Annotated in this window: 47 protein-coding genes (2 of these 47 cut by a window edge); 25 read left to right on the forward strand and 22 right to left on the reverse strand. The window is 65.0% G+C overall.

Translation table 11 applies throughout. The features are described from left to right. The 17 genes from MPZ60_RS03135 to MPZ60_RS03215 form a co-directional block, all read left to right on the forward strand. On the forward strand, positions 1-359 hold the 3' portion of the coding sequence (locus MPZ60_RS03135) for a DUF2809 domain-containing protein (RefSeq protein ID WP_238585627.1). 16 nt of this gene lie to the left of the window's left edge; 359 of the gene's 375 nt are visible here — the last part of the coding sequence; the start codon falls outside the window, past its left edge; its stop codon occupies positions 357-359. A gap of 6 nt (positions 360-365) precedes the next feature. Then, entirely contained in the window at positions 366-1,691 is a 1,326-nt protein-coding gene (locus tag MPZ60_RS03140) for a nitrate regulatory protein (protein ID WP_242607095.1), read from the forward strand. A 259-nt stretch (positions 1,692-1,950) separates the two neighbouring features. Further along, complete coding sequence (locus MPZ60_RS03145) at positions 1,951-3,225, forward strand: CmpA/NrtA family ABC transporter substrate-binding protein (protein ID WP_034357277.1); 1,275 nt, start codon at positions 1,951-1,953, stop codon at positions 3,223-3,225. Between the two features lie 26 nt (positions 3,226-3,251). Beyond that, a complete protein-coding gene (ntrB, locus tag MPZ60_RS03150; RefSeq protein WP_034357280.1) occupies positions 3,252-4,244 on the forward strand; it encodes a nitrate ABC transporter permease in 993 nt (330 codons plus the stop codon). A 110-nt stretch (positions 4,245-4,354) separates the two neighbouring features. Beyond that, a complete protein-coding gene (locus MPZ60_RS03155; RefSeq protein ID WP_034357282.1) occupies positions 4,355-5,167 on the forward strand; it encodes an ABC transporter ATP-binding protein in 813 nt (270 codons plus the stop codon). Between the two features lie 12 nt (positions 5,168-5,179). Beyond that, positions 5,180-5,566: a hypothetical protein gene (locus MPZ60_RS03160; RefSeq protein ID WP_131324689.1), complete on the forward strand. Its 387-nt coding sequence runs from the start codon at positions 5,180-5,182 to the stop codon at positions 5,564-5,566. Continuing rightward, positions 5,535-8,003, forward strand: coding sequence for a nitrite reductase large subunit NirB (gene nirB / locus MPZ60_RS03165; protein WP_034357679.1), 2,469 nt, complete (start codon positions 5,535-5,537; stop codon positions 8,001-8,003). The genes MPZ60_RS03160 and nirB overlap by 32 nt, the downstream gene beginning before the upstream one ends. A 23-nt stretch (positions 8,004-8,026) precedes the next feature. After that, on the forward strand, positions 8,027-8,425 hold the full coding sequence (gene nirD / locus MPZ60_RS03170) for a nitrite reductase small subunit NirD (RefSeq protein ID WP_034357284.1): 399 nt from the start codon (positions 8,027-8,029) through the stop codon (positions 8,423-8,425). 191 nt (positions 8,426-8,616) lie between these two features. Continuing rightward, the gene (locus MPZ60_RS03175) at positions 8,617-11,478 is read left to right on the forward strand and encodes a nitrate reductase (protein ID WP_034357287.1); all 2,862 of its coding nucleotides are present in this window, start codon (positions 8,617-8,619) and stop codon (positions 11,476-11,478) included. 36 nt (positions 11,479-11,514) lie between these two features. Beyond that, positions 11,515-12,339 (forward strand): uroporphyrinogen-III C-methyltransferase, encoded by an 825-nt coding sequence (gene cobA / locus MPZ60_RS03180; protein ID WP_034357289.1) that lies wholly within the window; start codon positions 11,515-11,517, stop codon positions 12,337-12,339. A gap of 145 nt (positions 12,340-12,484) precedes the next feature. Continuing rightward, positions 12,485-13,927 carry an NAD-dependent succinate-semialdehyde dehydrogenase gene (locus MPZ60_RS03185; RefSeq protein ID WP_034357294.1) on the forward strand — a complete coding sequence of 481 codons (1,443 nt, stop codon included), beginning with the start codon at positions 12,485-12,487 and terminating at the stop codon, positions 13,925-13,927. A gap of 256 nt (positions 13,928-14,183) precedes the next feature. Beyond that, entirely contained in the window at positions 14,184-16,148 is a 1,965-nt protein-coding gene (locus tag MPZ60_RS03190) for a TonB-dependent siderophore receptor (RefSeq protein WP_052057644.1), read from the forward strand. A gap of 5 nt (positions 16,149-16,153) precedes the next feature. Then, the gene (locus MPZ60_RS03195) at positions 16,154-17,059 is read left to right on the forward strand and encodes a substrate-binding domain-containing protein (RefSeq protein ID WP_242607096.1); all 906 of its coding nucleotides are present in this window, start codon (positions 16,154-16,156) and stop codon (positions 17,057-17,059) included. Positions 17,060-17,084: 25 nt separating this feature from the next. After that, a complete protein-coding gene (locus MPZ60_RS03200; protein ID WP_080746186.1) occupies positions 17,085-17,621 on the forward strand; it encodes a DUF2478 domain-containing protein in 537 nt (178 codons plus the stop codon). Next, positions 17,615-18,667, forward strand: coding sequence for an iron ABC transporter substrate-binding protein (locus MPZ60_RS03205; protein ID WP_034357301.1), 1,053 nt, complete (start codon positions 17,615-17,617; stop codon positions 18,665-18,667). Before MPZ60_RS03200 ends, MPZ60_RS03205 begins: the two co-directional genes overlap by 7 nt. A gap of 135 nt (positions 18,668-18,802) precedes the next feature. After that, positions 18,803-19,804: an iron ABC transporter permease gene (locus MPZ60_RS03210; RefSeq protein WP_080746190.1), complete on the forward strand. Its 1,002-nt coding sequence runs from the start codon at positions 18,803-18,805 to the stop codon at positions 19,802-19,804. Beyond that, positions 19,804-20,559, forward strand: a complete 756-nt coding sequence (locus MPZ60_RS03215) for an ABC transporter ATP-binding protein (RefSeq protein ID WP_034357303.1) — start codon at positions 19,804-19,806, stop codon at positions 20,557-20,559. Before MPZ60_RS03210 ends, MPZ60_RS03215 begins: the two co-directional genes overlap by 1 nt. 5 nt (positions 20,560-20,564) lie before the next feature. On the opposite strand, the gene MPZ60_RS03220 is transcribed toward MPZ60_RS03215, so the two are convergent. The 3 genes from MPZ60_RS03220 to MPZ60_RS03230 form a co-directional block, all read right to left on the reverse strand. Then, positions 20,565-22,559 (reverse strand): FUSC family protein, encoded by a 1,995-nt coding sequence (locus MPZ60_RS03220; RefSeq protein ID WP_034357306.1) that lies wholly within the window; start codon positions 22,557-22,559, stop codon positions 20,565-20,567. Next, positions 22,556-23,047 (reverse strand): MarR family winged helix-turn-helix transcriptional regulator, encoded by a 492-nt coding sequence (locus MPZ60_RS03225; protein ID WP_034357685.1) that lies wholly within the window; start codon positions 23,045-23,047, stop codon positions 22,556-22,558. The genes MPZ60_RS03220 and MPZ60_RS03225 overlap by 4 nt, the downstream gene beginning before the upstream one ends. Before the next feature lie 175 nt (positions 23,048-23,222). After that, on the reverse strand, positions 23,223-24,311 hold the full coding sequence (locus tag MPZ60_RS03230; protein ID WP_034357308.1) for a YeiH family protein: 1,089 nt from the start codon (positions 24,309-24,311) through the stop codon (positions 23,223-23,225). A 265-nt stretch (positions 24,312-24,576) separates the two neighbouring features. Between MPZ60_RS03230 and MPZ60_RS03235 the strand changes: the two genes are divergently transcribed. Both MPZ60_RS03235 and MPZ60_RS03240 read left to right on the forward strand, forming a co-directional pair. Next, a complete protein-coding gene (locus tag MPZ60_RS03235; protein ID WP_034357310.1) occupies positions 24,577-25,521 on the forward strand; it encodes a LysR family transcriptional regulator in 945 nt (314 codons plus the stop codon). A gap of 138 nt (positions 25,522-25,659) precedes the next feature. Further along, positions 25,660-25,881 carry a hypothetical protein gene (locus MPZ60_RS03240; RefSeq protein ID WP_034357313.1) on the forward strand — a complete coding sequence of 74 codons (222 nt, stop codon included), beginning with the start codon at positions 25,660-25,662 and terminating at the stop codon, positions 25,879-25,881. 71 nt (positions 25,882-25,952) lie between these two features. Here the strand turns inward: MPZ60_RS03240 and MPZ60_RS03245 are convergent, their stop codons facing one another. Continuing rightward, positions 25,953-26,453 (reverse strand): CreA family protein, encoded by a 501-nt coding sequence (locus MPZ60_RS03245; protein ID WP_034357315.1) that lies wholly within the window; start codon positions 26,451-26,453, stop codon positions 25,953-25,955. Positions 26,454-26,727: 274 nt separating this feature from the next. On the opposite strand from MPZ60_RS03245, the gene MPZ60_RS03250 reads away from it, so the two are divergent. Further along, positions 26,728-27,927 carry an MFS transporter gene (locus MPZ60_RS03250; RefSeq protein ID WP_034357317.1) on the forward strand — a complete coding sequence of 400 codons (1,200 nt, stop codon included), beginning with the start codon at positions 26,728-26,730 and terminating at the stop codon, positions 27,925-27,927. A 12-nt stretch (positions 27,928-27,939) separates the two neighbouring features. On the opposite strand, the gene MPZ60_RS03255 is transcribed toward MPZ60_RS03250, so the two are convergent. The 4 genes from MPZ60_RS03255 to cphA (MPZ60_RS03270) form a co-directional block, all read right to left on the reverse strand. Then, entirely contained in the window at positions 27,940-30,255 is a 2,316-nt protein-coding gene (locus tag MPZ60_RS03255) for a TonB-dependent receptor (protein ID WP_034357319.1), read from the reverse strand. 84 nt (positions 30,256-30,339) lie between these two features. Then, on the reverse strand, positions 30,340-30,714 hold the full coding sequence (locus MPZ60_RS03260) for a DUF2946 family protein (RefSeq protein WP_034357687.1): 375 nt from the start codon (positions 30,712-30,714) through the stop codon (positions 30,340-30,342). Positions 30,715-30,993: 279 nt separating this feature from the next. Continuing rightward, positions 30,994-33,564, reverse strand: a complete 2,571-nt coding sequence (cphA, locus tag MPZ60_RS03265) for a cyanophycin synthetase (RefSeq protein ID WP_034357321.1) — start codon at positions 33,562-33,564, stop codon at positions 30,994-30,996. A gap of 96 nt (positions 33,565-33,660) precedes the next feature. Then, positions 33,661-35,841 (reverse strand): cyanophycin synthetase, encoded by a 2,181-nt coding sequence (cphA, locus tag MPZ60_RS03270; protein ID WP_034357689.1) that lies wholly within the window; start codon positions 35,839-35,841, stop codon positions 33,661-33,663. Positions 35,842-36,066: 225 nt separating this feature from the next. Here cphA (MPZ60_RS03270) and MPZ60_RS03275 point away from each other — a divergent pair, with 225 nt between their 5' ends. The 3 genes from MPZ60_RS03275 (at position 36,067) to MPZ60_RS03285 (ending at position 39,495) form a co-directional block, all read left to right on the forward strand. Then, positions 36,067-38,364 carry an ABC transporter ATP-binding protein gene (locus MPZ60_RS03275; RefSeq protein ID WP_034357324.1) on the forward strand — a complete coding sequence of 766 codons (2,298 nt, stop codon included), beginning with the start codon at positions 36,067-36,069 and terminating at the stop codon, positions 38,362-38,364. Beyond that, positions 38,361-38,852, forward strand: a complete 492-nt coding sequence (locus MPZ60_RS03280) for a DUF1854 domain-containing protein (RefSeq protein ID WP_034357325.1) — start codon at positions 38,361-38,363, stop codon at positions 38,850-38,852. Before MPZ60_RS03275 ends, MPZ60_RS03280 begins: the two co-directional genes overlap by 4 nt. Before the next feature lie 205 nt (positions 38,853-39,057). Continuing rightward, complete coding sequence (locus MPZ60_RS03285) at positions 39,058-39,495, forward strand: hypothetical protein (RefSeq protein ID WP_034357327.1); 438 nt, start codon at positions 39,058-39,060, stop codon at positions 39,493-39,495. Between the two features lie 65 nt (positions 39,496-39,560). Here MPZ60_RS03285 and MPZ60_RS03290 read toward each other — a convergent pair whose 3' ends face one another. The 4 genes from MPZ60_RS03290 to gspF form a co-directional block, all read right to left on the reverse strand. Then, complete coding sequence (locus tag MPZ60_RS03290; protein WP_034357330.1) at positions 39,561-40,028, reverse strand: EF-hand domain-containing protein; 468 nt, start codon at positions 40,026-40,028, stop codon at positions 39,561-39,563. Positions 40,029-40,099: 71 nt separating this feature from the next. Further along, the gene (locus tag MPZ60_RS03295; protein ID WP_003061895.1) at positions 40,100-41,017 is read right to left on the reverse strand and encodes a 5'-nucleotidase; all 918 of its coding nucleotides are present in this window, start codon (positions 41,015-41,017) and stop codon (positions 40,100-40,102) included. A 61-nt stretch (positions 41,018-41,078) separates the two neighbouring features. Further along, complete coding sequence (locus MPZ60_RS03300) at positions 41,079-42,281, reverse strand: ammonium transporter (protein ID WP_034357332.1); 1,203 nt, start codon at positions 42,279-42,281, stop codon at positions 41,079-41,081. Between the two features lie 131 nt (positions 42,282-42,412). Beyond that, the gene (gspF, locus tag MPZ60_RS03305) at positions 42,413-43,636 is read right to left on the reverse strand and encodes a type II secretion system inner membrane protein GspF (RefSeq protein ID WP_003061898.1); all 1,224 of its coding nucleotides are present in this window, start codon (positions 43,634-43,636) and stop codon (positions 42,413-42,415) included. 160 nt (positions 43,637-43,796) lie between these two features. On the opposite strand from gspF, the gene MPZ60_RS03310 reads away from it, so the two are divergent. Beyond that, positions 43,797-44,546: an SDR family NAD(P)-dependent oxidoreductase gene (locus tag MPZ60_RS03310; protein ID WP_012836997.1), complete on the forward strand. Its 750-nt coding sequence runs from the start codon at positions 43,797-43,799 to the stop codon at positions 44,544-44,546. A gap of 71 nt (positions 44,547-44,617) precedes the next feature. Here MPZ60_RS03310 and MPZ60_RS03315 read toward each other — a convergent pair whose 3' ends face one another. The 5 genes from MPZ60_RS03315 to MPZ60_RS03335 all read right to left on the reverse strand — a co-directional run bounded on the left by MPZ60_RS03315 (position 44,618) and on the right by MPZ60_RS03335 (position 49,568). Continuing rightward, a complete protein-coding gene (locus MPZ60_RS03315; RefSeq protein WP_034357334.1) occupies positions 44,618-45,274 on the reverse strand; it encodes a glutathione S-transferase family protein in 657 nt (218 codons plus the stop codon). A 93-nt stretch (positions 45,275-45,367) separates the two neighbouring features. Further along, positions 45,368-46,057 carry a YafY family protein gene (locus MPZ60_RS03320; RefSeq protein WP_034357336.1) on the reverse strand — a complete coding sequence of 230 codons (690 nt, stop codon included), beginning with the start codon at positions 46,055-46,057 and terminating at the stop codon, positions 45,368-45,370. A 126-nt stretch (positions 46,058-46,183) separates the two neighbouring features. Then, positions 46,184-47,188 (reverse strand): LLM class flavin-dependent oxidoreductase, encoded by a 1,005-nt coding sequence (locus MPZ60_RS03325; RefSeq protein WP_034357339.1) that lies wholly within the window; start codon positions 47,186-47,188, stop codon positions 46,184-46,186. A 45-nt stretch (positions 47,189-47,233) separates the two neighbouring features. Continuing rightward, positions 47,234-47,518, reverse strand: coding sequence for a hypothetical protein (locus tag MPZ60_RS03330; RefSeq protein ID WP_034357691.1), 285 nt, complete (start codon positions 47,516-47,518; stop codon positions 47,234-47,236). Between the two features lie 97 nt (positions 47,519-47,615). Then, entirely contained in the window at positions 47,616-49,568 is a 1,953-nt protein-coding gene (locus MPZ60_RS03335; protein WP_034357341.1) for a hypothetical protein, read from the reverse strand. A 172-nt stretch (positions 49,569-49,740) separates the two neighbouring features. Between MPZ60_RS03335 and MPZ60_RS03340 the strand changes: the two genes are divergently transcribed. Then, complete coding sequence (locus tag MPZ60_RS03340; protein ID WP_034357343.1) at positions 49,741-50,919, forward strand: helix-turn-helix transcriptional regulator; 1,179 nt, start codon at positions 49,741-49,743, stop codon at positions 50,917-50,919. An 11-nt stretch (positions 50,920-50,930) separates the two neighbouring features. Here the strand turns inward: MPZ60_RS03340 and MPZ60_RS03345 are convergent, their stop codons facing one another. The 5 genes in view from MPZ60_RS03345 to gspL are tightly spaced (at most 13 nt apart) and all read right to left on the reverse strand, a layout consistent with a single transcriptional unit that may run on beyond the window. Then, positions 50,931-52,292: a GspE/PulE family protein gene (locus MPZ60_RS03345; RefSeq protein ID WP_034357344.1), complete on the reverse strand. Its 1,362-nt coding sequence runs from the start codon at positions 52,290-52,292 to the stop codon at positions 50,931-50,933. 13 nt (positions 52,293-52,305) lie between these two features. Next, on the reverse strand, positions 52,306-54,687 hold the full coding sequence (gene gspD, locus MPZ60_RS03350) for a type II secretion system secretin GspD (RefSeq protein ID WP_034357346.1): 2,382 nt from the start codon (positions 54,685-54,687) through the stop codon (positions 52,306-52,308). 3 nt (positions 54,688-54,690) lie between these two features. Further along, complete coding sequence (gene gspN, locus MPZ60_RS03355; RefSeq protein ID WP_034357348.1) at positions 54,691-55,521, reverse strand: type II secretion system protein N; 831 nt, start codon at positions 55,519-55,521, stop codon at positions 54,691-54,693. A gap of 8 nt (positions 55,522-55,529) precedes the next feature. Continuing rightward, on the reverse strand, positions 55,530-56,072 hold the full coding sequence (gene gspM, locus MPZ60_RS03360) for a type II secretion system protein GspM (protein ID WP_034357350.1): 543 nt from the start codon (positions 56,070-56,072) through the stop codon (positions 55,530-55,532). Continuing rightward, a protein-coding gene (gspL, locus tag MPZ60_RS03365) for a type II secretion system protein GspL (protein WP_034357352.1) crosses the window boundary here: on the reverse strand, positions 56,069-57,254 show its 3' portion. The gene runs 41 nt beyond the window's last position; 1,186 of the gene's 1,227 nt are visible here — the last part of the coding sequence; the start codon falls outside the window, past its right edge; it ends in the stop codon at positions 56,069-56,071. The genes gspM and gspL overlap by 4 nt, the downstream gene beginning before the upstream one ends.

The following is a 57,254-nucleotide window of genomic DNA, read 5'->3' on the forward strand; positions in this document are numbered from 1 at the left end:
CGGCGGTCATTGCCATCGGGCTGGCCTCACGCCGGGGCTATGTGCCCTTTCCCGCCGTGCTGGGCAATTATCCGGGCGATGCGCTCTGGGCCTGGGTGGTGCTGTTGTGCGTGGCCTGGCTGCGGCCGGCCATCACGCGCGGCAAGCTCATGGCCTGTTCCCTGGTCATCGCCTTTGCCATCGAGTTCCTGCAGCTCTATCAGGCCCCCTGGATGCAGGCCCTGCGCGCCAACAAGCTGGCCTATCTGGTTCTGGGCAATGGCTTCGATCCCCTGGATTTGCTGGCCTACGTCGTGGGCATCGGTGTGGGCACCATGATGGACTGGCTCTGGCAGAGGCGGCAGCGTCGCCTTGCCTGAGATGGCATGAATCGTGCTCGTCGTTCATGGCATCAACATGACGACAAGCACTACCCCATGAAAACGCCTCTGCACTATCTGGTGGCTGCAAGGCAAAGCGAGATTGCCGAGCTGGAGCAGATCAGCCGCGCCAGCAGCCTGGTGGCGAGCGTGTCCGAGCTCGTCCATGCGCTGCAGAAAGAGCGCGGTCTCTCGAATATCTTTCTGGTCAGCGGCGGAGCACAGGCGCAGCACAGCCTGCTCGATCATGGCCGGCATGTGGACCGGGTCATGGAGCGAGTCTGCCTGGCGCTTGAAGAGCTGGGTGCGCGGGCGCCGGGTGCGCATGGCGCTCGCCTGTTCAACGCGATCGCCAATGCGCTGCAAGGCTTTGAAGCCCTGCCGCTGCTGCGCCGCCGGCGCGATGCGCTGCAGCTGAGTGCCGAGGATTGCACGCAGGCGCTGATCCGCATGATTGCGGCCTGCCTGACCGTGGTGTTCGAGGCGGCGGACAGCGCTTGCGATCCCGATATTGCGAAATTGCTGGTGGCGCTGTTTCATTTCATGCAGGGCAAGGAGCTGGCGGGCCAGGAGCGCGCCACGGGGGTTGCGGCGTTTACCGTAGGGGTCGGCAAGTCGGAGCGTCAGCGCCATTGGCTGCATCTGATCGAGTCTCAGGAGCGCTGCTTTCAGGTGTTTGCAGACTTCGCCAGTCCCTCGGGGATGGAGCGCTGGCAGCAGCAATGCGGGGCCTGCCCCGATATGACGGTGATCGAGAGGCTGCGTCGAATGGGCTGCACGGCGGGGGACGGCGTGCTGCTGGACCGTAGCCTGAGCTCACCGTGGTTCGAGGCCTGTTCCAGCCGGCTCGATGCCATGCACCAGATTGAGGCATTTCTGGTCCATGAGCTGCAGGAGCAATGCCTGTGCAAGCTTGAGCAGGCCCGTACAGCGCTCTGTCAGCAACTGGCGCTGCTGGAGATGCAGCCGCAGCCTGGGACTCGTGCCGAAGCGGCTGCGGCCTTTCTGGGGGCCACGCAGTCAGCCGCCTCCTTGCCTGCGGAGGGTGCGTACGGGTTGCAGCTCGAGAAAAGCATTGTCTTGCTGGTGCAGGAGCAGTCCATGCGCTTGCAGGACATGCAGACCGAGATCGACAAGGCGCGCGCCACGCTCAAGGAGCGCAAGACTATAGAGCGGGCCAAGGGCGTGCTCATGAACTACCGCCAGCTCAGTGAGGGCGATGCCTACAAGCTGATCCGCCAGACGGCCATGAACCAGAACCGGCGCATGCTGGATGTGGCCGAGGCCATTCTGGCCACGGTGGACTTGCTGCCGGGCAGCACCAATTCATAGCCTTGGCCGCGCGATGTTTGTTGCGCTGCACCAAATATGAGCCAAAACCGGAGGCGCAAAGCCTGCTCCGTCTCTGATCAAGGTCTGGCATGGTTTGTGCATGACTGTTGATGTCAAGCAGACCAAAGGCGGTCGCGCTTAAAGCGTTATTACGAGTGACCTGGGACAACGGCGTCCTTTTCTCCTCACACCCGAGGAGGGAAGGGCGCCTTTTTGTTTTCCGGATCGCCTTCACCACGATTCTTGATGGAGTTTTCTCATGAGCCAGTGCCTCCCTTCGTCTACTGCTCCCACGCCGGAGCCCGTATCTGCCGGTGGCCGGCGTGAGTTTCTGCGCGTGGCTGGCGCCGCCGCCCTCTATGGCTCGCTGGGTCACCATGGCGCCTGGGCCGCAGGCTCCGATGCGCCGGAGAAGAAAGAAGTCAAGATAGGCTTCATCCCGCTGACCGATTGCGCCAGCGTGGTCATGGCCTCGGTGCTGGGCTTCGATCAGAAATACGGCGTGAAGATCGTCCCCAGCAAGGAGGCGAGCTGGGCCGGCGTGCGCGACAAGCTGGTCAACGGCGAGCTGGACTTCGCCCATGTGCTCTACGGCCTGGTCTACGGCCTGCATCTGGGTGTGGGGGGGCCAAAGAAGGACATGGCCGTGCTCATGAGCCTGAACAACAACGGCCAGGCGATCACGCTGTCCAAGGCCCTTGCCGACAAGGGCGCGGTCGACAGAGCCAGTCTGGCCAAGGTCATGGCCAGGGAAAAGCGCGAATACACGTTTGCCGGTACCTTCCCCACCGGTACCCACGCCATGTGGATGCATTACTGGCTGGCGGCTGCGGGCATCAATCCGTTATCCGAGGCCAAGCTGATCACCGTGCCGCCGCCCCAGATGGTGGCCAATATGCGTGTGGGCAATATGGATGGCTTCTGCGTGGGCGAACCCTGGAACCATCGCGCCATCATGGACGGCATCGGTATCACGGCCAACACCACGCAGGACATCTGGAAGGATCACCCCGAGAAGGTGCTGGGCACCACGGGCGAGTTCGCGCAGAAGAATCCCAACACCTGCCGCGCCGTGATGATGGCGATTCTCGAGGCCGGCCGCTGGATTGACGCCAGCCTGCAGAACAAGACGAAGATGGCCGAGACCGTGGCCCAGAAGTCGTACATCAACACCAGTGTGGACGCCATCAACCAGCGCATTCTGGGCCGCTACCAGAACGGCCTGGGCAAGACCTGGGACGACCCCAACCACATGAAGTTCTTCAACGACGGGGCCGTGAACTTCCCCTATCTGTCGGACGGCATGTGGTTTCTCACCCAGCACAAGCGCTGGGGGCTGCTCAAGGCCCATCCCGACTATCTGGCCGTGGCCAGGCAGATCAACCGCATCGACCTCTACCAGCAGGCGGCAAGCCAGCTCAAGGTCAGCGTGCCCAAGGATGTGCTGCGCACCAGCAAGCTGATCGACGGCGTGGTCTGGGACGGCAAGAACCCTGCCCAGTACGCCGACAGCTTCAAGATCAAGGCCGCCTGAGGCCGCCACCTTAACGGAGAACCATCATGGTCAGTGCCGTACTTCACTCACCGCTCGAACTCGATCCCCCGCACGATCCGCAACTGGCAGCCCAGGCGGCCAATGATGCGCTGCTCGAAACCTCAAAAGAGATAGCGGCTGGCACAGAACTTGTAAAGGCTGAAGTGCAAAAAGATATCAAACCCAAAGCGATAGTCACGGCTCCGGTTGCGGTGGCACCCAGCCGCTTGCGCCAATGGGCTGAACAGCTATTTGCTCAGGTCCTGCCGCCGCTGCTGGGGCTGGCGCTGCTGGTCGGGCTGTGGTCGCTGGTATCGAGCAGCACAGGCAAGAGCATTCCGACCCCGGCCGAGACTTGGGAGCAGGCCCTGCAGGTGTTCAGCGATCCCTTCTACCGCAACGGGCCCAACGACCAGGGCGTGGGCTGGAATGTGCTGTCCTCGCTGCAGCGTGTGGCCCTGGGCTTCGGTCTGGCGGCACTGGTCGGCATCCCTTTGGGCTTTGTGATCGGGCGCTTCGGCTTTCTGTCGCGCATGTTCAATCCCTTGATCAGTCTGCTGCGCCCGGTCTCGCCGCTGGCCTGGCTGCCGATCGGCCTGCTGGTGTTCAAGGGAGCCAATCCGGCAGCCATCTGGACCATCTTCATCTGCTCGATCTGGCCCATGGTCATCAATACCGCCGTGGGCGTGCAGCGTGTGCCCCAGGACTATATGAATGTGGCGCGCGTGCTCAATCTGTCGGAGTGGAAGATCGCCACCACCATTCTGTTTCCAGCCGTGCTGCCCTATATGTTGACGGGCGTGCGCCTGGCCGTGGGCACGGCCTGGCTGGTGATCGTGGCCGCCGAGATGCTGACGGGCGGAGTAGGCATAGGTTTCTGGGTCTGGGACGAGTGGAACAACCTCAACGTAAAGAACATCATCATCGCCATCTTCGTGATCGGCATCGTGGGCCTGGTGCTGGAGTGGGCCCTGGTCAAGCTGGCTTCGGCCTTTACGTTTGAAGAGGTCAAGACTTAACCCACCCCTGAGCCGCGCCTTCGGGCGCGTCACCCCCTCAAGGGGGGCACCACCGGTGGCCCGGCAAAGCCGGCGCCACGGTGGCCTCGGAAAAAAGCAAGGAGTACCTCATGCATACATCTCTCAGCACCAAGTACATCGAGATCCACGGGGTGGAGCAGACCTTCAAGACCGCCAAGGGCCTGTTTCCCGCGCTGCGTGACATCAATCTGAACATTGCCAAGGGCGAGTTCGTCAGTCTCATCGGGCATTCGGGCTGCGGCAAGTCGACGCTGCTCAATCTGATTGCCGGTCTGACCATTCCCACGGGCGGTGCACTCCTGTGCGCCAACAAGGAAATCAAGGGCCCAGGCCCCGAGCGTGCGGTGGTCTTTCAGAACCATTCGCTGCTGCCCTGGCTGAGCTGCTGGGGCAATGTGCACCTGGCCGTGGAGCGTGTCTTCGGCAAGTGCGAAAGCAAGGCACAGCTGGCGCAGCGCACCGATGCGGCGCTGGCCATGGTGGGCCTCAGCCATGCGGCGCAAAAGCGCCCCGGCGAAATCTCGGGCGGCATGAAGCAGCGCGTGGGCATTGCGCGTGCCCTGTCCATGGAGCCCCAGGTGCTGCTCATGGACGAGCCCTTCGGTGCCCTCGATGCCCTGACGCGTGCCAAGCTGCAGGACGAGTTGCTGGAGATCGTGGCTCGGACCCAGAGCACGGTGGTGATGGTCACGCACGATGTGGATGAGGCCGTACTGCTGTCCGACAAGATCGTGATGATGACCAACGGTCCCGCTGCCACGATTGGCGAGGTGCTGCATGTGGCACTGCCACGCCCGCGCAGCCGGGTGGAGCTGGCCGAGGATGCCCGGTATCAAAGCTACCGCAAGGCGGTGATCGACTTCCTCTACACGCGCCAGGGCCACGTGGAGAAGGCGGCCTGAGTCCTGGCCTCGATGTCTGCTGCATGGCGCCTTGGGGCGCCATGTTTGTTTGGTGCACAGCAAAGCGGCAAACAGGCACAAAGATGGTGCATCTCTTTCTTGCCTGCCGCATTCCGCGAGATGGCAGAGCTGGCACGGCAATTGCATGTTCTCAATCGTGGCCAAGGTCGGCCACAGGGTGATGGTGCAAGGCTGGACCACAACCCAAAAGACAAAGACGTCTACATGCTCATGCAAGTCATGAAGCATGCAGACGTCTTTTTTGTTGCCGGGCCGTTTCAGGACACAAGCGCCTTTTTGGAGGTGCTGCTGCCAAATGCAGCGGTTCTGCGCGGAAGGCCTTTTTCGCAAGCCCACGGGGACTCAGATGAAAAAATCCAAACTGGTCATGATTGGTAACGGAATGGCGGGCGTGCGCGCGCTGGAAGAGCTGCTGGCCATTGCCCCCGATCTGTACGACATCACGGTCTTCGGCGCCGAGCCGCATCCCAACTACAACCGCATTCTGCTGTCGCCCGTGCTCGCCGGCGAGCAGACGCTCGGCGATATCGTGCTCAACGACTGGTCCTGGTACCAGGACCACCATATCCTGCTGCACGCCGGCTATACCGTGACGGCGGTGGACCGAGCCCGGCGCATGGTACATGCGGTCAATGCCCTGGGTGAGACCGCCAGCGCCGAGTACGACCGCCTGATCATGGCGACAGGCTCCAAGCCCTTCATCCTGCCCATTCCCGGCAAGGACCTGGAGGGCGTGCTGGCCTACCGCGACATCGCCGATACCGAGGCCATGATCGAGGCGGCCAAGACGCTCAAGCATGCGGTGGTGATCGGCGGTGGCCTGCTAGGACTGGAAGCGGCCAACGGCCTCATGAAGCGCGGCATGCAGGTCACCGTGGTGCATGTCGGCGACTGGCTGATGGAGCGCCAGCTCGACGATCAGGCGGGCCGCATGCTGCAGAAATCGCTGGCCGAGCGCGGCATGCAGTTCTGCATGCAGGCGCAGACCCAGGAGCTGCTGGGTGATGCAGACGGCCGCGTGCGTGCCGTGCGTTTCAAGGACGGCAGCGAGATCCCGGCCGAACTGGTGGTGATGGCCGTGGGCATTCGCCCCAGCACCGAACTGGCCGAGTCCATGCATCTGCATGTGAACCGCGGCATCGTGGTCAGCGATACGCTGCAGACCGTGACCGATCCTCGCATCTATGCCGTGGGCGAATGCGCGGCACATCGAGGCATTGCCTACGGGCTGGTGGCGCCCTTGTTCGAGCAGGGCAAGGTGCTGGCCAACCATCTGGCGGAGTTCGGCATCGGCCGCTACCTGGGTTCGCTGACCTCGACCAAGCTCAAGGTCACGGGCATCGATCTGTTCTCTGCAGGCGACTTCCAGGGCGGCGGCGATACCGAGGAAATTCTCATGAGCGACCCCTATGCGGGGGTCTACAAAAAGCTGGTCATCAAGGACGACAAGCTGGTCGGTGCCTGCCTGTACGGCGACACGGTGGACGGCAGCTGGTACTTCAAGCTGCTGCGCGAGGGCCGCAGCGTGGCCGATATCCGCGACAAGCTGATGTTTGGCGAATCCAATCTCGGCGACACCGGCCACCAGGGGCAGAGCAAAGCTGCGGCCATGGCCGACGGCGACGAGGTCTGCGGCTGCAACGGCGTGACCAAGGGCGCGATCTGCAAGGCCATCAAGGACAAGGGCCTGTTCAGGCTCGATGATGTGCGCAAGCACACCAAGGCCAGTGCCAGTTGCGGCTCCTGCACGGGACTGGTGGAGCAAATCATCATGTTCACGGCCGGCGGCGACTACTCGGCGGCCCCCAAGACCAAGGCCATGTGCGGCTGCACCGACCACGGGCACCAGGCCGTGCGCGACGCGATCGCTGAGCACAAGCTGCTGAGCACCGATGCGGTGTTCCGCTTCATGGAGTGGCGCACGCCCAATGGCTGTGCCTCCTGCCGCCCGGCCGTCAACTACTATCTTGTAAGCACCTGGCCCAAGGAAGCCAGGGACGACCCACAAAGCCGCTTCATCAACGAACGCAGCCACGCCAACATCCAGAAAGATGGAACCTACAGCGTGATTCCGCGCATGTGGGGCGGCGAGACCACGGCCTCCGAGCTGCGCCGCATTGCCGATGTGGTGGACAAATACCAGATCCCTACCGTGAAGGTCACGGGCGGTCAGCGCATCGATCTGCTGGGCGTGAAGAAGGAGGACCTGCAGGCCGTCTGGAACGATATAGGCATGCCCTGCGGCCATGCCTATGCCAAGGCGCTGCGCACGGTCAAGACCTGCGTGGGCAGCGAATGGTGCCGCATGGGCACGCAGGACAGCACCCAGATGGGTAAGGACCTGGAGCGCGCCATGTGGCGCATGTACGCCCCGCACAAGGTGAAGTTCGCCGTCAGCGGCTGCCCGCGCAACTGCGCGGAGTCCGGCATCAAGGATGTGGGAATCATCGGTGTGGACTCGGGCTGGGAGATGTATGTGGGCGGCAACGGCGGCATCAAGACCGAGGTGGCGCATTTCTTCACCAAGCTCAAGACCGCCGAAGAGGTGATGGAGTACACGGGCGCCTTCATGCAGCTGTACCGGCTGGAAGGCTGGTATCTGGAGCGCACGGTGCACTACATCAATCGCGTGGGTCTGGACTATGTCAAGCGCCGCATCCTTGACGATGCCGAGGGCCGCAGGGCGCTGTGGGAGCAGCTGCAGTTTGCACTGGACGGCGAGCCCGATCCCTGGTTCGAAACCGACAAGGCGTCCGTGGATACGCGCCAGTTCCAGCCATTGATGGCTGCGCAAACCGAAAGCGCTAGCGTCTGATCACAAGCACCGAGGAGCCAGAAATGAGCGAATGGATTTCTATCTGCACGATGGACGACATCCCCGTGCAGGGGGCCCGCCGCGTGGCGCGGGCCAAAGGTCTGGATGTGGCCGTGTTCCGCAATGCCGACGACGAGGTGTTCGCGCTGCTGGACCGCTGCCCGCACAAGGGCGGACCGCTGTCGCAAGGCATTGTGTTCGGGCGCAGCGTGGCCTGCCCGCTGCACAACTGGACGATTGCGCTCAGCACCGGCGAGGCGGCGGCGCCCGATGAGGGCTGCACGCCTTATTTCAGCGTGCGTGTGCAGGACGGCGAGGTGCAGCTGCGCGCCGACGAACTGGCCAGCCGTGCCCTGGAGCAGACCCGCCCGCATGCCGGTCCTGCGCATTGCGCAGCCAGGTCCGGCTGTGCTGCGGCCTAGCGTCTGATAGTTATGAATCGAGTAGCAGCATGCGCTTGATAGCCGGGCGCTGCGGCGCAATTTCACTGAAAGTCTGCCATGCGTGAGACCCGATCCACCTGTCCCTATTGCGGACTCGCCTTCGGCGGTCCGCGTTGCGGCGGCCCGCGTAGGAGTGAATCTGAACGCCGCGGCCTCTCTCTGGTGACGCCATGAAAGAAACCAAGTCCACATGTCCCTATTGCGGTGTCGGCTGCGGCGTGGTCATCGAGTCCGATGGCCTGCAGATTACCGGCGTGCGCGGCGACCCCGAGCATCCTGCCAACTTGGGCCGTCTGTGCACCAAGGGCAGCACCCTGCATCTGACGGCCGCGCCCGCCTATGCCCAGCAGGCCCGTCTGCTGCAGCCCATGCGCAGGCTGCAGCGGACATCCGCGCCGCAGGTCGCGAGCTGGCATCAGGCCCTGGACGAGCTGGCGGCGCGCATTGCCGGCATTCGCGCCGCCCATGGGCCCGATGCACTGGGCTTCTATCTCAGTGGCCAGTTGCTGACCGAGGACTACTACGTCTTCAACAAGCTGGTCAAAGGCTTGTTGGGCACCAACAATCTCGACACCAATTCGCGCCTGTGCATGAGCAGCGCCGTGGCTGGCTACAAGGCCACGCTGGGCTCCGATGCACCACCGGCCTGCTATGAGGACATAGATCTGGCCGGCTGCCTGTTCATCACGGGCAGCAATATGGCCTGGGCGCATCCCATCCTGTTCCGGCGTGTGGAGGAGGCCAGGGCCCGCAATCCGCAGCTCAGGATCATCGTGGCCGATCCGCGCCGCACCGAGACCGCAGAGCTGGCCGATCTTTATCTGCCGCTGCAGCCGGGCAGCGATGTGATGCTGTTTCATGGCCTGCTGCACATCATGCTGTGGGAGGGCTGGACGGACAGCGCCTTCATCGCGCAGCACACCAGCGGCTTTGCACAGCTCAAGGAGCTGGTGCGCGAAGCCACGCCAGAGAAGGTCGCCGCCGTCTGCGGCCTGCCCGTGGCGGACCTGTACCGGGCGGCGAGCTGGATGGCACTGGGTGGTGCCGAGGAGCCGACGGACGCGCGTCGTCCATCGCTCAGCCTGTACTGCCAGGGCCTGAACCAGAGCCGCAGCGGCACGGCCAATAATGCTGCGCTGATCAATCTGCATCTGGCGACAGGCCAGATCGGCAGGCCTGGCGCGGGGCCTCTGTCGTTGACGGGCCAGCCCAATGCCATGGGCGGGCGCGAGGTGGGCGGACTGTCCAATCTGCTGAGCGCGCATCGCGATCTTTCCAACGCAGGGCACAGGGCCGAAGTGGCGCAGCTATGGGGTGTGGAGTCGATTCCCGCGCAGCCCGGCAAGTCCGCGCTGGAGATGTTCGAGGCTGCCGCCGACGGGCAGATCAAGGCCTTGTGGATTGCCTGCACCAATCCCGCGCAGAGCATGCCCGAACAGGCCATGGTGCGCAGGGCGCTGGAGCGCGCCGAGCTGGTGGTGGTGCAGGAGGCTTTTGCAGCGACCGAGACCACGGCCTATGCCGACTGGCTGCTGCCTGCCTCCACCTGGGGCGAGAAGCTGGGCACGGTCACGAACAGCGAGCGGCGCATCTCGCGGGTGCGCGCTGCAGTGGTCGCGCCGGGGGCGGCACGCCATGACTGGCAGATAGGCGTGCAGCTGGCGCGGCGCCTGGAGCAGCATCTGCGGCCCTCGCTGCCAACCCTGTTTCCCTATGACACTGCGAATGCCGACGCGGGTGCCGAAGCCATCTGGAACGAGCATCGCGAGTCCACACGCGGGCGCGATCTGGATATCACGGGTCTGAGCTGGCCGTTGCTGGAGGTCAAGGGACCCCAGCAATGGCCCATGCCCCAAGGCGCCAGCCAGGGCCGTCAGCGTCTGTATGGCGACGCAGTCTTTGCAACCGATGACGGGCGCGCACGTTTTGATGCCCAGCCCTGGCAGGCGCCGGCCGTGCCGCGCGATGCGCGACATCCGTTCAGCCTCAACACCGGCCGCCTGCGCGATCAATGGCATGGCATGACGCGCACCGGCCAGCTGGGGCGCCTGTTTGCCCATGTCAGCGAACCGCAGTTGCAGGTCGGCCCTCAGGACATGCAGCGGCTGCAACTGAAGGACGGCGACCTGGTCCACCTGTCCAACCGCTATGGCGCCATCGTGTTGCCCGTGCAGGCGGACCCGGGCTTGCAGCCCGCACAGCTCTATCTGCCCATGCACTGGGGCAGCATGTATCTGAGCGGTCTGGGCTCCAAGGGGCAGCGGCTTGCGGGCGTCAACGCCCTGACCACGCCCGAGCGCTGCCCGCGCTCCAAGCAGCCCGAGCTCAAGCATGTGGCCGTCAAGCTGCTCAAGGCCGAGCTGCCCTGGACTTGTCTGGGCATGGCATGGCTGGATGAACAGCAGGTGCAGTCGGTTCGCCAGGCTTTGACCGAATTGATGGCCGAGTTCGACTTCGCCAGCTGCGTGCTGTTCGGGCGCGCCGTGCCGCTGGAGCAAGCGGATCAGGGCCGCACCGGCGTGCAGTTCCGCGCGGCGGCCTATGCGCAGCCCAGCGCCGAGGTGCTGGCGCGGCTGCATGGTCTGCTGCAGCTCGATGGCCCGCAGGCCATGCGCTATGCCGACGCGCGTCGCCAATGCAGCCGGGCCATGGCGATAGGCCGGCAGACCGAGGAGCCCAGGCTCGATGCCTTTTTGCTCTGTGGTGATGCCAGCGCCGGCCGCTGGCTGGGGCCGGTACTGCGCGACGAACAATCGGTGCAAAGCTATGGGCGCCTGCTGCTGTCCTCGGGTGCCAGGCCACCAGCCGCCATGCCGGCCCGGTCGCCGCAGATCTGTGCCTGCATGAATGTGGATGAGGCCAGCATCAGCTCGGCGCTGGCCATCTGCGAGGGCTCCGCCGACGATCGGCTCGCGCAGCTCAAGTCTTCTCTGGGTTGCGGCACGCGCTGCGGCTCCTGTATTCCCAAAATCAAACAACTGGTACATGCGACGTCTGCACCGCAGTCGGCAGCCCTGCCGGTTGCCTCCTAGATTTTGATGTCCGGCAATGCATATGAAAGGCCAGCCATGACAAACAGCCATGCCACTTCCCTGCCGCCCGTGGGCCGCTGCTATCTGGTCGGTGCCGGCCCCGGTGATCCGGAGCTGCTCACGCTCAAGGCGCTGAGACTGATTCAGTCCGCCACGCTGCTGCTGGCGGACGACCTGGTGTCTGCCGATATCGTGAAGCTTGCCAGCGCTAGCGCCCGCGTCGTCCATGTGGGCAAGCGCGGCGGGCGCGAGAGCACCTCGCAGGAGTTCATCGAAAAGCTCATGATCATGGCGGCCCGCCAGGGCGAGCTGGTGGTGCGCCTCAAGGGCGGCGATCCCTTCATCTTTGGCCGCGGCGGTGAGGAGGTCGAGCATCTGCGCCGGGCCGGAATCGCCGTGGAAGTGGTCAACGGGATCACCGCAGGGCTGGCCGCTGCCACCAGCCTGGGCGTTGCGCTGACCCATCGTGACCATGCCCATGGCGTGGTGTTCATCACCGGTCACGCCAAGCCAGGCAGTGCCGGCCATGACTGGCAGTTGCTGGCCGGCACGGCACGGATGCTGGGGCTGACGCTGGTGATCTACATGGGCGTTGCCACTGCCGCCCTCATCCAGCAGCAGCTGCTGGCCGGCGGACTGCCAGCTTCTACGCCAGTGGCCCTGGTCCAGAACGCCAGCCTGCCCGCACAGCAACAGATACTGACCGATCTGGGGCAGATGACGCAGGCGCTGGCTGCCAGCGGACTGGGCAGCCCCTGCGTGTTCGTGGTGGGCGAGGTGGTCAGGCTGGCCGCGTCGTCCGCCGAGGGCCTGGGCGGGCTGCTGGAGCAGGCGCAGCTGCGCCGCGCCGTGGGCGCATGAGGCCGATTGCTGACAGCTGTCTCCCTTTTGTCTGAGTGCCGAGCCTGCATGACTAGAATTTGTCCGGTAACCCCTGAACATTTGTCACACCCGGCCTCGTCAGTCTGCAGGGGGATAGTGGCGGCCGACACCTATGAGTCATGCGATGAGCACTGCATATCCCGATACCCAGCTTTTGATCGACGGACAGTGGCAGGACGCTGCCAGCGGCAAGAAAATTGATGTGCGCAACCCTGCAAGCGGCGAGGTGATTGGCCGTGTGGCCCATGCGGATATTGCCGACCTGGACCGCGCCCTGGCGGCGGCAGACAAGGGCTTTCAGGTCTGGCGCAAGGTATCTGCCCATGAGCGCGGCGCCATCATGCGCCGTGCCGCAGCTCTGCTCAAGGAGCGTGCCGACGAGATCGCCGCGCTGCTGACGCAGGAGCAGGGCAAGCCGCTGGCCGAGGCCAAGGTGGAAATCATTGCCGGCGCCGGCATCATCGAATGGTTTGCCGACGAGGCCCTGCGTGTCTATGGCCGCATCGTGCCTTCGCGTCGCCCCGAGCAGCAGCAGCTGGTGATCAAGGAGCCCGTGGGGCCCGTGGCTGCCTTCACGCCCTGGAACTTCCCCGTCAACCAGATCGTGCGCAAGATCGGCGCGGCCCTGGCTTCGGGCTGCTCCTTCCTGGTCAAGGCGCCCGAGGAAACCCCGGCCTCGCCCGCAGCCCTGCTCAAGTGCTTTGTCGATGCCGGCATTCCTGTCGGTGTCGTGGGCCTGGTCTATGGCAACCCCGCACAGATTTCTGAATATCTGATTGCCCACCCCGTGATCCGCAAGGTGACCTTCACGGGCTCCACGGCCGTGGGCAAGCAGCTGGCGGCGCTGGCCGGCCAGCACATGAAGCGCTCCACCATGGAGCTCGGCGGCCATGCCCCCGTGATCGTGGCCGAGGATGCCGATGTGCAACTGGCCGTCAAGGCCGCGGGTGCGGCCAAGTTCCGCAACGCTGGCCAGGTCTGCATCTCGCCCACGCGCTTTCTGGTGCACAACAGCGTGCGCGAGGAGTTCACGCGTGCCATGGTGGCCCATGCCGAGGCATTGAAGGTCGGCAACGGCCTGGAGCAGGGCGTGCAGATGGGCCCGCTGGCCAATCCGCGCCGCGTGACGGCGCTGACCCAGCTGATCCAGAACGCCGAGCAAAGCGGTGCCAAGCTGATGACGGGCGGCGCATCCTTTGGCTCTGCCGGCAACTTCTTTGCGCCCACGGTGCTGGCCGACGTGCCTTTGACGGCCGATATCTTCAACCAGGAGCCCTTCGGCCCCGTGGCGGCGATTCGCGGCTTCGACAGGATCGAAGACGCCATTCAAGAGGCCAATCGCTTGTCCTATGGCCTGGCCGCCTATGCCTTCACGCGCTCGCTCAAGACGACGCACCAACTGTCGCAGGATGTGGAAGCCGGCATGCTGTGGATCAACCAGCCGGCACTGCCGTCTGCCGAGCTGCCCTTTGGCGGCATCAAGGATTCGGGCTATGGCTCCGAAGGCGGCCCGGAGGCGCTGGAGGCCTACCTGGTGGCCAAGGCCGTGGCGATCAGCTGCGTTTGAATCTGCAAGGCATCTGATGCAAGGCCACCCTCGGGTGGCCTTTTTTCATGGGAGGTGTATGCCGTGGGGCTTATGGAGACTGTTTGTTGATCGTTATTCCATAAATGAATAGCGGTGGCTAGAATCGACGGTTTTTTACATTCGACAACAAATTCCAGCCCGCGCCATGCCATTGCACTCCACGGTTTCCCAGATCCATCCTCCAAGTTTTGTTCTTCGCCGCAGCTGGTTGTGGGGCGCGCTGGCCATCGTGCCCATGGGCACGGCCTGGGCCCAGGTGGCAGCTGCGGGCGCAGCCGAAGCCGCCAGCCAGACTTTCACGCTGGGGACGGTGGAAGTCAGCGCGCGGCGCGAGGCCGAGGAGCTCGGGGCCGGCGATATGCAGCGCGTGGGCAGTGCCGAGATGGAGCGCAGCAACGCCAGCACCGTGGCCGATGCCGTGCGCAATCTCCCTGGCGTGAGCCTGTCGCGCAACAACCGCAACGAGGAAATGATCAGCCTGCGCGGCTTCGACTCGCGCCAGGTGCCCATCTTTGTGGATGGCGTGCCGCTGTACGTGCCCTATGACGGCTATGTGGATCTGGGCCGCTTCACCACCTTCGACCTGGCCGAGATCAATGTGGCCAAGGCCGGTGCCTCGCTGCTGTACGGTCCCAATACGCTGGGCGGTGCAGTGAATCTGGTCACGCGCAAACCGGTCAAGCCCTTCGAAGGCGATGTGCGCCTGGGTGTGGGCAGCGGCAGCGAGCGAAGGGCGAGCTTCAACCTGGGCGGTAATCAAGGCAGTTGGTACTACCAGCTGGGTGCCTCCTACCTGGATGCCGACAGCTTTCCTCTGCCCCGGGGCTTCAGGGATTACAAAAAGCAGCCCACCGATACCGGCAGCAAGCGCGAGAACGCGGACCGCACCGACAAGCGCCTGTCCTTCAAGCTGGGACTCACGCCCAATGCCACGGACGAATACGCCATCGGCTATGTGCGCCAGGAAGGCGAGAAGGGCAATCCGGTCTACACGGGTCAGTCCACGCAGAAGAACGCCGTGCGTTACTGGCGCTGGCCCTACTGGGACAAGGACAGCCTGTATTTCCTGAGCACCACCCGTCTGAACGGCAGCAATGTGCTCAAGACGCGCCTCTACCACGACACCTACAAAAACGGTCTCGACATGTACAAGGACGCCAGCTACACGGCCCACGATCCGACCAGCAGCTACAAGGATGTGAGCAAGGGGGCCAGCGTGGAGTGGGTCAACTACGCCTTCTCCGGCCACGAGCTGCATGCGGCCTTCCACTACAAGCAGGACGAGCACACCGACGTGGCCTCGGGCAAGGACCCGCAGAAGCACTACCGCGATGTGACCACCTCGCTGGTGCTCGAGGATCACATCGCCCTGGCCGAGCGCTGGCGCCTGACGCTGGGCCTGAGCCATGACCAGCGCGACGCCAAGCAGGTCTACCAGTGGCCCACGGGCTCGACCAGCGCCACCAACGGCTTGGCACGCCTGAGCTATGCGCTCACGGCCCAGGGCGACGAGGTCTATCTGATTGCCTCGCACAAGACCCGCTTTGCGACCATCAAGGACCGCTATTCGGCACGCATGGGCACGGCCCTGGCCAACCCCGACCTCAAGCCCGAGGTGGCCAACCATCTGGAGCTGGGCCTGAGCGGCAAGCCCTGGCAGGGCGGCAAGGGCCAGGCGGCGCTGTTCTACAGCCGGGTGCGCGACCAGATCCAGACCATGGTCGTTGACTCCACGGCCTGCGGCGGCAAGACCTGCAACCAGGCGCAGAACGTGGGACGCACGCGCAATGCCGGTTTTGAGGTGTCGCTGGCGCAGCAACTGTCGGCCCAATGGGCTCTGCATGCGGGCTACACCTATCTGAGCCGCACCAATCTCAGCGACCGCAGCATCACGCTGACGGACACGCCGCGTCAGCGCCTGACGGCGGCCCTGCAATGGAATCCGCAGGCCCAGTGGCAGCTGCGCGCCGAGCTGGAGGCAGAACAGGGCCGCAAGGTGCCGCTGTCGGCCAGCGGCCAGGCCCAGGTCTATCAGATGGCCGGCTACGGCGTGGCCAATCTGCGCGCGCGCTATCTGCCGCGTCCGGACACCACGCTGGACTTCGGCGTGGCCAATCTGGGCGACAAGTGGTATCAGCTGGCGGACGGCCTGCCCATGCCGGGGCGCAGCTGGTATGTGAACCTGGGCTACCGGTTCTGATGGTCATGCAAAACCTGCTTCGGACATCGCTGGCACGGCGTGACTGGCTGCGGAGTCTGGCTGCCCTGGGCATGGCGGCCGGTGGCCCGGCCCAGGCGGTGGCGGTGGGGGCACAACCCGCTTCGGGCACCGGCGTGCAGGTGGCGGCCGTGGGCGGACTCGTGCTGTGCGGCGTGTGGCCGCGCGTGGCCGAGCAGGCCAGCCAGGCCCTGGCCATGCCGGTCACCACCGTGGCGGCCGCGCCCAAGGAGGGCGTGGTGCCCGCCTTCGCGCGCGGCGAGGCACAGATGCTGCTGATCCACGCCAGCGACGAAGCCATGGCACTGGAGGCCAGTGGCATGGCTGGCGCCGCGCGCGTCTGGGGCTGGAATCAGCATGTGATTGCCGGCCCCGCTCATGACCCCGCCGGCGTGCGTTCGGCCGCTGACGGCACGCAGGCGCTGCGGCGCATTGCCGAAACCGGCTCGCCCTTCATCGCGCTGCGCGATCCCGGCAGCTATACGGTGGTGCAGCGTCTGTGGCGGCGCGGCGGCATACGACCCGATGCGCGCTGGCTGCGCGCCGACACCGGCCCGAGATCACAGGCCGTGCTGGAGCTGGCGGCGCGCGAGCAGGCCTATGCCGTGGTCGGCCATATTCCCCTGGCCTTCGGCAAGATGGGCGCCCCTGGCATAGAACTTCTGCTGCATGGTGATCCGCTGATGCGCAGACCCTATGTGCTGCTCACGCCCGGTCCGCGCCATCCGGCCACGCCGGAGCAGCGCCGGGCGGCGGGCCTGCTGGCCGAGTACCTGCTGTCTGCGGCCGGCCAGCATGCGCTGGAAGCGGCCAGCGGCGCGGGCGGCCCCTGGGTGTTTGGGCGCGACAGCGTGCCCGCCGGCATGAGCGCCGGTGCAGATGGACAGACTTGAGCGAAGGAGCAGCATGAGCACCGCTATGACGCCGCCGCTGGCGGCATTGATTTACCCCGATGAGCGGCACGATATCGAGGACTTGCTCGAAGGCGTGGCGCGGCGGCTGCAACAGTCGGGCCGGCAGGTGGGCGGGCTGGTACATCGCCAGAGTCGCTATGCCAATGGCAACAAGTGCATGCGTCTCGTGGATCTGCGCAGCGGCCAGCAGTTCGAGATGACCGAGGACCTGGGGGCGTCTTCGCAGGCCTGCAGCCTCAATCCGCAGGCCCTGGCCCGGGCCAGCGTGGTGCTGCGTCAGGCACTGGCCGATGGTGTGGAGCTGGCCGTCGTCAACTGCTTCGGCCAGCTCGAAGCCGCCGGCGGCGGGTTTGTCCAGGAGATCGCCGCTTTTGTCGAGGCCGGCATTCCCGTGATCACGGCCGTGGCGGCCCGCCACGAGGCCGGCTGGCAGAGCTTTACCTGCGGCGCCTTCGTGCGCCTGCGGGTCGACGAGCAGGTACTGCTGCACTGGTGCCGGCAGCAGCTGGCACGCGAAGACAGGGAAGACCTTGCATGCTGACGCGGCGCCAGTGGCTGCAGGCCGGAGCTGCGACGCTGGCCTCGGGCCTGTATCAGGGCGGGGCCTGGGCGCAGGATGGCGGCTCGGTCATCGCAGCCCGCTTTGGCTCGCTGCCGGCACGGCCGGGTCGCGTTTTCGCTTCGGGTCCGCCGGCCGGCGTGCTGCTGGCCGCGCTGGCGCCGCAGCAACTGCTGGGCTGGCCCATGCAGCTCGGCGATGCGGCGCGCGCCCATCTGGGGTCGCCGCTGCAGGCATTGCCCTATCTGGGACGCCTGTCGGGGCGCGGCAGCACGCTGCCGCTTGAAAAGCTGCTGGCGCTGCAACCCGATCTGGTGCTGGACTCCGGGACCTCCGACGCCACCCATGTCTCTGCCATCGAACGTCTGGCGCGCCAGACGGGCCTGGCATGCGTGCTGGTGCAGGGCAGCCTGAGCGACCATGCGCGCCAGCTGCGCGAGGTCGGAGCTTTGCTGGGTGCAGCCGAGCGTGGCGAGACCCTGGCCCGACATGCCGATGAAGTGGCCAGGCTGGTGCGCGCCGTGACTGCTGAGCTGGGTGAGCAGGCCCGGCCGCGTGTCTATCTGGGGCGCGGCGCCAACGGCCTGGAAACCGGGCTGGCCGGCTCCATCAATGTCGAGGTGATCGAGTATGCGGGCGGCCGCAATGTGGCGGCCCAGGCCGGCAGGGGCGGACTCACGCGCGTCTCCATGGAGCAGATCCTGGCCTGGGACCCCGAAGTCATACTGACCCAGGAGGCGGGTTTTGCCGAGCGTGTGCGCCAGGACCCCTTGTGGCGCGGCATCAGCGCCGTGCGCAGCGGCAGAGTGCACTGTGCGCCCGTGCTGCCTTTCGGTTGGCTGGACGGCCCGCCCAGCGTGAACCGGCTGATCGGCGTGCGCTGGCTGCTTGAGAAGTTGCATCCTGGCCGGCCCGCGCGGCATGGCGCCAAGCCCCTGGAGCAGGCGGTACGCGAGTTCTATGCACTGTTCTATGGCATCCAGCTGTCGCCGGCGCAGTTGCAAGCGCTGCTGCAGGCGGCGCGCTGAATGCATGGGGCTGGCATGAACTCATTCGATATCAGCGAAGGCGCTCAAAGCCCGAAAGAAGCGGGAAGCTTGGAAAGCGCGGCATCAAGCAATGCCTCCGGGCATAGTCGCCAGCGCAGTCATCTGCGTGTGGGCATGGGCTGGTGGCTGGCCCTGGCCCTGCTGGCTCTGGTGTTGCTCTGGGCGCTGGGTTCGGGCCAGTTTGCGCTGGCACCGGCACAGCTGGCCGAAGCGCTATGGGCACGGGCCACGGGGGCGGCTTCGCCGCTGCCGTCAGCGGCCGAAACCGTGCTCTGGAACATCAGGCTGCCGCGCATCGCAGCCGGCATGGCGGTCGGCGCGATGCTGGCTGCAGCCGGTGCGGCCTACCAGGGCATGTTTCGCAACCCGCTGGTCTCGCCTGACATCCTGGGCGTTTCGGCCGGTGCCGGCCTGGGTGCCGTCATCGCCATCTATCTGGGCCTGTCGATGTTTGCCGTGCAATGGCTGGCCTTTGGTGGCGGTCTGATCGCCGTGGCCGTCGTGGTGGCTATCAGCGCCTGCGTGCGCAGGCACGATCCGGTGCTGGTGTTGGTACTGGCCGGTATTGCACTGGGCGCCCTGCTGGGGGCCGGCATTGCCCTGATCAAGACCCTGGCCGACCCGAACACCCAGCTGCCGTCCATCACCTTCTGGCTCATGGGCGGCCTGTCGGCCGTGACGCTGCAGGAAGTAGCCGCCACGGCGCCCGTGATGCTGGCGGCCCTGCTGCCTTTGCTGCTGCTGCGCTGGCGCATCAATCTGCTGGCCCTGCCCGATGAGGAGGCACGGGCTCTGGGCGTGCCGGTCGGGCGGCTGCGCCTGGTGCTGGTGGTCTGCGCCACGCTGGGCACGGCGGCTGCTGTGTCGCTGGCCGGCATCATCGGCTGGGTCGGACTGGTGGTGCCGCATGTGGCACGCCTGCTGGTCGGCCCCGATTTCGTGCGCCTGCTGCCGGCCTCGGCCCTGCTGGGCGCGGGCTTTGTGGTGGCGGCCGATACGCTGGCCCGCAGCATGGCGCGCATCGAGCTGCCGCTGGGCATTCTGACGGCCCTGGTCGGCGCACCGTTTTTTCTCTATCTGCTGGCCCGCACGGGCCGCCGCGAAGGAGATGTCTGATGACGGTGCTGGACTTGCAGGGTGTGAGCACCGGCCATGGCCGCAGCGTGGTCAGCGAAGCGGTGGATCTGTCGATTGACGCGGGCGAGGTGCTGTGTCTGCTCGGCCCCAACGGCTGCGGCAAGACCACGCTGTTTCGCACGGTTCTGGGCCTGTTGCCGCCGCTGGCGGGCCGGGTGCTGGTGGAGGGCCAGCCGGTACAGCACTGGCCGCGCGCGGAGTTCGCGCGCCGCGTCGGCTATGTGCCCCAGGCCCAGGCCGGAGTGTTTGCCTTCGAGGCTCTGGACATGGTGCTCATGGGACGCGCCGCGCGCCTGCCCCTTCTGGCCAGGCCGTCCGGAGCGGACCGGGCCATGGCACTGGCCTGCATGGAGCGGCTGAAGATCTCCCATCTGGCCGCGCGCCGCTACACCGAGCTCAGCGGCGGCGAGCGGCAACTGGTGTTGATTGCACGCGCGCTGGCGCAGGAGCCGGCGCTGCTGGTCATGGACGAGCCCACGGCCAGCCTGGACTTCGGCAACCAGATCCGCGTGCTGGAGCAGATCGGGGCGCTGAGCGCACAGGGCATGGCCATGCTGTTGTCCACCCACCAGCCAGAGCATGGCTTGCGCGTGGCCAGCAGGATCGCTCTGCTGGGCCATGGTCGGCTGCTGGGCGTGGGCGAGCCGCGCGCCGTGGCCACGCCCGCAGCGCTGGCTGAGCTCTATGACGTCAGCGAGGCGGCGATTGCCGCCCATCTATCGGGCGGCCGCTGAAGTGGTCAGCGCAACGCGGCGCTGGAGGCAAAGAAGGCCGGATGCTCGCGGATGTCCTGGGCGGCCAGCCGCAGTTGCAGCGCCTGCTCGGGCTGGCGCTGCTGTATGCGCCGGGCCAGGCCTTGCAGCAGTGGCACGGCCCTGGCGGGAGCGCTGGGCAGTTGTTGCAGTCTCTGCAGCGCGCTGCGCACACCGCGCAAGGTGCTTTCGGACAGGAGTACATCCGCCTGCAACTGGTGCAGGATCAGCACGGCCTTGCCCACCCGCAGCGCGGCCAGACCGCAGTCGGCCGCGTCCTGCACGGCGGGGGCGCTGACTTTTTCGGAGGCGCGCACCAGGCGCAGCAGGCGGTGATAGAGGCGGGCGCGCCACACGCGCACGTCTCGGGCGTGCACCGGGGCGCAGGCCATGTCCTGCAGCTCATGAACCATCATGGCGCGCAGGCCGTTGAGCCTGCCTTGCGCGGTGACGGGCAGGATGAAGCGATAGGCCGCCCAGCCGGCCAGCGGGCCGGTGACGATGGCAAAGGCCATGGACAGCGAGTGGCCCACATCGAGCTGGTAGGGGAAATGCGGCGACAGCGCCAGCAGGATCACCATATTGCAGTCAAAGCCGTACAGCGTGGTGCGGCGGTGGCTGAGCAGCAGGGCGCCAAGGAAGATGAAGGGCAGCATCATCAGCACCATCTGCAGCTGGCTGTTGGCGAACGGCCAGGCAAACCACTGGCAGACCAGCGCCACGCCCGCGCCCATGGCCTGGCCCAGAATCACAAAGCGCATGGTGAAGGCAGGGTTCTCGAACGAGGAGAACACGGTGATCATCACCGACAGGCCCAGCAACATATAGGCGCCGCCATGCCAGCCCGTGACCACCCAGATCAGGCCGACCAGAAAAATGGAGCTGAAGGCCCGCAGCATGGCCCGGCGCGCGCCCACCCAGTCGCTGTGCAGGACCACGGGCAACTGGCGTGCGCGATGGTGGGCTGGCAGAGTCAGGTCGCTGGCAGCCACAAAGTGGGCCTGCAGGGCCAGGCCGATATTGCCCAGAATCTCCTCGGCATGACCCCAGCCTGCGGCGGCGCTGCGGGCCGTGGCAATGGCGTCGATGGCGGCCAGCGGTGCGGGCTGGGTTTCGAGCAGCATGGCGGCCTGCTCCAGCGCGGCCGTCATGGCCTGGGCCTGCGCAGGCGTGAATGCCGGGGTGATGGTCTTGCCCGTGCTGTCGCGCAGCCAGAGCAGGGCCGAAATCTGGGTGTTGATCAGGCGGCGCAGCGCCCGCACGGCGCGGCGCGAACGCTGCGAGCCCGCGGCATGTGGGTCCAGCCCTTCTTCGATGGCAGCCATCACGGCCAGTCGCTCAGCCAGGTCCCTGGGGCTGAGGGCGCTATGCCCGCTGGCCGTGGCCTGTGCGGCGTCCGCGATGTCGCGCAGCAGGCGGGCGCAGAGTCGCCGTACCCTGCCGTCGCCGGGGATTTCAGCGCCCACGGGCGTGAACAGCCAGCCCACGACGAGGGCGGCAGCCACGCCGGTCAGCGCGGTGAACAGGCGATCCCAGCCCAGCGCGTAGACATGGGCGGGGTTGCCGTTGTCCAGCAGGGCCACCATGGAGGCCGAATAGCCGGCCAGCATGGTGCCGTAGGAGGCAAAGCTGCGCTGCAGATTGCCCAGGCCCGCGCAGATGCCTATCCACACCGCCAGCCCCGTGACCAGCCAGAGCAGATCGCCATTGGCCACCAGCACCAGCACCACGCCGGCGGCCGTGCCGACCAGCGTGCCCGTGGTACGGAAAAAGCTTTTCTCCAGCAACTGGCCGCGCAGCGGCTGGGAGGCGGCCCAGACCGTCATGCCCGCCCATTGCGGATGTTCCAGCCCCAGGGCCCAGGCAGCGAACACGGCAAGACAGGCTGCAAAAGCCGTGCGCAGATGCTGGCGCAGGCGGGCGCTGTCAAAGCCCCATAACGTGGCGCGCTCCAGCAGGCGGTCGTAGGCAGCCACGCTCATGCGCGCTCCTCGGTACCGGGATGGACTTGGGCTGAGCGCTGCTCGTGCATCTGCTCGATGCGGGCGCGAATCTTGTTGACGCCGTCCAGCATGGCTTCGACCTCGGAGTCCTTAAGGTCCTGCAGCAGGCTGAGCTCGGCCTCCAGCATGGTGGCGCGGACATGGTCCACGGCGCTATTGCCTTCGGCCGTGAGAAAGATGCGCTTGCTGCGGCGGTCGGCCACATCGGCTCGGCGCTCCACCCAGCCCTTGCCCTCGAGAATGTCCAGCAGGCGCACCAGGCTGGAGCCATCGAGGCCCACGCGCTCGGCCAGCTCCTTTTGCGTCACGCCGTCGCCCCAGGCGCGCAGATGCAGAAGCGGCGTCCAGGTGGCGTCGGTCAGGCCGCTGGCCGCCAGCTGTTCTTCGACAAAACGCCGCCATTGGCGGGTCAGGGTGACCATGAGAAAGCCCAGGCGGTCGCGGGAGGGAGCATCGGCAAAAGACATGGCCGAATTTTGATGCTTGCTCAATTAATTTGCAATTCAAACTAATTGAATCTACATTTATAGCAAGGGTATTCCCTTGTATTCATGCAAAAAAAGAGAGCGACAAGCGCTCTCTTTCAAAGGGTTTCAGACCTGTAAATGTTCTATTTCTAATCCAGTCAGGCGCAAGCCGCTATCAAAACAGTGTTGGAATCCAGAGGTTCAATGCCAGGCCGGCGACCAGCAACCAGGCGAACAGAGCCAGGGCCAGAATCAGCGGCCGGGTGCCGGCAGCACGCACCGCGCGGATATGGGTGGTCAGGCCCAGAGCGGCCATGGCCAGGGCCAGCAGCGCGTTGTCGAGTTGAATGCCGACGCTGACCACTTCCTTGGGCAGCACGCCCAGGGAGTTGACGCCAGCCATGGCCACAAAGCCCACGGCAAACCAGGGAATGGTGATCCGGTTGCCGGGCTGGCCGTTGTTCACACCCAGGGTCCGTTCGCTGCGTGTCAGCCACATGGACAGCACCAGCAGGAAGGGCGCCAGCATCATCACTCGCACCATCTTGGCGATCACGGCCGTGTCCGCAGCTTGGCTGCCTATGGCTTCGCCGGCGGCCACGACCTGGGCCACCTCATGCACGGTGGAGCCGACGAAAACGCCGTACTGCTGCATGCTGGTGTCTATCCAGCCGTACTCGGCATTCCAGTGGAACAGCGCCGGGTAGAGAAAGGTGCCGATGGTGCCGAACACCACCACGGTGGCCACGGCCACGGCCACGTCCTCGGCACGGCCCTTGACCACGGGTTCGGTGGCCAGCACAGCGGCAGCGCCGCAGATGGAGGCGCCAGCCCCCACCAGCATGGTGGTGCGCTTGTCCATTCCCAGCAGCTTCTGGCCTATCCACTGCGCCAGCAAAAAGGTGCTGGACAGCACCAGCGCATCGATCACCACACCGGCCATGCCGACCTGGCCTATGTCCTGGAAGGTCAGGCGCAGACCGTAGAGCACGATGCCGGTGCGCAGCAGACGGGCCTTGGTGAAGGCGATGCCGCTGGCACACTGGCTGGCGATGGCCGGATAGACGGTGTTGCCGATCAACAGGCCGATGATGATGGCCAGCGTCAGCGCGCTCAGGCCGTTGTTCCTGATGGCCGGAAACTGCGCGGCCCAGGTGGCCACGGCAGCGATGGCGCCCGCCAGCAGCAGGCCGGGAATCATCCCTCCGGTCTTGTGCATCCAGCCTTGCGAGGGTGCGGAGTTTTTCAGTGTTGTAGTGTTCATCGTGACCTTTCGCAGCAGGCAAGACAACAGGTCTGATTGCCGGCATGGAGATCACTTTAGATTTCCTGGTTATATTTGTATAACTAATAGTTTTTGTAAGATCAACCTATAAAACAGGTAGATTGAGCTCTCTGCATCCTGCGATTCGACTCAATCATTGACTGGATGAGCCGGTGCCGTAGGGGCCGGGCCGCCCATTTTTTGCTGGTAGGCCAGGGCTCCTGGCGAGCCTGCTGTCATCGATACGAATATACGAATCATCGTCATGCTGCACCTCACCTTGCGTCAGTTCGAGATCTTCTGCGCCGTGGCTCAAAGCGGGACCACGGTGGCTGCCGCAGAGGCCGTAGCGCTTTCGCAGTCGGCCACCAGTGCCGCGCTGCAGCAGCTGGAGCAAGGCCTGGGCGTGCAACTGTTCGAGCGCGTGGGCAAGCGCCTGGTGCTCAACGATGCGGGTCGTGCGCTATTGCCTCAGGCCCTGAGCGTGCTGGAGCAGGCAAGAGGCATAGAGCAGACGTTTTCCGCGCGTGCGGCCAATATGCCGGTGCGCCTGCGCGTGGCGGCCAGCACCACCATCGGCACCTATGCGCTGCCCGAAGTGCTGGCGCGGCTGGCACGCTCGCATCCGCTGGTGCGCGTGGACCTGCAGATCGCCAATACCCAGGAAGTGGGCGAAGCCGTGCTGGCCATGGAGGTCGACATGGGCCTGATCGAGGGCAGCAGCCACTGGCAGGGGCTGGAGGTCGAGCCCTGGCTGCGTGACGAACTGGTCATCGTGGCATCGCCGCAGGACCCGCTGGCCGAGCAGGCGCGCAGCAAGCCGCTGGGCGTGGCGGCGCTGCGCAAGGCGGCATGGCTGCTGCGCGAGGCGGGCTCAGGCACGCGCGAGATGGTCGAGCATGCGCTGCTGCCGCATCTGCATCAGCTGCCTGCGACCGCCACGCTGGGCAGCTCCGAGGCGATTGCACGCTGTGTCGAGCAGGGGCTGGGCATCAGCTGTCTGTCGCGCGTGCTGGTGCAGTCACAGCTGCAGGCTCGTGCGCTGGAGATTCTGCCCACCACCTTGCCGCGCATGTGGCGCAACTTCTCTCTGGTGCAGCGCGCCGGAAAGCGCCGCTCGCCTGCGCTGCAGGCCTTTGTCGATGCCTGCAAGGCCGGCGAGCAGGCGTCGCTCGAACCGTCCGCAGCCCAAGCTCCAAACATGCTGTAGCGCTTGAATGACAGTCGCAGGTAGCTATGTTTTCTTGACAATGATTTTGCTTGCGGCGGCGTTTTTTGCCCCTATATTGGGTAGACAAGTCAGGCGCGGGTTGCACGGCGCCGGCTTTCTCAAGCAGGGAGGAACACCATGAAAACCATCGATGAAATGCTGCACCTGGACCTGCTCACTCATGAACAGCATCTGCAGATCAGCCACTGGATCGACGATGCGCAGTCCCCCGAGGCCATTTTGCAGATGCCTGCCGGACTCTGGCAGGCTGTGGAGCGCGCCAGCCAGGCCATGGGCGTGAACGAGGATTTGCTGCGCCCGCCGGCGCTGGACGCAGGCGGCCTGATCTTCAGTCAGTAACTCGCGCGGCCTGGGTCTTGAGTTAAAACTGCCTCAAACGCAGGCCGCACAAGCGCAGCCTGCTCTGATTTTCATTTCAGCGGGATAGCCGTGCCCTGGGGTACGGCCACGGCGGTGACGCTGTTCTGCGGAGAGCCCTCGATCACCCGGTCCGAGTAGGTCATATAGATCAGGGCATTGCGCTTGGCATCCACCATGCGCACCACACGCAGGCGCTTGAACAGCAGCGAGGTGCGCTCGGTAAACACTTCTTCCTGCTGCCTGAGCGGCGCGGGGAACTGGATATTGCCCGTGGCCTGGCAGGCGATAGACGCTTCCGAGCGATCCTCGGCCAGGCCCAGGCCGCCCTTGATGCCGCCGGTCTTGGCACGCGATACATAGCAGGTCACACCCGGCACCTTGGGGTCGTCATAGGCATCGACCACGATCTTGTGATCCGGGCCAATCCACTTGAAGACGGTATCCACGGCGCCGATCTGCTCGGCATGGCTCATGCCGACAAAGGCCATGGTTCCTACGGTGGCGGCTGCAACGGCCAGAGCGGCGGAGAGCAATTTCATGGTGGTGCGCATACAGTGAGTTAAGGGTTAACCCTTGGATTTTGACGGGGCATTGTGTCCCGGACAAGGGATTGGCAGCCGGGCTGAAGACAATACCGGCTGCTGCAGAGCTTTCTGTATTGCATCACGGTTTGCCCCGGCCTGCTGGCGGGCGCCGGCAGCTGAGACGCTGCCACAGGCATGACACAGCGCATGCCGGACTTGCTAACTCCCTCTTTGATCTGCGACGGCCCCTCGGGCGGTGGCTCCATGCAAGCGCCGCATCCACCGGATGTGGCTGTTATCTATGTCGGTGAACGTTTCCGCGCCCGGTCTGAGCGCTTCCTCCCTGTTGTTGATGGCACTGGCCTGTGGCCTGTGTGCGGGCGGCAATTATTTCAACCAGCCGCTGTTGCACTCGATTGCTGGTCATTTCTCGGTCAGCGAGTCGGCGGCTGCCACCAGCGTGACGCTGGCCCAGGTGGCCTATGCGGCAGGTCTTTTGCTGCTGGCGCCGCTGGGCGACAAGCTGCAGCGCCGCGGCCTGGCCGTGAGCCTGATGCTGCTGGCTGCCCTGGGGCAGGCGCTGTGCGGCCTGGCGGGTCAGTTCGATCTGTTTTTGCTGGGCACGCTGATGGCCGGTCTGTTCTCGGTTGCGGCCCAGGTGCTGGTGCCCATGGCGGCGGCGCTGGCCCAGCCTGGGCAAAGCGGGCGGGCCGTCGGTTGGGTGATGAGCGGTCTGCTGCTGGGCATTCTGCTGGCGCGCAGCGTGGCCGGCATGGTCTCGGAGGCCTGGGGCTGGCAAGCCGTCTATCAGGGCGCTGCGCTGGTGATGGCCGTGGTGGCGCTGTGGCTGTGGAGGGCGCTGCCGGCATCGCGCAACCTCAGCCCTGTCAGTTATCCACAGGTGCTGAGAAGCATGTGGCATCTGCTGCGCAGCCAGCCGGGCCTGCGCCAGCGCACCCTGGTCAGCGCGCTGGCGTTCGCCTCGGTCAGCGTGCTGTTCTCGACCATGGCGCTGCAGTTGTCCAGCGGTCCCCTGGGCCTGGATGACGGCCAGATCGGCTTGATCGGTCTGGCTGGCGCGGCGGGTGCCCTGGTGGCCACGCAGGCGGGGCGGCTGGTGGACAAGGGCCTGGGCCGCGTGAGCTGCGCCATCGGGGCGCTGGCCCTGCTGCTGTCCTGGCCTCTGCTGTGGGTGGGCGGAGCGCATCTGGGCTGGTTCGTGCTGGGCATGGTGGTGATCGATCTGGGTCTGCAATGCCTGAACATCACCAACCAGGCCACGGTGGCCCAGTTGCTGCCCGCAGCCCGCGGCCGCATGAATGCCGTCTATATGACGGGCTATTTCACGGGCGCGGCGGCGGGCTCGGCGCTGGGGACTCTCGCCTGGCGCATTGACGGCTGGCAGGGTGCCTGCGTGCTGGGCCTGGCACTGGCGCTGCTGGCCTGCCTGGGCACTTTCAGGATGCGCAAGACCCATGGCCTGGTGGCCAGGCAGGCCTAGAGCCGCTGGCGTCTAAAGATCCCAGCGCAGGGAGGCGCTAAAGCTTCTCTGCGGATAGGGATGGAAGTTCCAGTACCTGGCATTGTTGGCGTTGTCTATGCCAAAGGCGGCCGACAACTGCTTGTCGATCTGATAGCGGGCCCGCAGATCGACGCTGAAGTACTGGCTGGCACCCATATAGGTGTCGGCATGGACATCGCTGTTGTCCAGATTCGAGTACTGGCGCCCGCTGTAGCGCGCCGCCACCGTGAAGGCCCAGCGTTCATCGGGCTTGTAGGTGGCCCAGGCCGTGGCACGCCAGCGCGGCACGCGCGGCTGCCATTTGCCGACGCTGGCCGGGTTGGCTGCATTGGCCGTGATGCGCGAATTGGCCCAGGTCAGGCTGCCGCCCAGGTCAAGCCCGCGAATCCACACCGACTGCGCCGAGTAAGCCAGTTCCAGCCCCGAGGTACGGACCTGATCCACGTTCTGCACCGCAGAGATGGTGGTGCCGGGAATCAGCTGGCTGTAGAGCGCATCGCGCGTGCGCTCGTGGAACCAGGTGGCGCGAAGCAAACCATTGCCCAGATCCTGCTCGGCCGTCAGCTCGCCCGTCCAGGATTTTTCAGGTTTCAGATTCGGGTCGTTGATGAAGGACAGCGCACCGCCCGAAGTCGCGCCATACAGCTCGCCCACGGTGGGAAAGCGCACGGCGCGGCCCAGCGATGCCTTGAGCGTGGTGTGGCGGGCCAGCTGGTAGGCCAGCGCGGCCTTGGGCGAGAAATGCGATTCGCTGCGCTGGGCGTAACTCAGCTGGCTGCTGGCCGTGGCGGTATGGCCCTGGCTGGCCGTCCAGTCCTCCCAGCGCAGGCCCAGCACAGCCTTCCAGTCCCTGGCCAGCTGCCAGCTGTCCTGTGCCCAGGCATAGCGGGTCTCGGCTCTGCCGCCGACCTGGCTGACGACAGCCTGCTCGTTGGCCGGGCCGGACTGCCAGTCGCCCAGCACGTTGTATTTGCTGATGTTCAGCCGGTAGGAGTCGCGGCCCAGGCCGAAGTCCACGATATGTGTGCCCTGCAGGCCCAGTATGTCGTTCTGTCGCCATGTGCCCTTGGCTGCCAGCGTGTTCCAGCCCGTGCCGTCCTGATCCTGCAGCGTGCCCTTGCCGCCCAGATTGGCAGCCGGCTGGGCTACGGTGGGCACGCGCTGCTGGTCCTTGCCGTAGTCGTACAGGCTGGCGCTGAGCTCCCAGTCAAACTCGCCCTGGGCATGACTTTTGAGCGAGATGCCATGCATGGTGTGTGTCTGCTGGTCCTGGCTCAGGCCGAAGGCGGTGTCGGCCAGCTTGTAGGTCTTGCCGTCGATATTGATGTTGCCGCTGTACACCGGCTGGCCGTCCGGCCCGCGCAGATAGGTCTCGGAGTTGCCCTTGGCGCTGTTCTGCCACCAGCCCAGGGTGTAGCTGGCGCGCAGCGTGGGCGTGATGTCGTAGGCCAGCTTGATCTTGGCGTGATCCTGCCGGGTGCGGTACTGCGTGCCCGCGCCCAGGATGTACCAGGGCTGGTTGGTGGTGTTGAGCCCGGCAATCGCCCCGGTCACGGGCGTGCCGGCACCGCCCGCCACGCCGGCGGACTGCAGCACGGTGGGGAAGGTCATGGGCTGGCCCTGGCTGTCGCTGCGACTCAGGTTGATCCAGTACGACCAGTCGCCGCTTCTGCTGCCGATGGAGGCGCTGGTATTCCAGCTGCGGTAATTGCCGCTGCTGCCCAGAACGTCGGCATTCTGGTGGGAATAGCCGGCGGCCACATGGGCTTCGAGCTTGTCGGGCATGCGCGTCACATAGTCCACCACGGCACCGGCGGAGTTGCCGGGGTAGGCGGCCGAGAACGGGCCGTACATGACATCGACGCGTTCGATCTCCTCAGGCGTCACCAGGCCCCAGCGCGGCGCATAGTTGCTGCCGTTGGCAATGCCATTGCCCAGATAGTTGGACAGCAAAATGCCGTCGGCATAGACGGCCGAGCGCGCGCTATTGCCCGTGCCCGAAGCGCGGGTAGAGAGGATGGCGTGGTTGTAGTCGCCGATATAGCGCTTGCGCACCAGCAGGCTGGGCAGATATTTGAGGGCATCCTCGCTGTCGGTGGCATTGATGCGGGTCTCTATCTCCTCGCGCGTGATGCCTTCGATGGTGGTCGGAATCTGCGTGGGCAGCGAGCTGGGCTGGCCGCCGTTGACGGTGACCACGCCCAGGGTCTTGGAGCGCTCAGGCAGGTCGGCGGAATCGGTTGAGGTCTGGGCCAGGCACGGCCATGCAATACCACTGACCACCAGCGGCAGAAAAATCTGTTTCATGAATGCTTACCTTGGGACGTGGTTGTCCCTATGAATCTGATTGCGGCCAGCGCAGATCGGAACTGCGCTAGAGCCTGAAATGGTTCAGAGGTAAACGGGAGGCGGTCCGCGCGCAGGCAGGGGGGCTGCGGTGAGTGAGGCGATGCGCGCCCGCTGCACGGGCTGCAGCGCATGCCACAGCGGCGACTCGGTAGGCGGCGGCAGCTGCAGCGCGGGCGGAGGCGGTGCTGCATGGGGCAGGCACATGGGGCAATCGAGGTGGCCCGCACCCAGGGCACTGCCGCCGTCTTCGCCCTTGACGATCAGCTTGACCGCGCCGGTGCTGGTGCAGATCAGCTCAAACCCCTGAGACTGGATCAGCGGCGCGGCTGCCGCCACCCCCATGGACAGTGCCATCCATGCCAGCACGCACCGGCCCAGCAGGCAGGTGGCAATGCGGCGAAGCTGTTGCAAGGTCATGGGTGTGCGGTGCTGATATGCGTCCGCATCATACGTCGTCTGCCGCCTCAGACCATGCGTGAAAACCGCCGCGCAAGCCATGCCGCAGGTGCAAAGTGCTGTGACTTCAAATACAGAACCCGGCGCAAGGCCGGGTCGGTATGGAGGTGCCGAGGGTTCATGCACGGCTCCTGGGCTGGAATATAGGCACTCGCTCAAGCGAGAGATGGCAAGCAAGAGCCGCCTCGCGGCGAGGCCGTCGTCCCCCTCAGGGGGAAGGCGCGTCAGCGCCTCAGGGGGTCACTGTCCATTCACATGCTTGCGCAGATGTTCCAGAGCCTCTTCCACCTGATCCACCAGCACCAGGCACAGGTCGCCGGGCTGCAGGCGGGCCAGGGCATGGTCGATGGCGAGGAACTCGCCATGGATCTCTGTGCTGTAGCTGGTGCGCGGCGCGCCTTCCAGGCCCTTTTTCAGCAGGGCCAGCACTTCACCATCCACGCGGCCACGTTGGCAGGCGTCCTGATAGAGCACCACATCATCGAACACCTTGCCCAGGATCTGGGTCTGTTCGGTGATGTCCTGGTCGCGGCGATCGCCGGCGCCCGAGATCACCACGCTGCGGCGCTTGGCGGGCATGGCTTCCACGGCCTGCGACAGCGCGCGGATGGCGTCGGGGTTGTGGCCGTAGTCGGCAATGATGGTGGCGCCCTTGTAGTCCATCACATTGAAGCGGCCGGGGGCGTTGTCGCTGTCGTTGAGGAAGCCGGCCAGACCACGGCGAATGGTCTGCCAGGGCAGGCCTGCGGCCCATGCGGCGCCGATGGATGCCATGACGTTTTCCACCTGGAAGGTGATGGTGCCGTTACGGGTCAGCGGAATGTCGCGCAGCGCGATGCTCTCGCGCCAGGAACCTTCTGCGGCCACGATGGCGTCGCCATCGACATAGACCACGCGGCTGCCCTGGGCACGGTGCGTGGCCATGACGGGGTGGTGGCGGTCGGCGGCAAAGAAGATGACCTTGCCGGGGCAGACATGGGCCATGGCCGCGACCAGTGGATCGGCGGCATTGAGCACGGCATAGCCCGTGGAAGCCACGTTCTGCACGATGACGCGCTTGAGAACGCTGACATCTTCCTTGGTGGTGATGAAGTTCAGGCCCAGGTGGTCGCCTTCGCCCACATTGGTGACCACGGCGACCTGGCAGCGGTCAAAGCCCAGGCCTTCACGCAAGATGCCGCCGCGTGCGCATTCCAGCACAGCCGCATCGGTCTCGGGGTGGGCCAGGGCGTTGCGCGCACTCTTGGGGCCCGAGCAGTCGCCGCTGTCGATCTGGCGACCGTTGACGTACACGCCATCGGTGTTGGTCATGGCAGTGCGCCAGCCATGCGAGGTGAACAGATGGGCGATCACGCGCGTGGTCGTGGTCTTGCCGTTGGTGCCGGTGACGGCGACCAGGGGGATGCGGCCGTCGTCGCCGGGCGCGAACAGCTCGTCCACCATGGGCACGCCCACATTGCGGGGACGGCCGAAGGAGGGCGCCAGGTGCATGCGCAGGCCGGGAGCGGCGTTGACTTCCACGATGCCGCCACTTTGCTCTTCCAGAGGCTTGAGCATGGTTTCGCAGACCACGTCCACGCCGCAGATATGCAGGCCTATGGTCTGTGCGGCCTCGATGGCGCGGGCGGCGATTTCGGGATGCACGTCATCGGTCACATCGGTGGCGCTGCCGCCGGTGGACAGATTGGCGTTGTTGCGCAGCACCACGCGCTGGCCCTGGGCGGGAACGCTGTCAGGCGTCAGGCCTTCACTGGCGATGCGGGCGATGGCGATGTCGTCCAGCCGCACCTTGGTCAGCGCCGTGCCGTGCCCCGAGCCGCGGCGCGGGTCCTGGTTGACGATGTTCACCAGCTCGCGGATGGTGTGCTGGCCGTCGCCCAGCACCTGGGGAGGCTCGCGGCGGGCGGCAGCGACCAACTGGCCGCCGACGACCAGCATGCGAAAGTCATGGCCGGGCAAAAAGCGCTCGACGAGGATCTCGTCGCCAAATTCGCTGGCGGTCTTGTAAGCAGCCTCCAGGCCTTCGCGGGTGGTGATGTTCACCACCACGCCCTTGCCCTGGTTGCCGTCCTGGGGTTTGACCACCACGGGCAGACCCACTTCCTGGGCCACGGCCCAGGCGTCTTCCACGTCGGTGACGGGACGGCCCATGGGCACGGGCACGCCGGCTGCATGCAGCAGGCGCTTGGTCAGATCCTTGTCCTGCGCAATGGATTCGGCCACGGCGCTGGTGGAGTCGATCTCGGCGGCCTGGAAGCGGCGGGCGCGCGAACCCCAGCCCAGTTGCACCAGCGAACCGGTGGTCAGGCGACGGAAGGGAATGCCGCGCGCCACGGCGGCATCGACGATGGCGCCGGTCGAGGGGCCGATACGCTCGTCCTCGTCCAGCTCGCGCAGCTCGGCAATCGTGGCGTCGGCGTCGAAGGGCGTGTCGTTCAATGTCGCCTGAATCAGGGCTTCGGCACGCTCCATGGCCAGCTTGCCCACGGATTCTTCGGTGTACTCGACCACCACCTGGAAGGTGCCTTGCTCCACGGTCTCGTGGGTGCGGCTGAAGGTGACCGGGCAGCCCGCCTGTGCCTGCAGCGACAGGGCAGCAACTTCCAGCACATGGGCCAGCGACAGGCGCTGGTCTGCGCCATGCGGCTGCAGCGTACCGATGGTGGGGAAACGCGCACGCAGCTTTTCTTCAAAGCCGGGCATGGCGGTGTACAGCAGCTCGCTGTCTTCGCAGTGCACGATGGCTTCGATGGCTGTGCTGCGGGTCCAGAGGTTGGGGCCGCGCAAGGCTCGGTTGCGAGTGATCTGCATAGTGTTTCTTTCAGCTGGATTTCAAGCTTTTTCTTGGTCTGACGCTTGTGAGGAAAGCGTCAGCAGCTATATCTGTTGAAGCGTTTTATGGGGCAATCAAGCCTGGTATTCAAAGGTCTTGATGCCGGCGCCGATCAGCTCGGGCGTGATGTCCAGCGCCCAGGCGGAGGCAATCGCAGCCAGCAGCGCGCTGGTGTCGGGGCGTTTGCCGCCGGCCAGGGACAGCGCTTCCAGCGTGCCCAGCACACGCTCCTGCGTGCCTGTGGCCAGCACCACGTTATTGCCCTTGAGGAAGACGGCGCGGCCACCTTCATGACGGGCTTCGGTGTTGGCGCGGTGGGCGGCGACAAATTCATTCTCGGCGCCGGTGGCGTACAGAATGACTTCGCCGTCGCAGAGCTCGGCCAGATCGGCCACTTCGGGCAGGTCGGCGTTGAGCACGCCCGCGCCTTCGTCCAGCACCACGTCGATCTGGGTGCGCATCACGCGGCGCATCTGGCCGGGCTCCAGCACATCGTGATCGGCCAGTTGCTCGTAGCCGTCCATGTCGGTGACCACGCCGACCAGGCAGCGGTCATAGGCCAGGCCTTCTTCCAGAATGGAACGGGCCGTGGTCTGGATGACGGCGGCTTCGGCCAGACGGTTGGTCAGCAGACGATGGGCTCCGGCCCAGTTGGCGGTATTGGTCTTTTGCGTATGGCGATTGGCGAGGAACATGCCTTCGCTGCTGGCCACGCCGGTCAGCTTGCCCGACAGCTGCAGCAGCCAGCCGACCAGGCGCGAAATGAAGGCGTTGTTGCGTGTGCCCACAATGCCGACCACGGGGATGCGACCGGCGCCGGCACCGTCTTCGCGGGGGAAGAGATGGTCGGCAATCGCCATGCCCACGGGACGCGGTGCGCCGCTGGTGGGCTTGAGGTGCATCAACAGGCCGGGGCCGGCGTTGACTTCCAGGATCGCGCCCTGGCCCTGCATGGGCTGGGAGACGTCCTTGAGGATCATGTCCATGCCGGCAATGTCGAGGCCAACGATCTTGGCGGCCAGCACGGCGTAGTAAGCCACGTCGGGGTGTACATCGTCCAGGCAGTCGATGGCCATATTGCCGTTGCGCTGCAGCAGCACGCCCTGACCCTGGGGAATCACGCTGTCGGGCGTCACATGCTGGCGATTGAGTTCCAGCTTGACGGCACCGGCTTCCAGATTGATCCAGTCCAGCGGGTATTCCTGCTCGGGGCCGCGGCGCGGGTCCTGGTTCAGCACTTCCACCAGCTCGCGCAGCGTGGCATTGCCATTGCCGTAGACGGAAACCGTCTCGCCCTTGGTCGCTGCCACCACCTTGCCGCCCACGACCAGCAGGCGGTGCTCCACGCCGTCGATGAATTTTTCGACGATCACGTCCGAGCCTTCGGGCTGGGCCAGTGCAAACGCGGCCTTGATGTCCGCTTCCTTGGACAGCTCCAGGGTCACGCCACGGGCATGGTTGCCGTCCGAGGGCTTGACGGTCACGGGAAAGCCGATGTCCTGCGCCACTTCCCAGGCTTCTTCGGGCGATGCCACGATCTGGCCTTCTGGCACGGGCACGCCGCAGGCGGCCAGCAGGCGCTTGGTGAAGTCCTTGTCCTGGGCAATGCCTTCGGCGATGGCGCTGGTCTGGTCGGACTCTGCGGTCCAGATGCGGCGCTGTGCCGCGCCATAACCCAGCTGCACCAGGTTGCCGTCGTTGAGGCGGATATGGGGGATGCGGCGCTCGCTGGCGGCATCGACGATGCAGCCTGTCGAGGGGCCCAGGTAGCGGTCGTTGATGGCCGTCTTGATGGCATGCACGGCGGGCTTGAGGTCGAACGGCTCGTCATTGATGGCCGCCATCAGCAGCTTGTGCCCATATTCCAGTGCTACGCGGGCCACGGCCTCTTCGGGGCAGCGGAACACCATGCGGTACACGCCGCGTCTGGAAATTTCGCGGGTCTGACCGAACTCGGCGGGCATGCCGGCCAGGTTCAGCAGCTCGATGATGACATGCTCCATCACATGACCCATCCAGGTGCCGCCTTCCAGGCGCTGGATGAAGCCACCGCGCTCGCCGACGCCGCAGGTGTGCTCGATCAGGTCGGGCAGCCAACTGGTCAGGCGCTCGTTGAGGCCGGGAATCTTGTTGGACGGATAGTCTTCCAGCTCTCCCAGATCCAGCCAGACCTCCAGTACCGGGCGGTAGGTCCAGACACTGGGGCCACGCAGGAAAGTTGTGCGCAAGAGTTGGATGTCGTTGAATTTCGCCATGTTGATCAGCGGATAGGAATGAGGAGAGCAGGTTTTCTTAAACTCCTGCCCCTGATAGGTTGGCATTGTGCGCCCAGAATCTGCATTGTGAAGCTTGTCAGCCTAAATGCAGGTTCGCGCGTTAACCAGGATATATCGGACGTCAGGCGCAGCCATATTCACCATGCCGATGCGGTTGCCCGCATGACTCTTGGAGCCGCCATCGGCGGAGAAAAATAACTCAACATGCAACATCACCATACTGTGGACGCCTCGGCAGTCTTTGCCGGCCCCCTGGGGGGCGAGCTGCGAGCAAGACTCGCTGAACATGAAAACGTATTAGCCGTCGTCCCGGTTGACCTGAGTGCGGATTTGCAGTTCGGCAGCGGCCTGCTGGCACTGACCCAGGAGCGTCTGCTGGCCTGCGATCCCAAGACCCAGCAGTGGCGTGAATGGGCCCTGGCGGTAGATCAAAGCCTGCGCCTGCAGGATCATGGCGGTGTGGGCAACCTGGAACTGCATGACAGGAGCGCGCGTCTTGCACAGTGGCTGATCACGCTGAAGCATCAGACCTCCATGCTGCAGCTGATGCAGCAGTTCGACCGCCAGCGCGAGCGCATCGCCCGTCAGGAGGCCTATAGCGCGGTCAGCGAAGAGGATGTGGCGCGTTGCCCGGTCTGCCACATGGCGTTGCCGCCCGATACCGACGAATGCCCGGCCTGCGCACGCCAGCAGGCGCCCCAGACCTCCACCTGGGTGCTGCTGCGCCTGTGGCGTTTTGCCAAACCCTATCAGGGCCAGCTGCTGCTGGGCTTCTTGCTGACCCTGGCCACCACGGCGGCCCAGTTGGTGGCGCCTTATCTGACCATCCCGCTGATGGACAAGATCCTGATTCCGTTCCAGAACGGTGAAAAAATCGACCGGGATCTGGTTTTCTTCTATCTGGGCATGCTGCTGCTGTCGGCGCTGCTGGCCTGGGCATTGGGCTGGGCACGTACTTTCGTGCTGGCCAAGGTGTCCGAGCGCATAGGCTCCAATCTGCGCACCACCACCTACAACCACTTGCTGAACCTGTCAGTGGACTACTACGGCAGCAAGCGCACGGGGGATCTGATGGCGCGTATCGGTGCCGAAACCGATCGCATCAATCTGTTTCTGTCGCTCAACGCACTTGATTTTGCAACCGATGTGCTGATGATCGTGATGACATCGGCCATCCTGTTCTCCATCAACCCCTGGCTGGCGCTGGTCACGCTGGTGCCGCTGCCCTTCATCGCCTGGATGATCCATACCGTGCGCGACCGTCTGCGCACGGGCTTCGAGAAGATAGACCGCGTCTGGTCCGAGGTGACCAATGTGCTGGCCGACACCATTCCCGGTATCCGCGTGGTCAAGGCCTTCGCACAGGAAAAGCGTGAAGCCGACCGCTTTGCCGACGCCAATCTGATCAATCTGCAGGCCAACGACAAGGTCAACAAGACCTGGTCGCTGTTCACCCCCACGGTAACGCTGCTGACAGAGGTCGGCATTCTGGTGGTCTGGGGCTTCGGCATCTATCTGGTGGCCGGCGGCTCCATCACGGTCGGTGTGCTGACCGCCTTCATCGCCTATATCGGCCGTTTCTATACCCGCCTGGATTCGATGAGCCGCATTGTCTCGGTCACGCAGAAGGCTGCAGCCGGTGCCAAGCGCATCTTCGACATCCTCGACCATGTCAGCAATGTGCCCGAGCCCAGCAACCCCGTGAAGCTGCCCGGCAAGGCCAAGGGTGCCATCACCATGGAGGATGTGGGCTTTCGCTACGGCAGCCGTGCCGTCATCAAGCATCTGAACCTGGAGATCAAGCCCGGCGAGATGATCGGACTGGTCGGCCACAGCGGCTCGGGCAAGAGCACCCTGGTCAATCTGATCTGCCGTTTCTACGACGTCTCCGAGGGCTCCATCCAGCTCGACGGCGTGGACGTGCGCCGCATGTCCGTGTCCGACTACCGCAGCAATATCGGCCTGGTGCTGCAGGAGCCCTTCCTGTTCTTCGGCACGATCGCCGAGAACATCGCCTACGGCAAGCCCGATGCCACGCGCGAGGAAATCGTGGCCGCGGCGCGTGCCGCCCATGCTCACGAGTTCATCCTGCGCCTGCCCCACGGCTATGACTCCCTGGTCGGCGAGCGCGGCCAGGGCCTGTCGGGTGGCGAGCGCCAGCGTATCTCCATCGCGCGTGCGCTGCTGATCGATCCGCGCATCCTGATCCTCGACGAAGCCACCTCGGCCGTGGATACCGAGACCGAAAAGGAGATCCAGAAGGCGCTGGACAATCTGGTCCAGGGGCGCACCACGATCGCCATTGCCCACCGCCTGTCCACCTTGCGCAAGGCCGACCGTCTGGTGGTCATGGATCGTGGCGAGATCGTCGAAGTCGGCCCGCACGACGAGCTGATGGATCTCAAGGGCCATTACTTCCGCCTGTACGACGCGCAGGCACGTCGTGCCGAAGAGGATGCGCAAGCGGCCGGCCTCAAGCTGCAGACCAAGGAAACACAATGATCGAAGCTCCCCAATCCAATCTGAGCGGCATGCAGCTGGAGCGCAACGCCCATGGCCGTCTGGTGCTGACCCTGGGCAACGGCCTGGTCTACGAAGCCGTCGTTCCCGTGCGTGCATTTCCGATTGCCGCGCCTGCCGAAGGGCTGTCGCTGATCGCCTCCGATGGCAAGGAAGCGCTGTGGGTGGCCCGCATGGCCGACCTGCAGCCCGAGCATCGTCAGCTGATCGAGCAGGACCTGGCAGTGCGGGAGTTTGTGCCGACCATAGAGCGCATTCTCAAGGTCTCGAGTTTCTCCACCCCCAGCACCTGGGAGCTGCAGACGGATCGCGGTCTGACGCAGATGGTGCTCAAGGCCGAGGAAGACATCCGCAAGCTGGCCGGGCGCACCCGACTGCAGATCACGGGCCAGGATGGCGTGCAATATCGGATTCCCGACAGCAGCAAGCTGGACAGGCATTCGCGCAAGCTGCTGGAGCGCTTTCTGTAAGCTGCGCAGCGCGACTATTTCAAGGGCTTCGCATAATCGCGAGGCCCTTTTTTGTATCAAATTGCGCAGTGGTGCTTGATATATATAGACTAATAGCTATCAAAATAGGATTGAAAATAATCCTACAGTTTTCTCAAGCGTGGCCGATAACAGGGCGAGATAGCTGATTTTCCGCCTGCACCTTTTTACTGCCGAGGGCCAAGCCATGCAAATTCCACCTCTAGACCGGACACAGACGCCCTGGCGTACCCAGGGTGCGGATTTGTATTCCACAGGCGCCTCTGGCGCCGCGCCGGTGCGCCCCGTGAATGCGGTGAATGCGACGGAGTCGGTGGACAAGATCGGCGAGGGCCGCACGGTGCGCGAGCCCGAGAAGCCCTCGGCTCCCGATACCGAGAACCGAGACTGGACGCTGGCCGAGGAGGTCAAGCAAAAGGAGGAGGTCGAGGAGCCACCCAAGGAGCCGATCTCCAAGCAGCTGATCGAGTTCATCCAGTCCATGTGGCGCGCCAGTGCCCAGGCGGTGGAGCAGGCGCAGGAAACCAGCAAGTCGGAAGATCTGCTGCAGAGCAAGCAGACGGCGCGCAATGAGCCGCTGACTTATTCCGAGCCCCGGATAAAGCGCAGCGGCAACGCCAAGTAAGCGATTGCTTTTATTTTGAGAGCTGATTGCGCTTGATATTCAAGCGCTTCAGCTATTTTTATATCTTATTTGCTTTCAGGATCAGCGCTGTCAGCTTCTGATTTGTGAGCGTCGTCCTTGGCTGATGCAGCTGCCACGGCTTCCGCGGCCTTGGCCTTTTCACGCGCTGCACGGTATTTGACGGCAAAGGCGCGCACTTCCTCATAGGTGACGAAGCCGTCCTTGTTGGTGTCGGTTTCGTCAAAGGCGGCGGCCAGCTTGGGGATGATGGCCACTTCCTTGCGGCTGAGCTTGCCATCCTGGTTGAAGTCCAGCATCTTGAACTGCTGCTGGGCCTTGATCTCGCCCTTGGAGAGCTGGGTTCCCTGTCTTTCCGCCATCTTGTCGCCGGCAGTTTCCTCGGCGCGCACCGTGGGCAGCAGCAGCACGGCGCTGGTCAGCAGCACGCCCATGGCGGTCTTCATGACCGAGCTGCTGCGCGCGACGAAGGGGTGTTTCTTGGCTTTTGACATAGCGGTACAGGTGAGGGCCATGACGGCATTCTCAAGCACTGTCCCGCCGCACTTTCAAAGTTTTGCATTCGCTTGCCGGACTTTGCCAAGCTTTACGTAGGCAGCGCCGCCTTGTCATGGGCAATGCCGCTGCGCACATGGCCCGAGGGAACATGCCCGGCCGCATTGCGTACATGGCCGGTCTGGTCGTCGAAGAAGAAATCGGGCTCGAACTCGCGCAGAAACCCGCCCTTGGCCAGTCCGCCGAGGAACATGGCTTCATCGACATCGATCTTCCAGTCCATCAGCGTATTGAGCGCGCGTTCATGGGCCGGGGCGCTGCGCGCCGTGACCAGCGCCGTGCGCACGCGCATGCCGGCCACATCTGCCTGCTGCAGCCGGTGCAGGGCGGCCAGCAGCGGCTTGAACGGGCCTTCGGGCAGCGGCTGGGCGGCTTTCTCCAGCTCATGTTGCTGGAAAGCCTCCAGGCCCTGGGCCTGGAAGATGCGCTCGGCCTCGTCGGAAAACAGCACGGCATCGCCGTCGAAAGCGATGCGCACTTCGCGCGGATGGCTGCTGCTGGCGCGCATGGAGTCGGTGAACACATGGGCTGCCGGGTAGCCCAGCTGCAGTGCCTGGGTCACGTCATCGGCATTCGCCGAGAGAAACAGCTGGGCTCCCAGCGGACGCAGATAGCCGAAGGGGTCGCGCCCCTGGGTGAATACGCCGCGCTGTATGGAGTGCAGGCCGTGGGCCTGGGCCGAGCGGAAGACGCGCATGCCGCTGACGGGGTCGTTGCGCGAGAGCAGCACCACTTCCACATGCTGCTGTGCCTCGGTGTTGAAGGCCAGCAGCTTCTTGACCAGCGAGAAGGCCACGCCGGGCGCGGCAGGCACGTTCAGCCGCTCGCGCTGCAAGCGCAGATAGGTCGCCGGGTCGCTGTCCTCGAAGAGGCGGTTTTCCTCCTCGAAATCGAACAGGGCTCGCGAGGAGATGGCGACGACGAGCTTGTCGTTCAGGGTCATGGCCATGGCGGTACGGCTTTGAGCGGATGTGCAGACAAGCTCCGATGATACGCAGGCCGCCGCGCCCTCACCAGTTGGCTTCGCGCTCGGGCGTGGCACTGATATGGTGTATGGACAGATCGGCGCCGTCGAATTCCTGCTCCTGGCTCAGGCGCAGCCCCATGGTTTTCTTGAGCAGGCCATAGACCAGCAGGCCGCCGAGCGCTGCCCAGGCCACGCCCATCAGCGTGCCTATGAGCTGGGCCATCGGATGTACGCCGCCAAGCCCGCCCAGTGCCTGCGTGCCGAAGATGCCGGCTGCAATGCCGCCCCAGGCGCCGCACAGACCGTGCAGCGGCCACACGCCCAGCACATCGTCGATCTTCCATTTGTTCTGCGTCAGCGTGAACATGAAGACAAAGATGGCGCCGGCGGCAGCCCCCACGACCAGTGCCCCCAGAGGGTGCATCAGATCCGAGCCCGCGCAGACGGCAACCAGACCGGCCAGCGGGCCGTTGTGCACAAAGCCCGGGTCGTTTTTGCCCACCGCCAGGGCAGCCAGCGTGCCGCCCACCATGGCCATTAGCGAGTTCACGGCGACCAGACCGGAGATCTTGTCCAGGCTCTGGGCACTCATCACATTGAAGCCGAACCAGCCCACGATCAGAATCCAGGCTCCCAGCGCCAGGAAGGGAATGCTGGAGGGGGGCGTGGCGGCGATCGCTCCGCCCTGGCGGTAGCGATTGCTGCGCGGACCCAGCAGCAGCACGGCGCCAAGAGCGATCCAGCCGCCCACGGCGTGGACCACCACGCTGCCGGCAAAGTCGTGGAACTCGGCACCGGTCAGCGCCTTGATCCAGGCCTGCACGCCGAAATGCTGGTTCCAGGCAATGCCCTCGAAGAAGGGGTAGATCAGGCCCACGATCATGGCCGTGGCGATCAGCTGGGGCCAGAACTTGGCGCGTTCGGCAATGCCGCCCGAGATGATGGCGGGAATGGCGGCCGCGAAGGTCAGCAGAAAGAAGAACTTGACCAGGCCGTAGCCGTTGAGTGTCGTCAGCTGCTCGGCACCCACGAAAAAGTGCGTGCCGTAGGCCACGCCATAGCCGAGCGCGAAATAGACCACGGTGGAGACCGAGAAGTCGACCAGGATCTTGACCAGGGCATTGACCTGGTTCTTGCGGCGCACGGTGCCCAGCTCCAGGAAGGCGAAACCGGCGTGCATGGCCAGGACCATGACGGCGCCCATCAGAATGAACAGGGCATCCGCGCCCTGTTTTAGTGCTTGCATGAAAACGCTCCAGCTGAAATTTGCTATTTATTGGTGCGAAATTGCGTAAAAAACCCGCAATGCACTAAAAGAAAGCAAGAATTGCGCCAGGCTGGAGTGGGTGCTTCCGCACCGTTGCGGGCGCGGCCGGCCTATTTGACGAACTGGTTGAGCTGGATGATGGGCATGAGCACGGCCAGCACGATGAGCATGACCACCAGTCCCATGACGACGATGAGCAGCGGCTCGAGGATCGTGGCCAGGTGCATGGCACGGCGCTGGACCTCGGTGGACAGCTGGGTGGCGGCACGCTGCAGCATCAGCGGCAGCTGGCCCGTCTGCTCGCCCAGCCGGGCGAACATGGCGACCAGGCCCGGAAAGCGCTTCTTCTGAGCCAGGGCCGAGGCCAGTGGCGCGCCTTCGCGCACCAGCACCAGCGCATCCATGGCATCGGCGCGCAGGGCGCGGTTGTTGAGCGTCTCGGCCGCAGCCTGCAAGGCCTTGAGAATGGGCACGCCCGCTCCGGCGAGCATGGCCAGAGTGCCGGCAAAGCGCGCTGCGTTATAGCTGCGCGAGAGCCGGCCTATGAGCGGCAGACGCAGCCACTGGGCATCGAAGCGCTCGCGAAACGCCTCGTTCCTGAGCGCCAGCCGAAAGCCCACGGCAGCCAGCAGCAGCACGGCCAGCATGAGCCAGCCGTAGTGGCGCACAAAGTCGCTGATGCCGAGCATGACCACGGTGAGAAACGGCAGCGCACGCTTGGTGCCGGCAAACACGCCGGCCACCTGCGGCACCACATAGCTGACCAGAAAGATCACGATGACGATGGCCACCAGCGTCACGATGGCCGGATACAGCGAGGCGCCGATGAGCTTGGACTGCAAGGCCTGGCGCGCCTCCAGGTCGTCGGCCAGGTTTTCCAGCACCGGACCCAGGCTGCCGCTGGATTCACCGGCGCCGATCACGGCGCAAAAGATATCGGAAAACTCGCGTGGATGCTGTTCCAGCGCCCTGGCAAAGCTGGAGCCGGCATTGACCTCGGCCCTCAGCGCTGCGACCAGCTGATGCTGGCGTTCGTCCTCGGCTTCCTCGGACAGCGCAGCCAGTGCGCGTTCTATGGGCAGGCCGGAGCTGACCAGCCCCGAGAGCTGGCGGGTCCATACCGCGAGGCTGGTGGAGTTGAAGACCGGGCGCGTGAACCATCCGGAAGCGCCGGTGCGGCCCTGGCCCTTGCCTGCGGCGACGGGCTCGACCTGCAGCGGCACCAGGGCCTGGCTGCGCAGCTGGCTGCGCGCGGCACGGGCGTTGTCGGCTTCCAGGGTGCCCTTGCGGGTCTGGCCCTGGGCATCCAGGGCTTCAAAGGTAAAGGCGGGCATGCGCGAATCGATCTGACGGGTGAGGAGTTAGTGCAGATAGTAGCGACTAATGATGTCAGCACTTCGGCGTTTGAGAGAGCGAACCCGGCTTGACGCAGGTCAGGACTGCCGCGGCTGAGGTCGGCACAATGGTCTGCCGATTCAAGAATGCGAGGTTTCGATGCTCAAGGACAAGGTTGCATTGGTGACGGGGGCTGCATCCGGCATAGGCCGTTGTGTGGCGCTGACATGGGCCAGGGAAGGCGCGCGGGTGGTGCTGGCCGACCTCAACGAGGAGCAGGGCCAGGAGAGCGCGGCCCTGGTGCGCGAGCTGGGTGCCGAGGCACTGTATCTGCGCGCCGACGCCGGCAGCCCGGCGGATCATGAAGCGCTGGTGGCCCTGACCATGCGCCACTTCGGCAGGCTGGACGTGGCCTGCAACAACGCCGGCATCGGCGGAGCCAGCGCGCCAACCGCCGACTATCCACTCGATGCCTGGGAGCAGGTGCTGCGCGTCAATCTCTCGGGTGTCTTCTATGCCTGCAAATACCAGATTGCCGCCATGCTGCAAGGCGGTGGCGGCTCCATCATCAATATGGCGTCCATACTCGGCGCCGTGGGCTTTGCCAACTCTGCGGCCTATACGGCGGCCAAGCATGGCGTGCTGGGCCTGACCAAGGCGGCAGCGCTCGAATATTCGGCCCGGGGCGTGCGAATCAATGCCGTGGGGCCGGGCTTTGTCCAGACCCCCATGATCAGCGGTCTGGAGCAGGACCCGGCCACGCATGCGGCGCTGGTGGCGGCCCACCCCATGGGACGGCTGGGCCAGCCCGAGGAGATCGCCGAGCTGGTGGCCTGGCTGGCCAGTGACCGCGCGTCGTTTGTGACGGGCGCTTATTACCCGGTCGACGGCGGTTACTTGGCGCGCTGAGTGGTCTGCAGCGGTTTGCTATAGGTTTTGATGGCCCTGCGCTTGACTGGCAAGCGCTGCGGGCCAAAACCTTAAACGACTGGCGCCATGGCGGCGGCTTGCATATCGCCGTCGATCTCGTCGGCGCGCACCGAGGCTGCACGCTGCAGCAGCGGCGTGGCATAGGCCTCGAATTCGGGCCGCCTGGGCAAGCTGCCGTCCATCATGCTCCAGCCGATATAGCTGGCCAGATACAGATCGGCGGCCGTGAAGTGGTCGCCGCAGACATAGCGTTTGCCGGCCACCGCATGCAGCAATGTGTTCAGCACATCGTCAAAGCGACCAAAGCCCGCGCTTATGGCCTGCTGATGAGTTTGCGATTGCAGCCAGCCTTCGTTGCGGGCGGTTGTGACGGCCTCCACCGGCCCGGCGACAAAGAACAGCCAGCGAAAGTAGCTGGCCCGTTCCGGGCTGCCCATTGCCGGGGCCAGTCGTTTCTCGGGAAAAAGCTCGGCCAGATAGGCGAGGATGGCTCCGGTCTCGGTGACCACGGCATCGCCATGCTGCAGCGCCGGGACCTTGCCCATGGGGTTGATGGACAGGTACTCGGGCGACTTCATCTCGGGTCCGAATTCCAGGTCAACGGTTTCATAGTCGGCGCCGCATTCCTCCAGCATCCAGCGCACCATGCGGGCGCGTGATCTGGGGTTGCTGAAAAAGCGCAGCTTGGGTTGCTGAGGTGTGGACATTGCGGCTCTCCTTGGCGGGCTGTTGTGACATGGCAAAAACGCCATGCAGCCAATGTAGGAGCGGGGGCTGACAGTTTCTGTCAGCAGCGCCGTTCAATCCAGCGTGTAGCCGGTTTCGTCCAGCCAGCGCTGTATCAGCGCCTGGCGTCGCTGTGGATAGCGTTCGCCCAAATCCTCCAGCGCGTCCACGCGGTCGGCGCGAAAGTGACGAAAGGCCTGGCGCAACTCGCACCATGCCGAGACCACGCGGCTGCGCTCGAAGTAGGCCATGGCAAACGGCCAGACCAGGCGCTGGCTCGGCACGCCATGCTGGTCCCGGTAATGCAGCACGACCTTGTGTTCGGCACGGATGGCGCGGCGCAGCGCGGCCTGCCAGGGCTCGGGCGGCGGGTCGTTCTGCATATTGGGAACCAGCAGGCCGCTGGTATCGACGGCAATGCGCAGCTCCAGCGGCAGTGCTGTGCGTATGCGGTCCATGGCGGCGGTGGCGGCCTGTGCCAGTTGCGGATCGGCCTGCAGGCTGGCCCAGCGAGCGCCCAGCAGCAGGGCCTCCAGCTCGTCGGCGTTGAACATCAGCGGCGGCAGCAGAAAGCCGGGCCGCATCTCGAAACCTATGCCGGGGTCGCCCAGGATGTCGGCGCCCTGGGTGCGCAAGGTGGCAATATCGCGATACAGCGTGCGCAGGCTGATGCCCAGCGCCTGGGCCAGCTCGGGCCCGGTCTGCGGCTGACGGGCGCGGCGCAGTGTATCCAGCAATTGCAGCAGACGGGCGGAACGGCTCATGGGCGAAATCTGAGAGGTGAACGACGCAGGAGTTTGGCATGCTCTCATGCCAGGGCAGCCGGTTTGTCGTTACCCCTGAGCTCCCTCCTTCCGCGAAGCGAGAGAGGAGGGAGCTGCCAGGACCGCTCAGGCGGAGTTCATGGCGCCAGCCGTGATCTCCAGGCTGCGCAGGCGCAGCTCGGCGTCATAGACATCGCTGACGATCATGAATTCATCGGCCTGGGTCTCGTCGGCCAGCTTTTGCAGGCCCTGGCGCACGGTATCGGGGCCGCCGATGACGCCCACTGCCAGGAAATCGGCAATCGCCGCCTGGGCGCGCCCATCCAGCTGCTCCCAGAAGTCCGGTATCGGGGGCATGAGGCGGGTGCGGTTGCCGGTCAGAATGCCGAGCACGCGCTGATAGGTGCTGCTGGCCAGAAACCGCGCCTCTTCATCGCTGGGGGCTGCAATCACGGGCACGCCGACAATCGCGTAAGGCTTGGCCAGCGTGGCACTGGGCTTGAACATCTGGCGATACAGGGCCAGGGCCTGGTGCAGCATGCGCGGCGCAAAGTGCGAGGCAAAGGCGTAGGGCAGGCCCATGTGTGCAGCCAGCTGGGCCGAGAACAGACTGGAGCCCAGCAGCCAGATCGGGACATGCGTGCCCGCGCCCGGCATGGCGATGATGCGGGCGCCGTCCTGGTGATCGCCCAGCAGGCGCTGCAGCTCCTGTACGTCGCGCGGGAAGTCCTCCTCGGTCTCCACGCGGTCGCGACGCAGGGCGCGCATGGTCGCACCGTCGGTGCCCGGCGCGCGGCCCAGGCCCAGGTCGATGCGGCCCGGGTAGAGCTCGGCCAGCGTGCCGAAGGCCTCGGCCACCACCAGCGGAGCATGGTTGGGCAGCATGATGCCGCCCGAGCCCACACGAATCCTCTGCGTGGCGCCTGCGATGTGGCCGATCAGCACGGCCGTGGCCGAACTCGCAATGCCCGGCATATTGTGGTGCTCGGCCAGCCAGTAGCGGGTGAAGCCCAGCTTTTCAGCCTGCTGCGCGGTGCGCACGGCAATCTGCAGAGCATTGGCCACCGTTCCGCCTTCGCGCACGGCGACCAGGTCCAGCATGGACAGCTTGACGTTGTTCAGGGATTTCATGGCGATTGATCTATATGGTTTTGATAGCTTGCAGCGTTTTCTGGGTCAGCGTTTGCGGCCGATCTCACGTCCAAGCACAATGCCGACCAGCACACCCCAGGCCAGCAGCACGGCGGCCATGGCGTAATAGCTGCTGCCGGCCTGCATGGCAAATACCGAGCCCAGCAAGGCCACCAGCGCCGCCATGCGGATCACGCGGCGCAGCTGGTCCACGGGCAGGCGGGCCTTGAGGTTGAACAGCACGGCGAGGCTGATGACAGCCAGGGCGATCAGCAGCAGAAACAGATCGCCGCCATAGGGCTGGACGGAAGTGCGAAGGTTTTCAAGCATGGCAACGATTCTGGCAAAGCTCAATGACCGCTGCTGGCTGAGGCCATGCATGAAAAAGCCCACCGAGAGGTGGGCTGTGCTGCGCTAGGGCGGGGAGTCAGTTCAGGCCGAGGGCGGCAAGCAGCGCATCGGCTGCAGTGCCATTGAGCCGCTGCTGATTGCTGACCATCTGCTTGTCCCGATAGCCGACATAGGTGATGCCGCCGCGCTCGACGAACAGGCGATAGTTCTGGAAGTTGCTGACATTGAGCTGGGTGGGCTCCTGTGCGAAGCGCAGCACCTTGGCATCTGCCTGGGTGGCGATGCTGTAGTTGCTGACCAGAATCGTCTTGCAGGTGGACACGCCGTTGATGAACAGGGTCCGGTTGTTGGGCAAGGTGCTCATATCGCCCTCGCATTCATAAAAGCGCGCGCGCTGCTCGCCGCCGTTCTCGAAACCCACCATATAGCGCTTGTAGGCGGCGCTGCCATCGGGCTTGAGATAGTCGCGGCGGCTGACCAGCACGCGCGAGTTGTTGCCATGCACATCGGCGGCCGAGACATTGGGCGCAAAGTCGCCGGCATTCCACGCAATGAATTCCGCAAGCGTGGCGCTGCGCCAGGTGCTGGTGTCAGGGTTGTTCGGTGCGTCGGCACGGGCAATGGTGGCGCGGTTGGCGTTGTTGCTCAGGTAGTAGTCGCTGCCGCCCAGGTCGGTGACGGTGCGATAGCTGAGCGTGGAGCCGCTGGGGAAGGTCGTTTCGGCCGGAAGCTGATCGGGCCTCGGGCCCCAGTTGGCAAAGCTGCCGTCGGCAGAGTCCTGCCACGGTGCGGAGCGGATCTCGGTGACGATGTCGCGCATCTTCAGGCCTGCGATATTGCGCACACTCTGCTTGGCTCTGCTGACCAGGCTCTTGCAGTACAGGGATTCGCTCTCTCCGCTCGCGAGGCTGGTGACCTGCTGCACGAAATCGGTGGGGCAGGCAAACCATTCGCTGCCGGTCCAATAGATCTGCGGCCTTGTCCAGGGTTGCTCCTGGCCGCTGACCACGCGCTCGCGGAACTCCGTGAAATAGCGTTTGCCGTTCGCATCGGGAGTGTTCTGCTCGGCCGTGGCTTCGAAGGCCCGGATGTAGTAGTTGCTGGTGTCGGTAAAGCTGAGCCAGCGCAGCTGCGTGCTCGCCGTGGGGCCGCCGGCCTCGGGGATGCTGGTTTGCGACTGCATGGCTGCGATCAGGCCCACATTGCCGGGCGTGACGCCCGAAGCGCTGGCCACCTGCTGGGCGGCGGTTTCCATGGCGGATTGCTTGTCCTTCATGGAGGTGCTGGTGTCGCTGAGGGCGGGATTGTCCAGCACGGCCGTGGCCAGGGTTTGCAGCTGCTGCAGCAGCACGCTGTTGACGGCGGCGTTGAGCTGCACCGAAGTCAGCGGCGCGCCGTCGACGCCTGTGGCGCCTGCCGTGTTGGTGAGCTGGGTCTGGGTGGTCACCACGATCAGGCGCGCCATGGTGGCGGCCAGCTTGCCGGCGTTGCTGCCGTCCTGGGTGAAATCCGCCAGCACCGAAGTGCCCAGGCCCAGCTGGCTCTGGATGGCTGCTGCCGCATCGGCGGTGCTGCTGCCCGTGGCCTGAGTGTGCGCCTGGACCAGGGTGCTCAGCGGGCTGACGACGCCAGGCTGATCGGCGGGTGCTCGCAATATGAAAGCCACGGGAACGGCGCCGGTGTCGGCATCGACAGAGTCCTTGGTGACCAGGGCCAGAATCGGGAATTTGCCCACATCGGCCTCTGGCACTTCCAGGCTGGCCTGACCGGCTGCATTGGTAACGGCACTGGGCTCCCCTGCGTCGCAGCTGCCGTTGTCGTTTCTGTCCATGCAGACCCTGACGTTTTGCAAGGCGCCGTCGATCACGGTGGTGGAGATCGATTTTGTGGCCGGAGCCGGGGCGGGCGACGGAGCAGGAGAAGCGCTGTCGCTGCCGCCGCCGCAGCCGGCAATGGAGGCAATCAGGACCAGGGTGCCCAGGGACACCGAGCGGCGGATGAATGGAGTTGTGGTGAGTGCTTGTGACATGGCAGCCTTTGGTTGATAGAGTGCTGCCGTTGTTTGTAAGCACTTGTTGTCGCGAAAACATCACCAAATTGGGTGAAGGGTTTGCAGCTATTTCAAAGTGTGAGTAAATGAAATGAATCCCCAGCGAAGCTCCATGAGGTGCTTGCTGTGGCGAGCCTTGGAAGGAGGCTCTATGGCGGTAGCGCATCTGCCTTTGATGTTGCAGGAACGGTTGCCCGCATTGATTGCGGCCATCTACGAGTCGGCACTGGAGCCGGCGCGCTGGCAGGGCTTTCTGGCCTTGTTCGGCGCGGCCCTGCGTTCACCGGCCAGCGTGATCTGGGCCAACGACTTTGCGCAGCGGACGGTGGATCTGGACGGGGGTTTTGGCACTTTCGGCGCCAGTCAGGGCTTTGCCGCCGCCGAACTGGAAAGTTTTGCCACGCACTACTGTCAGTGCAATGTCTGGCTGCAGGACCAGAGTCTGCATAGACCGGGCACGGTGGTGAATTCCTCCACACTGTTTCCCGACCGGAACCTGCCGGGTACCGAGTGGTATGGCGACTGGCTGCGACCTCAGGACCTGTTCTACTCCTGCGCGGCCGTGGTCGACAATCAGCATGACCGATCGTTCAACATCACCGTTGTCAGGCCGCATGCCGTGGGTGCCTACAGCGCCGAAGAGCTGGGCCTTGTGCAGCAGCTCATGCCGCACCTGCAGAGCGCATTTGCAATTCACCGACGTCTGTACCGTACCCAGGCATTGCTGAATGCATCGCTGGCCGTACTGGAGGATCTGCCGGTAGGCGTGGTTCTTCTGGACGAACGTGCGGCCGTGATGCATGCCAGCAGCCGGGCCTTGCGCTTGATGGAGCAAAGCCAGCTGATGTATCGCGCGGCCGACGAGAGCCTGCAGGCCACCAATGCCGCAGACCAGCGCTGGCTGCAGAAAGCCATGCGGGACTGTGTTGCCACGGGGCTGGGCAAGGCGCTGCACCACGGGCGGGCCAGCCGCTTCACAGGGCTGGCCGGACAGCAGTTGCAGGTCATGGTGTCGCCCTTGCCCATACATAGCAGCCCCTATGGCGAGCGCAGTGCCGCCATGCTGCTGATCAGCGATCCGGCGCTGCGCATTCCTTCGCTGCAGGATTTGCTGCGCAATCTCTATCGGCTCACGCTGGCAGAGGCTCAACTGGCCCAGGCGCTGATCAATGGCTGGACCCTGCAGGAGTTCGCCGAGAGACAGGGCCTGTCCATCCATACCGCGCGTTCGCAATTCAAATCGGCGGCGCTCAAGGTCGGTGTGGGGCGGCAGGCCGATTTCGTGCGCGTGCTGCTCACGGGGCCTGCCATGCTGCGCTGGCGCGAGTGAGTCTCGGGTCCTCAGTCGCGCGTGACGCGCATCACCTCGGCTTGCGTGGTGATGCCTTCGCGAACCAGGCGTTCGCCATCCTCGCGCATGAGCTGCATGCCTGCAGCCATGGCAGTCTCGCGGATCTCGGCCTCGCTGGCACCGCGATGGATCTGGGCGCGAATCGCATCGTCCACGGCCAGCAGCTCGAAGATGCCGGTGCGGCCACGGTAGCCACTGGGCTCGCTCAGGTCGACCTTGCGTACCAGGCGCTGTGCCAGCACTCCCAGCAGCGATGAGGACAGCAAAAAGGGCTCAACCCCCATGTCGATCAGGCGGGTGACGGCGCTGGGTGCGTCGTTGGTGTGCAGCGTGGCCAGTACCAGGTGGCCGGTGAGCGAAGCCTGGATGGCGATCTGCGCGGTTTCGAAGTCGCGGATTTCGCCGATCATGATCACGTCCGGGTCCTGGCGCAGCAGGGCGCGCAAGGCCTTGGCAAAGGTAAGCTCGATTTTGGCGTTGACCTGGGTCTGGCCCACGCCGGCCAGCTCATATTCGATGGGGTCTTCCACCGTCATGATGTTGCTGTGGCTGGCATCCATGCGCTGCAGCGCGGCGTAGAGCGTGGTGGTCTTGCCCGAGCCCGTGGGGCCGGTGACCAGCACGATGCCGTGCGGCTGCGCCGTGAGATGGGTAAAGCGCCTGAGCGTCTCGCCGCCCATGCCCACAGCTTCCAGGCTGAGCTTGCTCTCGCTCTTGTCCAGCAGGCGCAGCACGGCGCGCTCGCCGTGGGCGCTGGGCAGGGTGGAGACGCGCACGTCAATGGCTCGCGTGCCCAGGCGCAGGCTGATGCGCCCGTCCTGGGGCAGACGTTTCTCGGCAATGTCCAGATCGGCCATGATCTTTAGGCGGCTGATCAGGGCGGCGTGCAGGGCGCGATTGGGCTGAACCACCTCGCGCAGATCGCCGTCCACGCGAAAGCGCACGCTGGAATGGCGCTCGTAGGGCTCGATATGGATGTCCGACGCGCCGTCGCGTGCCGCCTGCGTGAGCAGGGCGTTGAGCATGCGGATGATGGGGGCGTCGTCGGCGGTTTCCAGCAAGTCCTCCACGGCTGGCAGGTCCTGCATCATGCGCGTCAGATCGGCGTCGGACTCGACCTCGCTGACCACCATGGCGGCGCTGGAGTCGCTTTGCGCATAGGCCGCGCTGATGCGATGGGCCAGCGCGCCGCTGTCCAGCAACTGCCAGCGTTGCACCGCATGCTTGCGCTGCACTTCGGAGATGGCCGACCAGTCGGGTTGCGGACCATGCCAGAGCACGGGCTCCTGGCCGTCATCCTCGATCAGCAGCTGGCTGCTGCGGGCAAAGCCATAGGGCAGGGGGTAGCGCATGCCTGGCCTTCGCTTACAGGGTGCCCGGGGGCAGGGTGGCGGGCGTCACAGGCGTCACGGTCACAGGCTGGCCGTTCACCGTGGGCTGACCCGGGCGCGTGAAGTCCACGATCTCGGGCTTGGCCCCGGGAACGATGGCCACATTGGGCACGCTTGCCGGTGCAGCACCGCTGGATGCGGGCAGCAAGGGCGCGGCATTGACATTGCGCATCAGCAGATTGGGGTCGGGCTGCACGGTTTGCTGCATGCCGCGAATGGACTCATAGCGGTCCTGCGAGAGCTGGCTGGTGGAGTTGGCGTCACGCAGCACGGTGGGGCGCAGAAACACCATCAGATTGGTTTTCTTGCGCTCGCGGCTGGTGTTGCGGAACAGATTGCCCAGCAAGGGAATGTCGCCCAGCAGCGGCACGCGCTCCTGGCTCTGGCTGTATTCGTCGGCAATCAGGCCGCCCAGCACCACGATGGCGCCGTCCTCGACCAGCACATTCGACTCGATGGAGCGTTTGGTGGTGGTGGCACCGGACTGGGCGTTGGCGGTGCCCTGCTTGACTGCCGAGTTCTCCTGGTAGACGGCCATCTTGATGGTGCCGTTCTCGTTGATCTGCGGACGAATCTTGAGCAGCGTACCCACGTCCTTGCGCTCGTACGTGGTGAAGGGATTGACCGAGCCCGAGGTGCCTGCGGTGTTGGTGTAGGAGCCCGTGGGGAAGGGCACGTTCTCGCCCACCATGATGCTGGCTTCCTCGTTGTCCAGCGTCATCAGATTAGGCGTGGACAGAATATTCGTGTCGCCGTCGCCCTGCATCAGATTGACCAGGGCACCCAGGCTGGTGTTGCCGTTGACGCTCTGGGTGAAGCCCAGGTTCATGCCCTTCATGCTGCCGATGGCCGAGGCCTGGCTGTCGGTGAGGGTCGTGCCGTTGACCAGACTGCCCACGGCACCCGACAGGCCGAAGATGTTGGAGATGCCGCTGATGGAGGTGCCGTTGCCGAGCACGCCCAGCACGCGGCCGTTGTTGCGGATCACCGAACTCCACTGCACGCCCAACTGTGCGGCCTTGTCGGCGGAGACTTCGACGATCAGCGCTTCGATCAGCACCTGGGCGCGGCGGCCGTCGAGCTTGTCGATGACGGTGCGCAACTGGCGGTACAGCGGGCCGGGGGCGGTGATGATCAGCGAGTTGGTCGTGGGGTCGGCCTGGATCATGCCGCCCGTGGAGGGCTGCTGGGCCGTGCCGAAGCGCGAGCTGGGGCCGCTGTTGCCGCCGCCCAGGCCTACGGTGGCGCTGCCGTCCGTGCCGCGCGAGATCACGGGCTGGGGGCTTGCTGCATTCGTGGTCGAGCCGGCCGCTGCCGTCATGCCCTGCTGGCCACCCAGGGTGGTGCTGGCGCTGGTCTGGGCGTTGATGGCGGCACGCAGCGTGGCGGCCAGGGACACTGCATCGGCGTTCTTGAGATACACCACATGGATGTTGCCGTCGTCACCGTTGCCCGTCATGGCTGGCTGGTCCAGACGCGCGATCAGCGAGCGGATCTGCGACAGCTTGGCAGGGTTGGCGGCACGGATCAGCACCGAGTTGCTGCGCGGCTCGGCCAGTATGGAGGTGCGGAAGCTGGTGTCCGCCTGGCCTGCTGCCGCGCCGGCTCCGGCCTGGACCACGCCGCCTGCGGTGGCAGAGCCGCCTTCAATGAGGCGATTGACCAGGGCCACCATATCGGCGGCCACGGCATGGCGCAGCGCGATGACTTCCACATCGGTGGCGTTGGATACATCGGTGCTGGCGATGATGCGCGAGATGCGCTGCAGATTGTCCGCGTAGTCGGTGATGATCAGCGAGTTGTTGCCGGGGTTGACGTTGATGGTGTTGTTGGGGCTGATCAGCGGCCGCAGCACGGGCACCAGATTGTTGGCGTTCTCGTAGTTGAGCTTGAAGATCTGCGTGACGATCTGTCCGCCGCCAGCCTGACTGCCGCGTCCGCCCTGGCCGACGGAGACCTCGCTGGACTGCAGCTTGGCATCGGCTTCGGGAATCACCTTGAACAGACCTGCCGACTCCGTCACCGTGAAGCCCTGCATGCGCAGTGCCGCCAGGTACTGCTGATAGGCAGTGGCAGGCGAGACGGCCTTGTCGGTCAGCAGCGTGATCTGGCCCTTGACGCGCGGATCCACCACCACGTTGCGATTAGTGATGGCTGCCATGGCGCGCGACACGGCCTCGATATCGGCATTGGTGAAGTTCAGCGTGACCGGCTCGCCAGGTCGCAAACTGGGAGTGGCATTCGCTTGTCCGCTCTGGGTTTGAGCATGAATAGGTGCTGAAATGCAGACGGCAAGCGAGGCAACAGCTATCGAATGCAGTGTGTTTTGCCAGGCGGTGCGTGAATGCTGAGTCATGTGTCAACCAAAGGTGATGATGGAGCGCGCACCCTGGCGGCGCCCCAAGATATTGAGCAAATTCGACAGAGCGGCTTCGCGCTCGGGGCTGGCAGAGGCTTCGCCACTGAAATGCAGGCGCGAGCCCACCCATTGGCCCTGGCCGCTGAGCTGCAGGTCGCCGCCCAGCGTGGTCAGATTCAGCTGGGCATTGTCTCCGCCCTGTATATCGAGGCGGTAGCTGCCCAGGGGCTTGAGCGATGACAGCCTGGACGATACGGCCAGCGCTTCCAGCCGCGTCAGGCCCTGGCTGGTAGCCCGGCCGGCGCGATATTGCATCGTCAGCCCGACGGTGGACAGGCGCAACTGGCCCTGCAGGGCCACGGTGTTCCAGGGCGTGCCCAGGCCGGCCAGCAGCTCAGCGGGCAGTTGCAGCACGCTGTCCTTGAAGCGCACCGTCATGGCGTTCCAGCCCGGCTGCAGCTGCGCCAGCATCGGGGTGCTGGTGCAGCAATCGCTTTGCAGGCTGATGCTGGCGCCGCTCAGGCTGGGTCGCAGTGTCCAGTTCAGGCGCGTGGGCAGGCTGCTCTGGTCCTGGCTGTCCTTGCCGCCCGTGAGCACCAGCCTGGCCGAGCCGCGCCAGAGCGTGCCGCGCGGCTCCTGCAGCTGTACCTGGTCGGCTGTGATCGATTGCACGCCTGCGGCCAGCCAGGCCGCCGGAGCCTGGACCAGCACCGTCAGCAGAGCACCCAGCAAGGCACCGCCCACTGCCCAGCGGCGCGGCGAACGCGGATCGCCCGGCTCACGTGGTCTGCGCGAGGCTTTGCTGGTGGTGCGTGAGGTGCTCAGGCTCATGGTCGCGGCTAATTCTGTGCACCTGCGTTGTCGGGCAAATCGAGCAGCAGATTGCCGCTCCAGCGTGTAACGGCAGCGCCGTCGACGCTTTCGCCGAGATTGCGGTTGAGCTTCATCTCGGCCACCGAGGCATGGCTGTTGTCACGCACCTGTGCCAGCCAGCGGGCCAGGGCGGGAGCGGCGGCATTGCTCAGGCTGACCTGGGCACGGCTGCCCAGCCACTGCAACTGTGCGCTGCTGCCGAGTTCGGTCTTGAGCGACTGCTCCAACTGCGTGCGCGCATCAGCGCTATTGCCCTGCGGCTGCTGGCGCAGCAGCTCGGCCTGGGCCTGCATCTGCAGCATGTTCTGCAGCTCGCGCTCCGCTGCCGCATGGCGTGCGGGGGCCGTGCGCAGGCTGTGCAGGGCCGGTGCCAGTGCCACCCACCAGAGCAGGGCCAGCAGCACGACGCTGGCGGCGATCAGCAACAGATTCTGTTCGCGCTGGGCCAGGACGCTCCAGCGCTGGCGCAGCGGAGCCAATGCGGTTTTCAAGGCGTTTTTCTGCTTCATGGCCTAGCCTTTGCACTCAGCACCAGATCTGCTCCTTCGCGTTGCAGCATATAGCCATTGGCCTGCAGGCTTTGCTGTGCGTCGCCCACTGCTTCGGGACTCAGGTCCAGACCCGAGATACGCAACTGCTTGTCCTGGTATTGCAGGCTCTTGGCATTCTGCACGCCCTGAATGCCGGCGCTTGCGGCCAGCAGGGCTTCAAGGTCGCTGGCGGACAGTGCGCCGGAGTTGCTGCGCAGCAGATCCAGTTCGCGTTGCATCTGTACCGGAGCATCGATGATGACGGGCACGTGAGGGAAGGTGGTCTGAAGTACCTGCTTGGCCTGCTGCTGGCGCAGTTCGATGGCACGGTTTTCCCTGAAGGCCCAGGCGTTGAGTCCGACCAGCTGGGCGACGACGGCAATGCCTGCAGCCCAGCGCGCAGCACGCCATTGCGGAGCCTTGGCAAAACCATGCCAGGCATCGAGCAGGCGGCGCTTGGCGCGGGTGCTGCCGCCCAGGTCCAGATCGAACTGGGCCAGGTCGCCTGCGTAGCCATGGCTTTGCAGCAGCCGCTGGGCGGCGGTGAAGATGCTGACCGGGCGCTGCAGTGTCTCAGCGCTGCGTGCCAGATGGGGTTCGGCCAGCACCGGCAGATCCTCGGGCAGGCGAGCCAGCAGTGGCTGCAACAGGCCGGCATCGGCATGCTGGGGCACGACGACGAGGCAGGCCTGTGCATCCAGTCCGGTGGCACTCAGCTGGGGCTGGGTGCTGTCGCCCGACAGAAGCAGCTGGGCCTTGCTGCTTGGCCATTGTTCGGGCACCAGACGGCTGGCGGCATGACCATGCTGTTCCAGGGCCTGCAAATGGGATTGCAGCCAGCCCTTGTCGCAGGCAGCCACCCAGCAGGTCTGACCCGCCGCCGAGCCAGCGTCCAGTGCCAGGTGCATGACGGACGGCTCATCGAGCAGCTTTTCTTCCAGCAAACCCTCAAGCACGGCGCGCAGACGCTGCTGGCGCCGGCTTTGCACATTCAGTCCTGGAGGCAGGGTGACGGCATGCCAGGACAGCTGAGCGGCCGGGATGACGGCGGTGATCTGGGCCGTGCGGCCCGTGGCCGGCAGCAGGGACGCCGCAGCCTGGCCGCTGCGCTGAATGCTTTGGCCATCGTCGCTGAGGACGTAGAGATATTCCGTGGCGGAG

This window comes from Comamonas sp. 7D-2, assembly GCF_022749555.1.
GTDB lineage: Bacteria > Pseudomonadota > Gammaproteobacteria > Burkholderiales > Burkholderiaceae_C > Comamonas > Comamonas thiooxydans.

Coding starts and splice junctions, on each gene's coding strand:
- cphA (WP_034357689.1), bottom strand. CDS start 35,841: ATGGCGAAATTCAACGACATCCAACTCTTGCGCACAACTTTCCTGCGT.
- MPZ60_RS03280 (WP_034357325.1), top strand. CDS start 38,361: ATGATCGAAGCTCCCCAATCCAATCTGAGCGGCATGCAGCTGGAGCGC.
- MPZ60_RS03340 (WP_034357343.1), top strand. CDS start 49,741: ATGGCGGTAGCGCATCTGCCTTTGATGTTGCAGGAACGGTTGCCCGCA.
- MPZ60_RS03190 (WP_052057644.1), top strand. CDS start 14,184: ATGGGCACGGCCTGGGCCCAGGTGGCAGCTGCGGGCGCAGCCGAAGCC.
- MPZ60_RS03330 (WP_034357691.1), bottom strand. CDS start 47,518: ATGCTTGAAAACCTTCGCACTTCCGTCCAGCCCTATGGCGGCGATCTG.
- MPZ60_RS03260 (WP_034357687.1), bottom strand. CDS start 30,714: ATGACCTTGCAACAGCTTCGCCGCATTGCCACCTGCCTGCTGGGCCGG.
- nirB (WP_034357679.1), top strand. CDS start 5,535: ATGAAAAAATCCAAACTGGTCATGATTGGTAACGGAATGGCGGGCGTG.
- nirD (WP_034357284.1), top strand. CDS start 8,027: ATGAGCGAATGGATTTCTATCTGCACGATGGACGACATCCCCGTGCAG.
- cobA (WP_034357289.1), top strand. CDS start 11,515: ATGACAAACAGCCATGCCACTTCCCTGCCGCCCGTGGGCCGCTGCTAT.
- MPZ60_RS03145 (WP_034357277.1), top strand. CDS start 1,951: ATGAGCCAGTGCCTCCCTTCGTCTACTGCTCCCACGCCGGAGCCCGTA.
- MPZ60_RS03255 (WP_034357319.1), bottom strand. CDS start 30,255: ATGAAACAGATTTTTCTGCCGCTGGTGGTCAGTGGTATTGCATGGCCG.
- MPZ60_RS03310 (WP_012836997.1), top strand. CDS start 43,797: ATGCTCAAGGACAAGGTTGCATTGGTGACGGGGGCTGCATCCGGCATA.
- MPZ60_RS03175 (WP_034357287.1), top strand. CDS start 8,617: ATGAAAGAAACCAAGTCCACATGTCCCTATTGCGGTGTCGGCTGCGGC.
- MPZ60_RS03160 (WP_131324689.1), top strand. CDS start 5,180: ATGTCTGCTGCATGGCGCCTTGGGGCGCCATGTTTGTTTGGTGCACAG.
- gspF (WP_003061898.1), bottom strand. CDS start 43,636: ATGCCCGCCTTTACCTTTGAAGCCCTGGATGCCCAGGGCCAGACCCGC.
- MPZ60_RS03315 (WP_034357334.1), bottom strand. CDS start 45,274: ATGTCCACACCTCAGCAACCCAAGCTGCGCTTTTTCAGCAACCCCAGA.
- MPZ60_RS03220 (WP_034357306.1), bottom strand. CDS start 22,559: ATGAGCGTGGCTGCCTACGACCGCCTGCTGGAGCGCGCCACGTTATGG.
- MPZ60_RS03250 (WP_034357317.1), top strand. CDS start 26,728: ATGTCGGTGAACGTTTCCGCGCCCGGTCTGAGCGCTTCCTCCCTGTTG.
- gspD (WP_034357346.1), bottom strand. CDS start 54,687: ATGACTCAGCATTCACGCACCGCCTGGCAAAACACACTGCATTCGATA.
- MPZ60_RS03140 (WP_242607095.1), top strand. CDS start 366: ATGAATCGTGCTCGTCGTTCATGGCATCAACATGACGACAAGCACTAC.
- cphA (WP_034357321.1), bottom strand. CDS start 33,564: ATGCAGATCACTCGCAACCGAGCCTTGCGCGGCCCCAACCTCTGGACC.
- MPZ60_RS03275 (WP_034357324.1), top strand. CDS start 36,067: ATGCAACATCACCATACTGTGGACGCCTCGGCAGTCTTTGCCGGCCCC.
- MPZ60_RS03185 (WP_034357294.1), top strand. CDS start 12,485: ATGAGCACTGCATATCCCGATACCCAGCTTTTGATCGACGGACAGTGG.
- MPZ60_RS03245 (WP_034357315.1), bottom strand. CDS start 26,453: ATGCGCACCACCATGAAATTGCTCTCCGCCGCTCTGGCCGTTGCAGCC.
- MPZ60_RS03155 (WP_034357282.1), top strand. CDS start 4,355: ATGCATACATCTCTCAGCACCAAGTACATCGAGATCCACGGGGTGGAG.
- MPZ60_RS03230 (WP_034357308.1), bottom strand. CDS start 24,311: ATGAACACTACAACACTGAAAAACTCCGCACCCTCGCAAGGCTGGATG.
- ntrB (WP_034357280.1), top strand. CDS start 3,252: ATGGTCAGTGCCGTACTTCACTCACCGCTCGAACTCGATCCCCCGCAC.
- MPZ60_RS03215 (WP_034357303.1), top strand. CDS start 19,804: ATGACGGTGCTGGACTTGCAGGGTGTGAGCACCGGCCATGGCCGCAGC.
- MPZ60_RS03320 (WP_034357336.1), bottom strand. CDS start 46,057: ATGAGCCGTTCCGCCCGTCTGCTGCAATTGCTGGATACACTGCGCCGC.
- gspN (WP_034357348.1), bottom strand. CDS start 55,521: ATGAGCCTGAGCACCTCACGCACCACCAGCAAAGCCTCGCGCAGACCA.
- MPZ60_RS03240 (WP_034357313.1), top strand. CDS start 25,660: ATGAAAACCATCGATGAAATGCTGCACCTGGACCTGCTCACTCATGAA.
- MPZ60_RS03285 (WP_034357327.1), top strand. CDS start 39,058: ATGCAAATTCCACCTCTAGACCGGACACAGACGCCCTGGCGTACCCAG.
- MPZ60_RS03205 (WP_034357301.1), top strand. CDS start 17,615: ATGCTGACGCGGCGCCAGTGGCTGCAGGCCGGAGCTGCGACGCTGGCC.
- MPZ60_RS03345 (WP_034357344.1), bottom strand. CDS start 52,292: ATGCGCTACCCCCTGCCCTATGGCTTTGCCCGCAGCAGCCAGCTGCTG.
- MPZ60_RS03300 (WP_034357332.1), bottom strand. CDS start 42,281: ATGCAAGCACTAAAACAGGGCGCGGATGCCCTGTTCATTCTGATGGGC.
- MPZ60_RS03200 (WP_080746186.1), top strand. CDS start 17,085: ATGACGCCGCCGCTGGCGGCATTGATTTACCCCGATGAGCGGCACGAT.
- MPZ60_RS03195 (WP_242607096.1), top strand. CDS start 16,154: ATGCAAAACCTGCTTCGGACATCGCTGGCACGGCGTGACTGGCTGCGG.
- MPZ60_RS03210 (WP_080746190.1), top strand. CDS start 18,803: ATGGGCTGGTGGCTGGCCCTGGCCCTGCTGGCTCTGGTGTTGCTCTGG.
- MPZ60_RS03235 (WP_034357310.1), top strand. CDS start 24,577: ATGCTGCACCTCACCTTGCGTCAGTTCGAGATCTTCTGCGCCGTGGCT.
- MPZ60_RS03225 (WP_034357685.1), bottom strand. CDS start 23,047: ATGTCTTTTGCCGATGCTCCCTCCCGCGACCGCCTGGGCTTTCTCATG.
- MPZ60_RS03325 (WP_034357339.1), bottom strand. CDS start 47,188: ATGAAATCCCTGAACAACGTCAAGCTGTCCATGCTGGACCTGGTCGCC.
- gspM (WP_034357350.1), bottom strand. CDS start 56,072: ATGAAGCAGAAAAACGCCTTGAAAACCGCATTGGCTCCGCTGCGCCAG.
- MPZ60_RS03290 (WP_034357330.1), bottom strand. CDS start 40,028: ATGGCCCTCACCTGTACCGCTATGTCAAAAGCCAAGAAACACCCCTTC.
- MPZ60_RS03335 (WP_034357341.1), bottom strand. CDS start 49,568: ATGTCACAAGCACTCACCACAACTCCATTCATCCGCCGCTCGGTGTCC.
- MPZ60_RS03295 (WP_003061895.1), bottom strand. CDS start 41,017: ATGGCCATGACCCTGAACGACAAGCTCGTCGTCGCCATCTCCTCGCGA.